The organism is Rhodoferax sp. MLSD5-FHT05B10, assembly GCF_058793415.1.
Genome location: NZ_JBXAFT010000013.1, coordinates 1 through 57,671, shown reverse-complemented (window position 1 = coordinate 57,671; position 57,671 = coordinate 1). Strand labels below are relative to the sequence as shown.

The following is a 57,671-nucleotide window of genomic DNA, read 5'->3' as shown; positions in this document are numbered from 1 at the left end:
GAGAATGGACAGGATGCCGTACACGTTGTCCGGCGTGAAAGGGACGTGGCCGCTGCCGAAGATTTCCTTGACGGCGTAGAGGACGCTGGTGCCGATATCGCCGTACACGACGCCAATAGCGCCCAAGGTCAGCGCCGTGAGAGACGATTTGGATGCAGACACAAGTTCACCCTGCCGCGATTCGGCAACGGGTTCCATTTCATTTGGGATCGCTATTTTGCGCTAGCCGGCCTGCCTGGCAAGTGCGGAACTGACGTTTCCCCGCGAATCCTGGGGCATGTTGCAGCGCAACAACTCCACCCCTTCCCCAAACCCGCGCGACACGCTAGGCGTAGTGCTCGGCCTCGGGGTCGGTGGCTTCCAGCTCGTAGGTCGCCGCCAGCATGGCCAGCCGGCCGATCACGCCGTACATATAGAACCGGTTGGGTGCGCTGGCACCGGGTCGGACCCCCGGCTGAGGTAAGTGCGTACTCTCGGCAAAAGCCAATGGGACAAAGCTGGAGCCTGGAGCGTTGAGGTTCTCGTCGGCCTTGCGCCCGGCGTGCACCCGGTAGAAGCCGCCCACCACGTAGCGGTCCATCATGTAGACCACCGGCTCGGCCATGGCGTCATTGACGCGTTCGTTGGTCAGCACCCCTTCCTGGAGGATGACGTCGTACACCCGGGTGCCGTCCTTGGCGGCGCCCACCTTGCCCGAAACCTGCTGGCGCAGGGCGTCGAGTTCCCGGGCGTCGCGCACCGTCAGCACACCCATGTCGTGGTTGCTGTTGTCGGCCTTGACCACCACGAACGGTTTTTCCTTGATGCCGTATTCCTTGTGCTTCTTGCGGATCTTGCCCAGCAGCGTGTCGACCCGGCTGGCCAGGTCCTGCACACCGGCCTCGCTGGAAAAATCGACCCCGCTGCAGTGATCGAACAGCGGGTTGATGAGCCAGTGGTCCACGCCAATGAGCTTGCCAAAGCGCTTGGACACCTCTTCATAGCACTTGAAATGCGTGCTCTTGCGCCGGGTGGACCAGCCCGCGTGCAGCGGGGGCAGCAGGTACTGCTGGTGCAGGTCTTCCAGGATGCCGGGCACGCCGGCGCTCAGGTCGTTGTTGAGCAGGATGGTGCAGGGATCGAAGTCCTTGACGCCGATGCGGCCCTTGTTGCGCACCACCGGCTCCAGGGTGATGCTTTCACCGTCGGGCAGGTTCAGGGTGACGCTCTTCTTCAGGTCGGGGCTGATGGAGCCGATGCGCACGTGCAGGCCCGCCATGTGGAAGATGCGGCGCAGCTGGGCCAGGTTGCTCAGGTAGAAGGTGTTGCGGGTGTGGTTCTCCGGCACGATCAGCAGGTTGCGCGCCTCGGGGCAGATTTTTTCAATGGCCGCCATGGCCGCCTGCACCGCCAGGGGCAGCATGGCGGGAGTCAGGATGTTCCAGCCGTCGGGGAACAGGTTGGTGTCCACCGGCGCCAGCTTGAAGCCGGCGTTGCGCACGTCCACCGAGCTGTAGAACGGTGGGGTGTGCTCCATCCACTCCAGGCGAAACCAGCGCTCGATGGCCGGCATCGAGTCCAGAATGCGTTGCTCCAACTCGTTGATGGGACTGGTCAGGGCAGTGACGAAATGTGGAACCATACGGCCCTCTCGGTAGATGCAAACGCGACAATTCTAGAAGGTGGGGGCCGCCACGCGACTTGCAAGAGCGCTCACAGGCGCACTTCGCCATCCCCCAGCACCACGTATTTGAGCGAAGTCAATCCCTCAATGCCCACCGGGCCCCGGGCGTGGAACTTGTCGGTGCTGATGCCAATCTCGGCCCCCAGCCCGTACTCGAAGCCGTCGGCAAAGCGGGTACTGGTGTTGACCATCACACTGGCCGAGTCGACTTCGCGCAGGAAGCGCTGGGCGTGCATGTGGTCGCGCGTGAGGATGGCATCGGTGTGGTGGCTGGAGTACTGGTTGATGTGGGCAATGGCGGCATCCAGACCGTCCACGACCTTGATGCTGACGATGGGCGCCAGGTACTCCTCGTACCAGTCGCTCTCCTGGGCGACCACCAGCTTGGGCGCCACGGACGCTCCTGAAACCATAGCATTCTGCGCAGAATCGGCGGGGGCCTGGTGCCAGTTTCCTCCCAAAATGGCGAGCGCCTCGGCATCGCAGCGCATCTCCACGCCCTTGGCAGCGTAGATGGCGCCGATGCGGGGCAGGAAGTCCGGCGCCACGCCACGCGCCACCAGCAGGCCTTCGGCGGCGTTGCAGGGGCTGTACTTGCTGGTCTTGGCGTTGTCGGCCACCTTGACGGCCATGGCCACGTCACAGGGATCGTCCACATAGACATGGCAGTTGCCGTCCAGGTGCTTGATTACCGGCACCTTGGCACCGGCGCTGATGCGCTCGATCAGGCTTTTTCCCCCGCGCGGGATGATCACGTCCACGTACTGCGGCATGGCGATGAGCTGGCCCACCACCTCGCGGTCGGTGGTCTGTACCAGTTGCACGGCATCGGTGGGCAGGCCGCTCTCGGCCAGCGCCTGCTGCACCAGCCGGGCCAGCGCCTTGTTGGAATCGATGGCCTCGGAGCCGCCGCGCAGGATGCAGGCGTTGCCGCTCTTGATGGACAGGCTGGCCGCCTCGATGGTGACGTTGGGCCGGCTCTCGAAAATCATGCCGAACACGCCAATGGGCACACGCATCTGACCGACACGGATACCGCTGGGCTGCTGCTTCATGCCGATGATCTCGCCAATGACGTCAGGCATGGCGGCAAGCTGCTCGCAGCCCTGGGCGCAGGTCTCGATCACCTTGGGGGTCAGCTTCAGGCGGTCCACCAGGGGGGCGGCCAGGCCGGCGGCCACGGCCCGCTCCAGGTCCTTGGCATTGTCGACCTGCAGGGCTTGCACGTTGTCGCGCAGCAGGCGGGCCAGTGCCCGCAGCGCTGCGTTTTTGGTAGCTGCAGACGCAGAGGCCATACGGGCCGAAGCCACTTTGGCCTGCGAACCCAAGGCCTGGGTGTATTCGGTGATGTTGATCGCGTTCATGGCGGCATTTTCGCACGCCCCTGCCAGGGGGCAAGCGAAAACGGCGCTAGCGGGAACGCCCGGGCCCCGGGGCCGCAGCACACAGGGCGCACAGCTGCAGGGCCAGCCGGTGCAGCGCCTGCCAGCCGGTGGCGGGCCAGCCGGGCTGCTTCAGGCCCTTAACGATGCCGTCCACCACATGGGCCGCCTGCAGCAGCTCCGCCAGCGCACCCTCGCTCACCCGCGGCAGCACGCGCTCGAACAGGCGCTCGCGCACGCCCCAGATGCGCTGCTCGCGCAGCGCCATGGGCAGGGGGCGCCCGGCGCCCATGGCGTCTTTCACGCGCTTCAAGGCGCGGATGTCCTCGCTCAGCGTGTAGTGCACCAGCACCTCGGCCTCGCCTTCAGCCTGCAGGCCGTCGAGCATGCGCTGCACGCGCAGGGCCTGGCCGCCCAGCACGGCTTCGGAGAGTTTGAAGACGTCGTAGCGGGCCACGTTCAGCACGGCGCCCTCCACCTGTTCAAAACTGAGCACCCCCGCGTCCGCGCCGGCGGCCACGGGAAACAGCAAGCCCAGCTTCTGGATTTCCTGGTGGGCAGCCAGCAGGTTGCCTTCCACCCGGTCGGCAAAGAACTGCAACGTGCGCTGACCCTCCTCGCCGGCGGCAACGCGCTGCCCCTGGCTGGCCAGGCGCTGGGCAATCCACTGCGGCAAGGCCTGGCGTTCCACCGGCTCGATGGCGATGGCCACGCCAAAGCTTTCCAGGGCCGCAAACCAGGCCGTGGATTTGGTCATCTTGTCCAAGCGCGGCAGCAGCACGACGGTGAGGGTGGAGTCGTTGCCCTGCGCTGCCTCGGCCAGCTGCTGCAGCGCCACGCTGCCGTCCTTGCCCGGCTTGCCGCTGGGAATGCGGATTTCCACGATCTGCTTGTCGGCAAACAGGCTCAGGGACCCGCCGGCGGCCAGCACCTCGCTCCAGTCAAAATGGGCGCCCGCCACCGTGTGCGCCGTGCGCTCGGTATAGCCCTGGGCCCGCGCCGCGGCGCGGATAGCGTCCAGCGCCTCCTGCTGCAGCAGGGGCTCGTCACCGTGCAGGGTGTAGAGGCTCTTGAGCCCGCGCCCCAGGTGGTTGCTCAGCTGGCTGGCCGCGAGCTGCATGGCTCAGGGCGCGTCCAGCTGCTTGATGGCAGCCAGGCGGCGCAGGAGCTGCTGCACGATGTCGGACTGCATGTCGCGGTACAGCAGGCCCTCTTCGGCTTCCTTGGCCAGCACGGCGGATTCGTTGAAGCTGATGTCGCGCTGCTGCTGGATTTGAGTGGCGGTGATCAGCTCCCGCCCCTGCGGCGTGCGCATGCGGAAGGTGACACTCAAGCGCAGTTGGAACTCGCGCACCTGGCCGGACGCGTTCACCCCCACCACCACTTTCTCGCGCAGCTCCTGCAGGATGTCGACGATGACCTGCGGCGGCACGCCCCCCTGGGCGGGTGCCAGGGGCACCACGGCATCACCAAAGTAGCGGATCAGTTCCGTCGCCACCGCCCCGCCGCTCTCGGGCGTGATGGCCAGGGTCTGGAAAGCAAAATGCTGGCTGCTGCGCAGCTTGAAGCCGCACCCCACCAGCAGCGCGCTGGCCAGTCCGACGGAAAGAAACGCGCGACGCTGCATGGCCCTGCCCTAGATGACCACGTTGACCAGGCGGCCGGGCACCACGATCACCTTCTTGGCCGGCGCACCGGCAGCCAGGCTGACGAAGGTCTCGCAGGCCAGCGCGGCCGCCTCGATCTCCGCCTTGGTGGCGCCGGAAGGCACCACCACCGAACCGCGCAGCTTGCCGTTGATCTGCAGCACCAGTTCCACCTCGTCCTGCACCAGCGCCGCCGGGTCGACCATGGGCCAGGGCGCATCCAGCAGGTCACCCAGCGTGCTGGCGTAGCCCAGCTCGCTCCACAGGGCATGGGCAATGTGCGGCGTGGCCGGGTACAGGCAGCGTAGCAGGATGGAGAAGCCTTCGATCAGCGCCACCTGGGCACCGGCACTGTCCAGGGCCTTGAAGTCCTCCAGCGCGTTGATCATCTTCATGGCGCCCGAGACCACGGTGTTGTACTGCATGCGCTGGTAGTCGTAGTCCACCTGCTTGAGCACGCTGTGCAGTTCCCGGCGCAGCAGCTTGGCTTCCTTGCCAAACACCACGTCCTTCAGGCTGCCCGCCTTGGCCGCACTGGCGCTGGCCGCGGCGAAATCCATGGCCGAGAGCTTGACGCCGAAGTTCCAGACGCGGCGCAGGAAGCGGTAGCTGCCCTCCACCGCGGCGTCGTTCCACTCCAGCGTGGCCTCGGGCGGGGCGGTGAACATGGTGTACAGGCGCGCCGTGTCGGCGCCGTATTTCTCGATCAGGTCCTGCGGATCGACGCCGTTGTTCTTGGACTTGGACATGGTGCCCACGCCCTCGTAGTCGATCGGCGTGCCCACGGGCAGATCGCCCACGGCGTTCTTCAGCCTGGCGCCGACGATCTTGCCGCTCTCGTCTTGTACATGCTCCACATCGTGCGGCCAGAAATAGTCCTTGCCGCCCTTTTCGCCCTTGCGCGAGTAGATGTGGTTGAGCACCATGCCCTGCGTGAGCAGCTTGGTGAAGGGTTCGTCCACGGTCACCAGCCCCAGGTCGCGCATGACCTTGGTCCAGAAGCGCGCGTACAGCAGGTGCAGGATGGCGTGCTCGATGCCGCCGATGTACTGATCCATCGGCATCCAGTAGGCCGCGCCATCGCCCACCATGGCGAGGTCGTTCTTGGGGTCGCAGTAGCGCATGAAGTACCACGAACTGTCGACGAAGGTGTCCATGGTGTCGGTTTCGCGCCGCGCGGGCTGGCCGCACACCGGGCAAACCACACCGGCGTGGAAGCCTTCGTGCTTGACCAGCGGGTTGCCCGAGCCATCGGGCACGCAGTCCTGCGGCAGCACCACGGGCAGGTCCTTCTCGGGCACCGGCACGGCGCCGTGCTCGGCGCAATGGATGATGGGGATGGGCGTGCCCCAGTAGCGCTGGCGGCTCACGCCCCAGTCGCGCAGGCGCCAGGTGGTCTTCTTCTCGCCCAGGCCCTTGGCCTGCAGGGCAGCTGCCACAGCATCCACGGCCTCGGTGTGCGACAGCCCGCTGAACACGTCGGAATTGACGGTGACGCCGCGCTGCTTGTCGCCATACCAGTCCTGCCACTGGTCGTGGTCATAGGCCAGGCCGTCGATGTGCACCACGTCGTGAATGGGGAACCCGTACTTCTTGGCAAACGCGAAGTCGCGCTCGTCGTGCGCCGGCACGCCCATCACGGCGCCGTCGCCATAGCTCATCAGCACGTAGTTGCCGACCCAGACATCCACCGGCTTGCCGGTGAGCGGGTGGGTGACCTGCAGGCCCGTGGGCATGCCCAGCTTTTCCTTGACCGCCAGCTCGGCCTCGGTGGTGCCCCCGGCCTTGCACTCTTCGATGAACGTCGCCAGACGCCGGTTGGTCTGCGCCGCGTGCAGCGCCAGCGGGTGCTCGGGTGCCACGGCACAGAACGAGACACCCATGATGGTGTCGGCACGGGTGGTGAACACGTACATGCGGCCGTCGCCAATCAGCGCGCCGTCGGCGCCGCGGATGTCGTGGGTGAAGGCGAAGCGCACGCCACTGGATTTTCCGATCCAGTTTTCCTGCATCAGCTTGACGCGCTCGGGCCAACCCGGCAGGCTCTTCTCGCCCTCGCTGCCCGTCACAAAACCGAGCAGCTCTTCGGCGTAATCGGTGATCTTGAGGTAGTAGCCCGGGATCTCGCGCTTTTCGACCGTGGCGCCGGTGCGCCAGCCCTTGCCGTCAATCACCTGCTCGTTGGCCAGCACGGTCTGGTCCACCGGATCCCAGTTGACGACCTGGGTCTTGCGGTAGGCGATGCCCTTTTCCAGCATCTTGAGAAACAGCCACTGGTTCCACTTGTAGTAATCGGGGTCGCAGGTGGCCACCTCGCGGCTCCAGTCGATGGCCAGGCCCATGGCCTGCATCTGGCCCTTCATGTAGGCGATGTTCTCGTACGTCCACTTCGCCGGCGGCACGCCGTTCTTCAGTGCCGCGTTTTCCGCCGGCAGGCCGAAGGCGTCCCAGCCCATGGGCATGAGCACGTTGTAGCCGTTCATGCGCAGGTAGCGCGTGAGCATGTCGTTGATGGTGTAGTTGCGCACGTGACCCATGTGCAGCTTGCCGCTGGGGTAGGGCAGCATGGAACAGGCGTAGAACTTCTTCTTGGACGTGTCCTCGATCACGCGGTAGGCATTGCGCCCGCCCCACAGGGGTTGGGCCCAGTGGCTTTGGGCCGCTTTTTCAATGGCCAGGTGTTGGTATTTGTCTTGCATGGGTGAGGGCAACCAGCGGGTTGCCAGATAGGGAGCCTGAGCGGGATTTTAGGCGCTGTCCGCGTCAGCGGGCGGCGGCCGGGGGTGGTTCGGCCACAAAGCCGATGCGACTCAGCCCGGCGGCATGGGCCAGGCCCATGATTTCGACCACCCGCCCGTAGGGAACCGTCACATCGGCCCGCAACTGGACCTCGGTATCGGGGTTGCGCTGCGCGGTGGCCTGCAGGGCCTGCGCCAGGGCGGATGCGTCCAGCGGGCGGTCGTCCACATAGACCTGCCCCGCCTTGTCGATCACCAGCGCCACGAACTTGGGCGCCTGCAGGGCAGTGGTCCCCGGCGTCTTGGGCAGGTCCACCTTGACCGCGCTGACCAGCAAGGGGGCCGTGATGATGAAAATGACCACCAGCACCAGCATCACGTCCACCAGCGGCGTCATGTTGATCTCGCTCATGGGCTGCGGGCCCGGGGTGCGCTCCAGGCGACCAAATGTCATGGTTGTTCGGCCGTCAGCAGCAGTTCGCGCAGGTCCCGCGCAAAACCTTCCAGGTCGGCTTCAATGCGACCGATGTAGCGGCCCAGCACGTTGTACGCCAAGACGGCCGGAATGGCCACGGTCAGACCGGCGGCAGTCATGATGAGGGCCTCGCCCACGGGGCCGGCGATCTTGTCGATGCTGACCTGCCCGGCACCCGAGATGCCGATCAGCGCGTGGTAGATGCCCCAGACCGTGCCCAGCAGCCCCACGAAAGGCGCCGTGGAACCCACAGTGGCCAGCAACACCTGCCCGGACTGCAACTTGAGCAGCACCGCGTGCAGGGCATCACGCAGCACCCGCGTGAGCTGCTGCGACCGGTCTCCCGCGGCGGCCAGCGTGCCAGGCGCATGCGCCTGGGTGGCCTCCACCAGCGGGCTGACCAGCGCGTCCCGGTCGAAGGCGCGCACCCGGTGCAGGGCATCGTCCATCGAAGCCGCCTGCCAGAAAGCCGCCGTGCCGCGCACCACGTCCCGGTGCGCCCGCCGCAGCAACCAGCTCTTCCACAGGATCACCACCCAGCTGCCCACCGACATGAGCAGCAGGACCAGCGCCACGGCGCTACTGACCGCATCGCCCCGCGACAGCAGGTCCAGAACGTTCATTTGAGCCCCAGCACGTCGAACATGTCAAACAGGCCCGCCTTGCGTCCGGCCAGGAAGCGCACCGCGCGCAGACTGCCCTGGGCATAGGTGGCCCGGCTGGACGACTTGTGGCTGATCTCGATGCGTTCACCGATGCCGGCAAACAGCACGGTGTGGTCGCCCACGATGTCACCGCCGCGGATGGTGGCAAAACCAATGGAGGAAGGGTCGCGCTCGCCGGTCACACCCTCGCGGGCGTAGACCGCGCAATCCTTCAGGTCGCGCCCCAGGGCGCCGGCAATCACCTCGCCCATCTTGAGGGCGGTGCCCGAAGGCGCATCCACCTTGTGGCGGTGGTGCGCTTCGATGATTTCAATGTCATAGCCGGTGGACAGCGCCTTGGCCGCCATTTCCAGCAGCTTGAGCGTTACATTCACGCCCACGCTCATGTTGGGGGCCATGACAATGGCGATGTCCTTGGCAAGGGCGGCAATTTCCGCCTTCTGGGCCTCGGTGAACCCGGTGGTGCCGATGACGGCCGCCACCCCGAGTTCGCGGCAGACCTGCAGATGCGCCAGGGTTCCTTCGGGGCGGGTAAAGTCGATCAGGGCGGAGCAGGACTGCAGCCCGGCACGCAGATCCGCGGTAATCGCCACCCCGGCTGGCTTGCCCGAGAAGGCGCCGGCATCCTGGCCGATGGCAGGGCTGCCGGCCATGTCCAGCGCACCCGACAGGGTGCAGTCATCCGCCGCGCGCACGGCATCAATCAACATCTGGCCCATGCGGCCGGAGGCGCCAGCAATGGCGATTCTGTGGGTCATGTCTTCGGGTCCTGTGGCAACCTGGCCTTACTGGGGTGCGGGCTCAAGAGGGGGGTACGAGGCGGGAGCGGTCCCGGCAGGGACCTGCGCCGGGGCCGGCTTGGCGGGAACGGGGTACTTTTTCAGGCTCTCGGCCGAAGCCTCCAGCGCCGGTGGGGTATCCGACGGCTGCACCGGGGATTTGAGCGTGGAGACAAATTCGGACTCGCTGGGCAGCTCATCGGCCTCAATGCGCTCCAGCAAGTCATTCTTGAAGAAGACGGTCACCCTGCGGGACTGGGGCTCACCGCCCTGGCGCTTCAGTGTGAAAACATAGTCCCAGCGGTCGGCGTGGAACACACTGGTCAGCAGCGAGGTGCCCAGCACATCGCGCACCTGCATGCGCGGCATGCCGGTCTGGAGGATGGCCAGCTGCTCGCGGGTCACCACGTTGCCCTGGACCACGTCAATCTTGTAGGGTGCGACCGCGTCGGCGACCTTGCCGCTTGCCCCCTTGAGGCTGCCACACGCCGCCAAACCCACCAAAGTGAGTGCGACCAGGCCAAGGCGAATGCTGCTGCGACGGAGATCAGACATGAATGGTGATGGGAGATATGATCGCGTCATTGTAGCGGCTGAGCCCTGTTGCCCCGCTGAGCGCCCGCACTGGAAAGACGCCCATGACCAACATTGATGAACTGAAAAACACCGGCCTCAAGGCAACCATCCCGCGTCTGAAAATTCTGGAAGTGTTCCAGCGCAGCGCCCAGCGGCACATGACGGCCGAAGACGTCTTTCGGGTGCTGCTGCAGGACCGTTCCGATGTGGGGCTGGCAACCGTCTACCGGGTGCTGACGCAGTTTGAACAGGCCGGCATTCTCAGCCGCAGCCACTTTGAGAGCGGCAAGGCGGTGTACGAGCTCAATGAAGGCCAGCACCACGACCATCTGGTCTGCCTGGACTGCGGCATCGTGGAAGAGTTCTACGACGCCGAGATCGAGAAACGCCAGCATGCCGTGGCCAAGGCCAAGGGGTTCGCCATTTCCGACCACGCCCTGAGCCTGTACGCCACCTGCACCAAGGACAACTGCCCGAACCGCAACGCCGCCTCCCAGGACCGCGGCTGAAGGCCGGACGCGGCCCGCGCCCACCCCGGCCGCGCTCAGTCGTCCTGGGCCATGGCCTTGCGGTGGCGTTCGACGAACTCCTGGTAGGTGTCAATGCCGCGCAGCTGCAAGATGGTGTTGCGCACCGCAGCCTCCACCAGCACGGCGATGTTGCGCCCGGCCACCACCTGGATCACCACCTTGCGCACGGGCACGCCGATCACGTCCTGCGTGAGGGGTTCATAAGGAATGCGCTCGTACTCGCGCTCCATCGTTTCCCGGCGCACCAGATGGACAATCAGCTTGAGCCGCATCTTGCGGCGCACCGCCGTTTCGCCAAAGATGCCGCGGATATCGAGCAGGCCGATGCCACGCACCTCCAGCAGGTTCTGCAGCAACTCGGGGCAGCGGCCCTCGATGGTGGTCTGGTTGATCCGGTACAGGTCCACCGCATCGTCTGCGACCAGGCCGTTGCCGCGCGAAATCAGTTCCAGGCCCAGCTCGCTTTTGCCCAGGCCCGATTCGCCGGTGATCATCACCCCCAGGCCCAGAATGTCCATGAACACACCGTGCATGGACTCGCGGTCCGCGAAGTGCTTGGACAAGTAGGCCCGCAACACGTCAATGACGAAGGCGGACGATTCCTGGGTGGCGAACATGGGAATCTGGGCCCGTTCGCACATCGACAGCAGGGCCGGCGGCGCCGTCTGCGCATCCGCCAGCACCAGCATGGGCGGCTCCAGCGTCACGATGCGGGCAATGCGGCGGGCGCAGTCTTCCGGCGTGGCGTTGGTGATGTAGGCGATCTCCCGCTCACCCAGGATCTGCACCCGGTAGGGATGGATGTAGTTGAGGTAGCCCACCAGATCGGCGCCGGAGCGGGCCGCGCGCACGGCGACCTCGTCGAAGCGGCGCTCGGACGCCCCCAGACCGGCCACCCACTCCCAATGCAGGCGGGAACGGAACTCCTCGAAGAGGACGTCGGCGCTGATGGCGGTCGGTTTCACGGCAAACGCGGCAATGCAGGCGGGTCAGGCAACGCGCGCCGACTGCCAGCCGGCAATCAGGTCGTGCAACTGTTGCGCGTCGGTGCAGGTGACGAGCTTCTCGCGCAACTCGGCGTCGCTGAGCAACTCGGCAATTTCGGACAGGATTTCAAGGTGCTTCTGGGTGGCGGCCTCGGGCACCAGCAGAAAAATCAGCAGGCTGACCGCCTGGTCGTCGGGCGCATCGAAGCCGATGGCGTGCGACAACTGCAGCACGGCGGCCATCGGGGCCTTCAAGCCCTTGATCCGCCCGTGCGGTATGGCCACACCATGCCCCAAGCCGGTCGAACCCAGGCGCTCGCGTGAAAACAGGCTGTCCGTCACCAGCGCGCGGCTCAGGCCATGCAGGTTCTCAAACAGCAGACCGGCTTCCTCAAAAGCCCGTTTCTTGCTGGTGACGTCGACTTGCGCAAGCACTTGCGAAGGGGACAGGATGGACGCGAGTCGGTTCATAGTATGGGGCAGATTATGCACACAAAAAAACCGCCCTGCAGGGGGCGGTTTGGGCAGGAAATAGCCGGGAAAACAGGCTACATCAGGCGTTTGGGCGCATCATGGTGGTGGTTCTGCGTGCGGCTCTTGTGGCGCACCACCTGCCGGTCAAGCTTGTCCACCAGTTCATCCACCGCCGCGTAGAGATCCTCATGGGAACTCTCGGCGAACATGTCGTTGCCTTTGACGTGGATGTTGCATTCGGCGCGTTGCCGTCCTTCCTTTTCCTTCTGGTTCTCTACGGTGAGGAGCACTTTGACATCGACCACCTGGTCGAAATGTCGCATGATTCGATCGAGCTTGGTCGTCACATAACTACGCAAGGCGGGGGTAACTTCAAGATGGTGACCGCTGATCGTCAGGTTCATAAATAGCCTCCAGTTGCTCTCGGGGTTGAAAAAGCCTTCCGCATGCCGCGGTCGGCAGACAAACCAAAATGCCATAAAACGCTTTGCTGTCGAAATAACTATGCGCCCGAACCCCGGGAATTGCAACGCCTTTTTCTGGCGTGCAGCAATATCTTTTGACCCCCTTCAAGCGGCGCGCACATTCCGCCCCGTTTTGCATCCGCAAGCCCCTGCGCAGTGCGATAATTTCACTGGAACCACTTTTGGAGAACCCTCCTTGGAAACCTACCCCAGTCGGTAGCTTTCAACTCCCCTCACTGCATCGGGGTTGAAAGCAAGCCCCATCCCGTCGATGCAAACAACCCAAGGGAGTGAGCCATGCTCAACATCTTCACGCTCGCCAACGGACGGCTCTTCCAGGAAGAGATCGCGTCTCTGGAAGAGCTCTCGCAGTTCCAGCCCATCTGGGTCGACCTGGAGTCGCCCACCATCGAAGAAAAGCGCTGGGTCAAGCAGTACTACGGCCTGTCCATCCCCGAAGACGCGATGGACGAGGACATTGAAGAGTCAGCGCGTTTTTACGCCGAAGACAACGGCGAAGTCCACATCCGCAGCGACTTCCTGATCGCCGACGACGACGAGCCGCGCACCGTGCGCGTGGCCTTCATCTTGAATCAGGTCAACCACGACCTCAAGAGCAAGGGCGTGCTGTTTTCCATACACGACGAAGACGTGCCGGTATTTCGCCTGCTGCGCATGCGCGCACGCCGCGCCCCGGGGCTGATCGAGGACGCCAAGGAGGTGCTGCTCAAGCTGTTCGACGCCGATGCCGAGTACTCCGCCGATACGCTCGAAGGCATTTACGATGCACTGGAAAAAGTCAGCAAGAGCGTACTCTCCGGCGACGTTACCGATGCCATCGCCGGGGAGGCACTGGGCGCCATCGCCCGGCATGAGGACATGAACGGGCGCATTCGCCGCAACGTGATGGACACCCGCCGTGCCGTGAGCTTCATGATGCGCAGCAAGATGCTCAATGGCGAGCAGTTCGAAGAGGCGCGGCAGATCCTGCGCGACATCGACTCGCTGGACTCCCACACCGCGTTCCTGTTCGACAAGATCAACTTCCTGATGGATGCCACGGTCGGCTTCATCAACATCAGCCAGAACAAGGTCATCAAGATCTTTTCGGTAGCCAGCGTGGCTCTGCTGCCGCCAACGCTGGTGGCCAGCATCTACGGCATGAACCTGCAGTTCCCCGAGTTCGCCCTGCTCGGCGGCTATGCCTACCCCTATGTGGTGGGGGTCATGATCCTGAGCGCGGCCTTGCCGATCTGGTATTGCTACAAACGCGGCTGGCTGCGCTGATTGCAACGCATATTCCACTCAAGCCCCTGTGGAATATGCGTGCACAGCTATTTAATTCATAGCAAAACCATCAACTCCGCGATGATCCTGCGGGCATAAACGCTGGCCACGTCCGCCACAAAGGCGGGAAAGTCCACATGGGCCTGGTCATCGGCCCGGTCGGAAATGGTGCGCACGGCGGCAAAGGGCACCGCGTAGTCGGCGCATACCTGCGCCACGGCAGCGCCCTCCATCTCCACCGCCAGCGGCAGGTGTCCGTCCGCCTGCAGGGCCTGCAGGATCGCCGCCGACTCCACGGCCTTACTCACAAAGCGGTCACCACTGGCAATCAGCCCCTGGTGCAGGCGGGCGCCAGTCTGCTCGGGCAGCGCGGCGCCGCAGGCCTGCAACAGCAGGTCCGTCAGGGCGGGATCGCCCGGGAACACGGACTGCCCGTACAGGGGAATCTCATAGCGGGGAAAGAGCGGCGAGGCATCCATGTCATGCTGCACAAAAGCGCGGCCCACCACAATGTCTCCCACCCGCACGCCAGGCCCGACGCCACCGGCCACACCGGTGAAGACCACGCGCCCCGCGCCAAACGCCTCGATCAGGGCGGCCGTGGTGGTCGCCGCGGCCACCTTGCCAATGCGCGAGAGCCCCAGCACCACCGGCTTGCCCGCCAGCTGTCCGGTCCAGAATTCCCGGCCCGCTCGCCGGACCTGCACGGGGTTGTGCAGCTGGGCGACCAGTCCCTGCTGTTCTTCTGCCAGTGCACTCAGGATGGCCGTCGGGGTTGTGTGGCTCACAGGCGTTCTCACCCAAAAAAAAGGAATCAATAAAAAAAGCGGCCCGCAGGCCGCTTTCCGTACCACGGGGTGGCAAATTTTACTTGTCGCGCAACTCGCGGCGCAGGATCTTGCCCACCGGTGTCTTGGGCAGGTCGTCGCGGAATTCCACCACCTTGGGCTGCTTGTAGCCCGTGAGGTTTTCCCGGCAGTAGGCGCGCACGTCGGCCTCGGTCAGGGCGGGGTCCTTGCGGACGATCACCAGCTTCACCGCCTCGCCGGACTTGGCGTCGGCCACGCCGACGCAGGCGCATTCCATGACGCCGGGCATTTGCGCCACCAGGTCTTCCAGCTCGGTGGGAAACACGTTGAAACCGCTCACGATGATCATGTCCTTCTTGCGGTCCACGATGCGGAAGAAGCCTTTCTCATCCACCATGCCAACGTCGCCGGTCTTGAAGAAGCCGTCCGCCGTCATGACCTTGGCCGTCTCGTCGGGACGCTGCCAGTAACCCGCCATCACCTGCGGGCCCTTGATGGCAATCTCGCCCGCCTGGCCGGCCGGCGCTTCATTGCCGTCATCGTCCAGCAGCTTCATGTAGGTGCTGGGCAAGGGAACGCCAATGGTGCCGGTGTACTCGGTTGCCGTCACCACGTTGCAGCTTGCCGAGGGCGAGGTCTCGCTCAGGCCATAGCCTTCGCAGATGGGGCAGCCGGTCTTCTCGAACCACAGCTTGGCCACGGCGCTTTGCACGGCCGTACCGCCGCCCACCGAGACCTTGAGGTGGCTCCAGTCCACCGTGTTGAAGTCCGGATGGTTGGCCCAGCCGTTGAACAGGGTGTTGACTGCCGGCAGGCTGTGGATGGTGTGCTTGCTCAGCTCCTTGAGCACCGCCGGGATGTCGCGCGGGTTGGGGATCAGGATCAGCTTGCCGCCGGTGCGCATGGACAGCATCATGCCCACAGTGAACGCAAAGATGTGGTACAGCGGCAAGGCGCATACCGCCGTGGGCTGTTCGTTGGCCGGAACCTTGGCCATGACCGGCTGGTTCCAGACCTCGGACTGCAGCACGTTGGCAATCACGTTGCGGTGCAGCAGCACAGCGCCCTTGGACACCCCGGTGGTGCCTCCGGTGTACTGCAACACGGCCACATCGTCGGCCTTGATGTCGGGTTTCTTGAACGGAGCCTTGGTGCCCATGGCAACGGCCGCGTTGAAGCGCACAGCATTGGGCAGCGTGTAGGCCGGCACCATTTTCTTGACGTTGCGCACCACGTAGTTGACGAGCGCGCCCTTGAGCAGACCCAGCTGGTCGCCCATGGAGCACAGTACCACGTGCTTGATGGGCGTGGAGGCAATGCACTTCTCCAGCGTGGAGGCGAAGTTCTCGATGATGACAATGGCCTTGGCGCCGGAGTCCTTGAGCTGGTGCTGCAGTTCCCGCGGGGTGTACAGGGGGTTGACGTTCACCACCACATAGCCGGCGCGCAGGATGGCCGCCACGGCCACCGGGTACTGAGGCACATTGGGCATCATGATCGCGACACGGTCACCCTTGGCCAGCCCCAGGCTCTGCAGGTACCCGGCAAATGCCTGGCTCACGCTGTCGGTCTGGGCGTAGGTGATGTCCTTGCCCATGAAGCTGTAAGCCACCTTGCCGGCGTACTTCCGGAAGCTCTCTTCCATCAGGGCCACCAGCGAGGTGTAGGCCGAAGTATCGATATCGGCCGGCACCCCTTGCGGGTAACTCTTGAGCCAAATGCGGTCTGTCATGTCGTCGTCTCCGTTTTTTCCAAATACAGGTTTCAATATTGTCGGGCTCCACAGCCCGCTGCGGGGCTGTGTTTTCCCTAGCTTTGTCCAGCGAATCAGGTCTTGAGGGCTACCAGCACCTCATCGAGCATCTTCTTGGCGTCGCCAAACAGCATGCGGTTGTTGTCCTTGTAGAACAGCGGATTGTCCACCCCGGCATAGCCCGAGGCCATGCTGCGCTTCATCACGATAGAGGTCTTGGCCTTCCAGACTTCCAGCACCGGCATGCCGGCAATGGGGCTGCCCGGATCGTCCTGCGCCGAGGGGTTGACGATGTCGTTGGCACCGATGACCATGGCCACGTCGGTGTCCGGGAAGTCGTCGTTCAACTCCTCCATCTCGAACACGATGTCATACGGCACCTTGGCCTCCGCCAGCAGCACGTTCATGTGCCCCGGCATGCGCCCGGCCACCGGGTGGATGCCAAAGCGCACGTTGACGCCCTTCTCGCGCAGCAGCCGGGTGATTTCGAACACCGTGTGCTGGGCCTGCGCCACCGCCATGCCGTAGCCCGGAACAATGATCACGTTCTTGGCGTCGCGCAGCAGTTCGGCCGTCTCGGATGCCGTGACGGCGACCACTTCGCCCGCCGGCTGCACCGCCCCTGCCGCCGGCTTGGCGGCGGCGTTCACCGTTCCAAAGCCCCCGGCGATCACGCTGATGAAGCTGCGGTTCATGGCGTTGCACATGATGTAGGACAGGATGGCACCGCTGGAGCCCACCAGCGCACCGGTCACGATGAGCAGGTCGTTGGACAGCATGAAGCCGGTCGCCGCCGCCGCCCAGCCCGAGTAGCTGTTGAGCATGGACACCACCACCGGCATGTCGGCGCCGCCAATGGCCATGACCATGTGCACGCCAAACAGCAGCGCCACCACCGTCATGACGATCAGCGGTGTCATGCCGGCGGCCAGGGTCTCGGCGTGCAGGAACTCGCGGCCGAAGTACACCACCACCAGCAGGCCGGCCAGATTCAGGAAGTGCCGACCAGGCAACAGCACCGGATTGCCGCCGATGCGGCCCGACAGCTTGCCAAAGGCGACGATAGAGCCGGCAAACGTGACGGCGCCGATGAAGATGCCGATGTAGATCTCGAGCTCATGGATGGTCTTGGCGGCCCCCACAAAGCCGGCCGCAGCGTTGGGGTCGACGTAGGTGGCAAAACCCACCAGCATGGCCGCCAGACCCACCATGCTGTGCATCAGGGCCACGAGCTCGGGCATCTGGGTCATCTGCACGGTGCGCGCCGCGTACAGGCCAATGCCGCCGCCCACCAGCATGGCGCCCACGATCCAGGGAATGCCCGCAGCGGTGACGCTCGGGCCGAACACGGTGGCCAGCACGGCCAGCGTCATGCCGACCATGCCGTACAGGTTGCCACGCAGCGAGGTTTCCTGGTTGGACAGACCGCCCAGGCTCAGGATGAAGAGAATGGTCGCGCCAATATAGGAGACCGTTGCCAAACTTGCAGACATCAATGGTCTCCCTTATTTACGGAACATGGCCAGCATGCGCTGGGTCACGGCAAAGCCGCCGAACATGTTGATGGCCGTGAGCACGATGCCTGCCGCCGCCAGCCAGGTGATCAAGCTGTCGGGCCGGTTCATGGCGCCGGCAACGGGCGAGATCTGCACCAGCGCGCCGATGGCGATGATGCTGCTGATGGCGTTGGTCACGCTCATGAGCGGCGTGTGCAGGGCCGGCTTCACGTTCCACACCACCATGTAGCCCACAAAGCAGGCCAGCACGAACACCGTGAAATGCGCCAGGAACTCCTTGGGCGCCGCCGTGCCGATGAGCCAGAACAGCAGGGCGCCAAAGGCAAAGATGATGGCCGTGCCTCGGGCCGATGCCGGGGCGCTGCTCTGCCCATGGCCGCCCTTGGGCTTGGCCGCCGCCACCGGCTTGACCACGACTGCGGGTGCCGCTGCCGGCTTCAAGGCCGGCGCCGGCCAGGTGATGCTGCCGTCCTTGACAACCGTCAGCCCCCGGATGGCATCGTCTTCCATGTTGACGTTGATGACGCCGTCCTTGGTCTTGCACAACTCCTCGGTCAGGCGAAACAGGTTGTTGGCGTACAGCGTCGACGACTGCTTGGCCAGGCGCGAGGCCAGGTCCGTGTAGCCGACGATGGTCACCCCGTGCTTCACCACTGCCTGGCCCGGCTCGGTCAGCTCGCAGTTGCCGCCCTGCTCGGCGGCCATGTCGACTATCACGCTGCCGGGCTTCATGGAGCGCACCATCTCGGCGGTGATGAGCTTGGGAGCCGGCTTGCCCGGAATCAGCGCGGTGGTGATGATGATGTCCACCTCCCGGGCCTGCTGGGCGTACATGGCGCGCTGCGCCTGCTGGAAGCCCTCAGACATGACCTTGGCGTAGCCGCCGCCGCCGGAGCCTTCTTCCTCGTAGTCGACCTTGACGAACTCGCCGCCCAGGGAGACCACCTGGTCGGCCACCTCGGCCCGGGTGTCATTGGCGCGCACGATGGCGCCCAGGCTGGCGGCAGTGCCGATCGCTGCCAAACCGGCCACGCCAGCACCAGCGATGAAGACCTTGGCCGGCGGCACCTTGCCTGCGGCCGTGATCTGGCCGTTGAAGAAGCGGCCGAAGGCGTTGGCCGCCTCGACGACGGCGCGGTAGCCGCTGACACCGGCCATGGAGGTCAATGCGTCCATCTTCTGGGCGCGGCTGAGTGTGCGCGGCAGCGCGTCGATGGCCAGCACGGTCACCTTCCTGGCCGCCAGCTGCTGCATCAGATCCGGGTTCTGCGCCGGCCAGATGAAGCCGACCAGCGTGGTGCCTTCGCGCAGCATGGCCACTTCCTGCGGCGTGGGGCCACGCACCTTGAAGACGATACCGGCTTGTGCCCACAGCGCGGCGGCGCTGTCCACCACCGTGGCACCCGCGGCGCGGTAGGTCTCGTCACTGCAGTTGGCAGCGTCGCCGGCACCGGACTCCACAACCACCGAAAAACCCAGCTTGATGAGTTTCTCAACCACTTCGGGCACGGTGGCCACGCGTTTTTCACCCGGAAAAACCTCGCGCGGCACGCCGATGCACTGCGCCAGTCCAGTAGGGGTACCCGTCTGCATGAAGCGACTCCTCGTTATTAATTCTGTAACTGATCGTTCACGATTCCTCCAACGGTAAGCTCCGCGAAAGGTATTGCGGCCGCAACTTTAACTGAATTTCCCTCCAAAACACCCCGCCCCGCCCCGAGGCGCCTCCCAATAGAGGCCGTATTCCATAATTGCGCATGGATACACGCTGGAAACCCCATGTCACGGTGGCGACGGTCATTGAACGCGAAGGCCGCTTTTTGCTGGTGGAAGAGCACACGCCCGATGGGCTGCGGCTGAACAACCCGGCCGGGCACCTCGACCCCGGAGAGTCCCCGGCCGAGGGCTGCGCGCGGGAAACCCTGGAGGAAACCGCCTGGCAGTTCACCCCCACGGCGCTGGTGGGCATCTACCTGTCCCGCACCCAGCGGGCCGACCAGGACATCACCTACCTGCGCTTCACCTTCTGCGGCGAACTGGGCGCGTTTGACGCCACCCGCAGCCTGGACACCGGCATCGTGCGCACGCTGTGGCTGACGCCCGACGAAATCCGCCAGAGCACGGCACGCCACCGCAACCCGATGGTGCTGCAGTGCATGGAGGACTACCTGCAAGGCCGGCGCTATCCCATGGCGCTGATCCACACCGACGCCAGCGTGCACGGCCAGCCGTCTACGCTATAAAAACCATAGCTGTCTGCGCAATACCTGCGGGTGCTGCGGGTCAATTTGGCACAAAAAAAGGGTGACCAGGCAGAATGCCTAAAATCGGACCATGAGCAAGCAACGCATCGTGGTGGGCCTGAGTGGCGGCGTGGATTCGGCGGTCACCGCCTACCTGCTGAAACAGCAAGGCCATGAGGTCATCGGCATCTTCATGAAGAACTGGGAGGATGACGACGACAGCGAATACTGCTCCTCCAACATCGACTTTGTGGACGCCGCCGCGGTGGCCGACGTCATCGGCATCGAAATCGAGCACGTCAATTTCGCCGCCGAATACCGGGACCGCGTCTTTGCCGAGTTCCTGCGCGAGTACCAGGCCGGGCGCACGCCCAACCCCGACATCCTGTGCAACGCCGAGATCAAGTTCAAGGCATTTCTGGACCATGCCATGCGCCTGGGCGCCGAAAAAATCGCCACCGGGCATTACGCACGCGTGCGGCAGAACCCGCACACCGGGCTGCACGAGCTGCTCAAGGGCCTGGACCCCGGCAAGGACCAAAGCTACTTCCTGCACCGCCTGAACCAGGCCCAGCTGTCCAAGACGCTGTTTCCGGTGGGTGAACTGCACAAGACCGAGGTGCGCCACATTGCCCAGGAGATGCACCTGCCCAACGCCAAGAAGAAAGACTCCACCGGCATCTGCTTCATCGGCGAGCGCCCCTTCCGGGAGTTCCTCAACCGCTACATTGCCAAGGAGCCAGGCCCCATCAAGGACCCGCGCGGGCGCACCATCGGGCAGCATGTGGGCTTGTCGTTCTATACCCTGGGCCAACGCCAGGGCCTGGGTATTGGCGGCATCAAGGCCAAGGGCGCACAAAAGGGCGGGGGCGACCACGCGCCCTGGTTCGTGGCGCGCAAGGACATGGCGAGCAACACCCTGTGGGTGGTGCAGGGGCACGACCATCCGTGGCTGCAGTCCCTGTCGCTGCAGGCGCAGGACGCGAGCTGGATTGCCGGCACGCCCCCCGCAGCCACCGCGCTGGCGGCCAAGACGCGCTACCGGCAGAGCGATGCCCCCTGCACGCTGCACGACGCCAGCCCGCAGGGCTTCAGCCTGGCATTCGACCAGGCCCAGTGGGCTGTCACCCCGGGGCAGTCCGCCGTGCTGTACGACGGCGACGTGTGCCTGGGTGGCGGCGTGATTACCTCAGCCCATACGGGCGAGTAGCGTTTCCATATCCTTGAGCATGTGGTCCAGATCGGCCTTTTGCGTCGCATCCGGATGCATGCGGGCCTGCAGCTCCTGCTCCATGAAACACACGGTCATGCGCAGGTAGGTGCTGTCCAGGGCCTTGCGAACGGCAGCAAACTGCTGGCCGATCTTGAGGCAATCCTCGCCCTCTTCCACCATGCGCTGGATGCCGCGGATCTGGCCCTCGGCACGGCGCAGGCGGTTCAGGACGTCGGTGCGGGCCTGGCTGTCGTTCAATACGGTCACTTGGCAACTTTCATCAGTTCTGGAATTAGGGTTGTCCATTTTCGTTGATGTTCCCATGGTTAGCCGGCACCGGGACGGTGCATCACTTCAGCCGGGCCTGCAGACTGTCATACACCTCGATCGCAACGGGTATGCCCTGCCCCACGCTCTGGGTTACCGTGCAATACGCCTCAAAGGTGTCCAGCACGCGCTCCAGGTGCTCCAGCGCGGCGGCGGGCACGCCCAGCGTCAGCACTGCACGCATCTGCAGCACCCGCAGGCGCCCCTGTGCGTTGCGGCCCACCTCGGCATGCACATCGCACTGGATGGGTTCGGGTGCCTGCTTGAACTTGCGCAGGGCAAACAGCAGCGAGTCCGAAAGGCAGTTCCCCACCGCAGCGGCCAGGAGCTGCACCGGCGAAGGACCCTGCCCGCTGCCCAGAGGTGCGGGCTCGTCAGCCAGGAGGGGCGGCACCTGGTCACCGAACTGCACCTCAAACTGGTAGTCCTGCCTCTGGCGAAGCTGGATGTGTACGCTGGTTTCGCTCATCGCACACCCGCCTTCAGTTGGCGCAACCGATTTGCGACTCGGGAACGCCCAGCTTCTTCAGGATGATGCCCAGCGGACAGAAGTTGGTGAAGCCCGACTGGAACAGATTGGCGCCCACAAACGCAGTGAAAGCCAGTGCCCATTTGCTGACAAAGAACGGGCTGCCTTCAACGCCCAGCGCCAGGGAAATCATGATGAACAGGCCTGCAATGACAACGATGTAACGTTGAACGGTCATGGTGGTACTCCTATAAAAAAACAAAACAAACGCCGGCGACGCGCACTGCGCGCGCCGCGGCTACTTATCGCCCGACAAACGCACAACCCCCAGGAGCTTGAGAACGTATTTCTCATAGATCGGCTCGGTGGTGCCCGTCTTGATCTTGCGGATGAAGTACTTTTCAAAGGCAATCTTGGCCAGATGGACCCACTTGCCTTTCTTGAACCAGTTCACATTGCGCGGCGGAATTTGCGGCAATGCCACGAACGCGGCGCCGGTGTCGCCCATGTCCGCCAGGCAGATCGCGTTCCAGGTGCCCTTGGCCACGGCGGGCTGGCCCTTGAGGTCATCGGCAATGTTGTGAACGATAGCGCCCACCATGCTCTCGATCATGTACCCGGTCTTGGGGGTTCCGGTAGGCACCGGCGTCACTTCCACCGGCGGAATGGCCACGCACACGCCCGCCGAGAAGATGTTGCGGTAGGCCTTGCTGCGCTGGAACTCGTCAATGATCACAAAACCACGGGGATTGCACAGGTTGGGCACGGCCGCCACGGCATCCACGCCCTTGAAAGCCGGCAGCATCATGGACAGCTTGAAGCCCACCTCATGCTCCTTGTACACGCCGCCCAGGTCGTCGAGCTGGGTGACGAACATCTTGCCGTCTTCCACCTTGGTCGTCTTGGCGTTGGTGATCCACTTCATGTCGCGGCTGCGCATTTCGGATTCCAGCATGGACTTGCTGTCCCCCACCCCGCCCAGCCCCAGGTGGCCGATGTAGGGCTCGCTGGTGACGTAGGTGATTGGCACCTTGTTGCGCAGCTTGCGCTTGCGCAAGTCCGTATCCAGGATGAAGGCAAACTCGTAGGCCGGGCCAAAGCAGCTGGCCCCGGGCATGGCTCCAATCACCACCGGACCTGGGTTCTCCAGGAACTTCTGGTAGTCGGCAAAGAATTCCTGCGCATGGTCCACGCTGCAGACCGAGTGGGTGAAGCCACCGCCACCGGATGTGACGGGACCCGCGCCTGGCACCTCGTTGAACGAGAGCTTGGGGCCGGTGGTAATCACCAGGTAGTCGTAGTCCAGCGTGTCGCCACCGTCGAGCGTCAGGCGGTTGGCCGGTGCATCAATGGCCGTGACGGCCTTGGGAATGAAGCTGATGCCCTTGCGCTCCAGATAGGGGGCAATGGGCACGGTAATCTGCTCGCGCTCACGCCAGCCCACCGCGATCCACGGGTTGCTGGGGACAAACTGGAAATAGTCCGTCGAATTGACGACGGTGATGCGGTGCTCCTTGTCCAGCAGCTCGCGCATTTCGTAAGCGGCGGGCATGCCGCCGATGCCTGCGCCCATGATGACGATGTGTGCCATGGTTTGTCTCCTTCGGTTATCAGGTTGGTGAAGTGGGATGGACTAACGTGTTCGCGTCTGCGCGCGACTCCATACGGCGCCGGTACAAGGCGTAGTAAAGGACCGGTATGACCACCAGCGTGAGCAGGGTGGACACCAGAATTCCGAAGATCAGGGAGATGGCCAACCCGTTGAAGATCGGGTCGTCCAGAATGAAGAAGGCGCCGATCATGGCCGCCACGCCGGTCAGGGCGATGGGTTGTGCCCGCACCACCGCCGACTGCAGCACCGCCGTCTTGAACGGCAGCCCCTGGCGCACCTGCAGCTCGATGAAATCCACCAGCAGGATGGAATTGCGCACGATGATGCCCGCCAGCGCAATCATGCCGATCATGCTGGTGGCCGTGAACTGCGCGCCCAGCAGGGCGTGACCCGGCATCACGCCAATCATCGTCAGCGGAATGGGCGCCATGATGACCAGCGGCGTGAGGTAGCTGCGGAACTGTGCCACCACCAGCAGGTAGATCAGGATCAGGCCGACGCCGTAGGCTGCACCCATGTCGCGGAAGGTCTCGTAGGTGATCTGCCACTCGCCGTCCCACTTGATGGCGTACTGCTGGTAGTTGTTGCCCGGCTGGCGAATCCAGTATTCACCCGTGCTGTCGCTCTGGGCCTTGGCAGCATCGGCCAGCGTGGAGCGGATGGCAAACAGGCCGTACAGGGGGGAATCCAGCTTGCCCGCCATGTCGCCCATCACATAGCTCACACCCTGCAGGTCCTTGGTGTACAGTGGCTTGTCAATCACGCCCCGCTCGACCTGCACCAACTCCGACAGGGGCACCAGCTGTCCGTTGCCCGCGCGCAGAGGCAGCGCCAGGATCGCGTCCAGACCCACCTGGCTTTCGCGCGGCAACTGGATGCGCACCGGCACCGGGTATTTGGACTGTTCGTCATGCAGGTAGGCGGCATCGGTTCCGGACAGGGCTGACGACACGGTTTGTGCAACGGCCGCCACCGGAATGCCCAGTGACTCCGCCCGCTGGCGGCGCACCCGCAGGAAGGCGCGCGACGCATCCTCCCGCAGGCTGGTATCGGTGCCTACGATGTCGGCCGTGGAGCCAAACGCTGCCGCCACCCGGGTTGCCAACTGCTGGCGTCCCTTTTCGTCCGGGCCGTAGATCTCGGCCACCAGGGGCGACATGACGGGCGGACCCGGCGGCACTTCCACCACCTTGATGCGCGCATGGTGGCGGTTGCCGATGTCCTCCAGCGCCGGGCGCAGGCGCTGCGCGATGGCATGGCTCTTCTCGCTGCGGTGGTGCTTGTCCACCAGATTGACCTGCAGGTCGCCCTGCTCAGCGTCGGCGCGCAGGTAGTACTGGCGCACCAGTCCGTTGAAGGTGATGGGCGAGGCCGTTCCGGCATAGGCCTGCAGGTCCCGGACCTCCGGCTGCTGGGCCAGATAGCCGCCCAGGTCCTGCAGCACGGCCGCCGTGTCTTCCAGCGGCGTGCCCGCCGGCATGTCCACCACCACCTGGAACTCGCTCTTGTTGTCAAACGGCAGCATCTTGAGCACCACCCACTGCACCATCGTCAAGCCGACCGACAGCAGCAGCGCTGCCAGAATGCCGCCCAGCAGCAGCCAGCGCTTGCGGGCGCTGTCCAGCAGGGGGGTGAGCACGGCGCCAAACAGCCGCTGCAAGCGCGATGCCTGGACGGGCGCGCCGCCGTGGGCGCCAGCCGCGTCACCATGGCCATGGGAGCGCATCAGGTGCAGGGCCAGCCACGGCGTCACGGTGAACGCAATGCCCAGCGACAGGGCCATGCCCAGGCTGGAGTTGATGGGAATGGGGCTCATGTACGGCCCCATCAGGCCCGAGACAAATGCCATGGGCAGCAGCGCGGCAATCACCGTGAGGGTGGCCAGGATGGTGGGGCCACCGACTTCGTCCACCGCCTGCGGAATGATGTCCTTCAGGGCCACGCCGGGTGTGAGCTGCTGGTGCCGGTGGATGTTCTCCACCACCACGATGGCATCGTCCACCAGGATGCCGATGGAAAAAATCAGCGCAAACAGCGACACGCGGTTGAGCGTGAAGCCCCACGCCCAGGACGCGAACAGGGTCGCGGTGAGCGTCAGGATGACCGCCGCACCGACGATGACCGCCTCGCGCCGGCCCAGCGCCAGCCCCACCAGCAAGATGACCGAACCGGTGGCGAACGCCAGCTTCTGGATCAGCTTGTTGGCTTTTTCGGCTGCCGTCTCGCCGTAGTCCCGTGTGACCATCGCCTGCACATTGGAGGGAATCACCGTGTTGCGCAGGGCATCGAGTCGGGACAGCACCGCGCGCGATACGTCCACCGCGTTTTCACCCGGTTTCTTGGTCACGCTGATCGTGACCGCCGGAAAGCTCTGCCCTGGCGCTGGCGCGTTGCCCGCGCCCGCATCCGCCTGGCTGGGGGTTGCCGCAACACCGGGCGTGAACCAGACATAGCGCTGGGTCTGCTGGGCCCCCGCCTCCACGCGCGCCACATCGCGCAGGAAGACCGGCTTGCCCTGGCTGGTGCCCACCACCAGGTCACCCACATCGTCCGCCGTGCGCAGGAACTCGCCCGCGTCCACCGTCAGCATCTGGGTCCCGGCACTGCCTTTGCCCGTGTCCAGCACCGCGCCGGCCGGCATGCCGAAGTTGGCGGCTGCCAGGACCTTCTTGAGGGACAGCAGATCCACGCCGCGCGCGCGCAGGCGCGACGGGTCCACTTCCACATGGATGGCCCGGCCGGGCCCTCCCAGGGTCTGCACCTCGCGCACACCAGCCACGGCCTTGAGTTCCGCCTCAATCGAGTGGGCCACGGCTTCCAGCTCCACACCGGGCGCCGCGTCCTTGTTCCACAGGGTCACGGCCACCACCGGCACGTCGTCAATGCCCTTGGGTTTGACAATCGGCGTCAGGGTCCCCAGGTCCCGGGGCAGCCAGTCCTGATTGGCGTTGAGCACGTCGTACAGACGCACCAGGGCTTCAGTGCGCGGCACGCCAACCTTGAACTGGATGGTCAGCACCGCCAGGCCGGGGCGGGCAATCGAATAGGTGTGTTCGATGCCGGCAATCTGGCCCAGCACCTGCTCGGCGGGGCGGGCCACCATGTTTTGCACATCCACGCTGCTGGCGCCCGGAAACGGGATCAGCACATTGGCCATGGTCACATTGATCTGGGGTTCTTCCTCCCGCGGGGTGACCAGCACGGCAAACAGCCCCAGCAACATCGCCACCAGCGCCAGCAACGGCGTGAGCGCATTGGACTGGAACGCCGCGGCGATGCGACCGGAAACCCCCAAACTCGGTTTTTCACTCATGGTGTGCTCACTTCGCCGCCGCAGCGGGCGTTGCATTGGCAAAGCCGGCCCGGATCGGGTCCAAGGCTACGACTTCACCGGCCTTCACCCCGGCCTGGACTTCCACACCCTCGGCACCCAGGTGGCTGCCCAGCCGGACCGCCCGCAAGGAAAACGTCTTGCCGACGACGACATACACCGCTGTCAACTCTCCGCGCCGCACAATGGCGGCCTCCGGCACCAGCAACTTGGGAGCCGGCTGGGTCTGGGCCTGTGCAAAGCGCACGCGCACTTGCTGCCCTGGCACCAGGTTGGCGCTGTCTTTCGCCGGCAACTCCAGGCGCCACTCCGTGGTCTGCGAGACCGGATCGGCCGAGGGCACCACACTGCGCCCCACCGGGGTGATCCATTGCGCTGCGTTCTGGGTGCCATCCACCCCTACCTGCGTCACAGTCGCCGCAGCCACTGCAGCCGAGCGCGATGCCGGCACCTGAACCGTGGCGCGCAAGGGCTGCGGCGCATACACCGTCAGCAGCGGTTTGCCCGGCACCGCCAGATCCCCAGCCTCGACCTGGGTCTGCAGCACCCAGCCGTCATACGGCGCGCTGACGCGGGTGAAGCCCTGTGAGATGCTGGACTGCCGGGCAACGGCCGTGGCCTGGTCCCGCACGGCAACGGCGCCCTTGTACTGGGCGTCCGCAGTGTCCAGCGCCGCCTTGCTGACAAAACCCTTGCTCTGCAGATCGCGCGTGCGCTCCAGGTTGGCCTTCGCATTGCGCAGCTCGGCATCGGCCTGCTGGACTTGCGCCTGGCTGCGCTGCACCCCCGCCGCAGCCTCCTGGTCGTCGATCGTCGCCAGAACCTGCCCGGCGCGAACCTTGTCACCCGCCTTGACCAGCAGCGTGGCAATGCGCCCGGACGCCTGGGCCGCCACGGTACTTTGCCGCACGGGCTGGATCACGCCGTCCAATTCGTACACAGAGCCCACCGCCTTGGCTTGCAAAACGGTCGTGGGCACAGCCACGTTCTGGGCAAAAGCCGGCAGAAAACCGCCCACGGCGACCGCGACCAAGCCCGCGCACAGGGACGGCCTCTGAAAATGACGGTTCATCCGACTCAAAACGCTGGTTTTCATAACTTCTCCTGTATACCCCATACAGTATATATGAATACTACTATGGGTATCAAGTCCCGCCGACAGCGCCCGGCCGATGCACCGTTTGGCAAGCCCGTCGATGGCAAAAAACGCCTCGCGGGCATAGGCTGCGCCAAAAACAGCGGAAAATCAAACCCTGGTTGTGTCTGGCGACGGGTGCTCGCCGGCGACCCTCAACCCATCCACAAAGGCACTATGGCCATTTTTGTAACCGGTGGTGCGGGCTACATTGGCTCCCACACATGCGTCGAGTTGCTCAACGCAGGCCACGACGTGGCGGTATTTGACAATTTCTGCAACAGCCAGCCCGAAGCGCTGGCGCGTGTGGAGCGCATCACGGGAAAACGCCCCGTCCTGTACCAGGGCGACATCCGCGACTCCGTCGCGTTGACGCACGCCCTGCGCCACAGCGACGCAACTGCCGTCATCCATTTCGCGGGTCTCAAGGCTGTGGGCGAATCCGCGCAGAACCCACTGCAGTACTACGACAACAACGTGGTCGGCACCGTCCGCCTCCTGGAAGCCATGGGCGCCTGCAACGTCAAGACGTTGGTGTTCAGCTCCTCCGCCACCGTGTACGGCGAGCCGCAGCGCCTGCCCTTGTCCGAAGACCACCCGCTGTCGGCCACCAACCCCTATGGCCGGACCAAACTGGTGATCGAGGACATACTGCGCGACCTGCACCACAGCGACCCCAGCTGGCGCATCAGCATGCTGCGGTACTTCAACCCCGTCGGTGCCCATGACAGCGGCCTGATCGGCGAAGACCCGCAAGGCACCCCCAACAACCTGATGCCGTACGTGGCGCAGGTCGCCGTGGGGCAGCGCGCGTTCCTCAACGTCTGGGGCAACGACTACGACACGGCCGACGGTACCGGTGTGCGGGACTACATCCACGTCGTGGACCTGGCACTGGGCCATCTGAATGCGCTGCAGCGCCTGGAAACCCACGCAGAATGCCAGGCCATCAACCTGGGCACCGGTACGGGCTACAGCGTGCTGGACATGGTGCGGGCGTTCGAGCAGGCCAGCGGCAAGGCCGTGCCCTACCAAATTGCCGCCAGGCGCCCGGGAGATGTCGCCGCCTGCTACGCCGACCCGGCGCGGGCCGAAGCCCTGCTGGGGTGGCGCGCGCAGCGCGGTCTGGAACGCATGTGCGCCGATGCCTGGCGCTGGCAAAGCACCAACCCGACCGGCTATGCCCGGCCGGCGCACACCACGTGAAACAGCTCTGCCTGGTCTGCCTGGGGTGGCTGCTGGCCGGATGGGTTTCGGCGGCACCCGCAGTGGCTTTCTTTTATGGTGCACAACCGCCCTGGGACGCCTTACAGGCGTTTGACGTGGTCGTGGTCGATCCGGACCACGTGCCCGACCCAGCCGCACCCGCGCTGGCCCACACCCGCCTGGCCGCCTATGTCGCAGTGGGCGAAGTCCAGCCCAGTCGCGCCTACGCCGCACGCATTCCTTCCGCATGGCTGCGGGGCGAGAATTCCGCATGGGGCAGCCACCTGATCGACCAGGCCACCCCGGAATGGCCCCGGTTCTTTGTCCAGACGGTTATTGCGCCGCTGTGGGCGGCCGGATACCGCTCCTTTTTCCTGGACACGCTGGACTCCTACCACCTGTACGCCAAAACGCCGCAGGAGCGCGCGCGGCAGGAAGCCGGTCTGGTCGCGCTGGTCACACAACTCAAGCAGCAGTACCCGCAGGCCGAGCTGATCTTCAACCGGGGCTTTGAGATTCTGGAACAAACCCACCAGTACGTGAGCTTTGTCGCCGCCGAGTCGCTGTACCAGGGGTACGACGCGTCCCGCAACAGCTACCGCAGCGTGCCCGCCGCCGACCGGGAATGGCTGCTGGCCCAGTTCAAGCGCGTGCATGACGACTACCAGATCCCCGTCATCGCCATCGACTATGTGCCCGCCCGCGACCGCGAACTGGCACGCACCACCGCCCGCCAAATTGAAGCCCAGGGCTTCATCCCGTGGGTCGCCACTCCGGACCTCGCCAATGTGGGCATCGGGCTGGTGGAAGTCATGCCGCGGCGGGTTCTGGTGGTGCACAGCCCGCTGGCCAACGAATACCAGCTGCGGGAAACCGCCGCCGTGCGCTATGCCACCATGCCCTTGAATTACCTGGGCTACGCGGTGGATTACGTCGACCTTCGTCACCTGCCGCCCACCGTGTCGCCGGACCGCTACGCCGGCGTCGTGCTCTGGCTGGAAGCGCGCGGTACCGGAACCGAGCGCAAAAACCTGGGCACGTGGCTGGCCCAGCGGCTGGAAGAGAACATGCCACTTGCCGTGATGGATGACATTGCCCCCCTGCTGGAAGCGCCCCTGGCCGGCAAGGTGGGCATCACAGCCCCACCCGGCGCCGAAAGCCTAGCCCCCATCATCGTGACCGAACAGGCAGACATGCTGGGCTTCGAGCGCAAACCCCGCCCCCAAGCTGCGGAGTTCACGGCCACCCGGCTTACCCAGGGGCGGCCCCTGCTGACGCTGAGCCAGGGCAAATCGCAACAGGTAGCCGCAGCCATCATGCCGTGGGGCGGTTTCGTCATGCAGCCCTATGGCTTGGTCAATCTACCCACCACCGGAGAAAGCCGCTGGGTGATCAATCCCTTTGCGTTCTTCCGCGAAGCCCTGCGCCTGCCTGCCATGCCCGTGCCCGACACGACCACCGAAAGTGGCCGGCGCCTGCTGCTGGTGCACATGGACGGCGATGGTTTCGTCAACCGCTCCGAGCTGCCGGGCACCCCTTTTGCGGGCGAAGTGGTGCGCGACCGCGTGGTCCGCAAGTACCCGCTGCCCATGGCCATCTCCGTGATTGAAGCAGAAGTGTCTCCGCAGGGGCTTTACCCCCAGTACGCACAGCAACTGGAAGCCGTGGCGCGCGACATTTTCCGCGCGCCCAATGTAGAAATAGCGTCCCACAGCTACACGCACCCCTTCAACTGGAGCAAGGTGGCGGCACCAGACGAGACCGGCGACTACCACCTTAAGGTACCCGGGTACACCTTTGACTTGCAGCGTGAAATCGAAGGTTCGGTGCGCTACATCGAGAGCCGGCTGGCCCCCGCCGGCAAAAAGGTGACCCTGTTCCTGTGGACGGGCGATTGCGTCCCCGGGCGGGACGCGCTGGAATGGACGCAGCGTCTGGGCATCATGAACATGAACGGTGGCGACACCATTGCCACCCGCTCCAACCCGTCCCTGACGGCCGTCGAAGGACTCGGCATGGAACGTAATGGCCTGTTCCAGGTCTTTGCTCCCAACCAGAACGAGAACGTCTACACCAACAACTGGACGGGGCCTTTCTACGGTTTCGAACGCGTCATTGAAACCTACGAACTGACCGAGAGCCCCCGGCGGCTCAAACCCATCGACATTTATTTCCACACCTACCTGACGACCCGGCAAGCCGGCATGCGCTCGCTCGACAAGATTTTCGCCTACGCCCTCGCGCAGGAAACAACCCCGGTATTCGCCAGCGAATACGCCCGCAAGGTTGCCGATTTCTCCCGCGTTGCCGTGGCGCGCACCGCCACCAGTTGGCGTATCCGCGGCGCGGAAAACGTGCGCACCCTGCGCGCCCCTGCCGCGTTGGGCGCACCCGACGTCGACACCAGCCAGGCGGTCGCCGGGTTCAACATCCATGGCGGCGCAACCTACATCCATCTCGCCGGCGCGTCGGCCGATCTGGCGTTTGCCCCCCGCGCGGCAACGAGTGTGCGCCTGGTGTCTGCCAATGCCCACGTAGACGCCTTTGCGCATACGCCCACTGGCTACCGCTGGACGCTGGCGGGACATGTTCCAATCCGTTTCACGCTGGCCAACGCCGCGCGTTGCAGCGTGCGCGTTGCCGGGCGGGAGGTATCACCCACCCGCGACGCCAACGGCGATTTCCATTACCAACTGAACACCCATGCTGCCAGCCCGCTCGAAGCGATATGCCGGGATTGACGGCGAGACCCCGCGTCTCCAACTGGCTTCCAACTGGCAGCTCGCCCTGATCGCCGTGCTCATGATCGGGCTGTTGCGCGTCATTTTTCCGCAGAAGGCCCTAGTCGAGAAGCTCTACGACCACGAACAGCTCGACGAGCTGACCCAGTCGTATATCGAGAACCTGCACCGAACCGATCCGGGCAACGCCGACCTGACGATTCTGCTGGGTCGGTCGCGACGCGACCAGATGGACACCGCGGCGCTGGAACGCCTGCTGCAACCCATTCTGGCCACCGGCAACGCACGGCAACGCGCGGAGGCCCGGCTGCTGCTGCTGGCCGCCTACGAACGCGCCCTGAACACCCGCACCCCGGCCGGGGATGTCCAGCGCGCCCGCGCCCGTCTGGTAACCCTCCTGCAAAGCGCCCAGCACGACCAGGTCCCCCCCCAGCTGGCGGGAGCCTTTGCGGCCTCGGCGTTTCGCCTCGATCTCTCCGAAACGGGGCTGGATTTTCTCAACCGGGTGGCCCCCGGACGCTCGACAGCAGCGCTTGAAGGGTACGCCCATGAAGCCCTGGGCACGGGCCGCCACTTGCTGGCCGCCGAATACTTCCTGCTGGCCCGCCGGCAAGCGGCGGACCGCGATGCGGCACGCACCTACTTCCGCCAGGGCATTGAGGCCCTCATGGCCGCCAGCCGCTTCCAGCAGGCCCTGGTGGCCGCCGACCGCTCTCTGGGCGACCTTGCCGACGATCCGGAAACCTTGCGGTTCCTGATCCAGACGGCGCTGGCCGCCGGAGACCCTGTTCGCGCAGCACGCTATGCACAAAGGCTCGTTTTCAAAGAGCCCCCGCCGTCGCCAGGAGTGACCCCGTGAGCCGCCCCGTGCTGTGGGCGAGCCTGCTGGCGGCGGTGCAGAGCGCCTGGGCTGCGCCTGCCGACCCGCCGCCGGTTGCCGGGCAGGATTACTATTCCTGGCAAATCACCTCGGGCAGTTTGCAGGGGCTGGAGCCACTCTACCAACGCTACCGCTCCTTGCCGTATGTGCGCATGGAACGCCGCGGCCCGCAGTACGTGCTGCGGGCAGGATTCTGGCCGAGCCGCCAGGCAGCGCGGGATCACCTGCCTGCAGATCTGCCCAAGCAGGCACTGATTCGCGTCGCCACCTACAGGCCCGAAGCGATCACGCGTCAAAACTGGCCTCAGGCCCTGCCAGCCACCCGGACCGTGGCCACCACCCAGGCAACCACGCAAGCCGTTCCCGACACACCGGACGCCACGGCTGTCGCAGCGGCTCCGCCCCCTCCAACGCGGGTACCAGCGCCCCCGGCCGAAGGGGCGATGCGTGCGTTCAACCAGGCCGACTACGCCCTGGCTTTCGATGCCTTCCTGGGTGCCGGCGATCTGCAGCGAGCCTTTCAGCTGGCGAGCCATGCCGTAGCCAGCGTCCCTGCCGACACCGACTGGCGGCGCAAACTGGCACGCCTGTCCGAATGGACCAGCCGCCCGGAGACCGCCTGGATCCACTGGGCCTATCTGTTCCAGCATGGCGACCATTCGCCCGAAACCGTCCAGGCTGTGTTGCGCCTGGCTCCGCTCACCGGAGAGCCGGAGGTGGCGATTGCCGCCTGGGTATTGCGCCTGGACCAGGGGCCGCTCAACACCGCGCAATGGGCCGACCTGTTCACCCTGTACGAGTCCGCCGGAAAGGCGGAACAGGGTTCCCGCCTGTTTGAGGCCCAGTACCGCAAGTCCCGCGATCCGGCACTGCTCGAACAGGCTGCGCGGCTGGCCGAAAACCGGGGCGACGACGCGCGCGCCCTGCAGCTGTATGCCGAGCGCGCAGGTTTGAAGCCGTTTTCCATGGATGCGGCCCTGCGGGCGGTCGTCCTGCTGATCCGCCGCGACCGCATGCAGGAAGCCTACGCACTGATGCAGCAGCACCGCGAGGAAGTGCCACCGGAGGCGACCGATTTTTGGCGCCTGCTGGCCAACACAGCGTGGGAATTGCAGGAAGTGGACGCGGCCATCACCGCGTACCAGCATTACGCCAACAGTCCCCAGGCCACGGGTGCCGACTGGTCCCGGCTGATCTTCCTGGTACGCCAGCGCTTTCCCTTGCAGGCCGCGGATCTGGCCCTGCTGGCTTTCCACCGCTTTGGCGCGATCGACAACCTGTTGCTGGCCCTGGGAATCTATGCCGAAGCAGCCGACCTGAACGGCCAGGAGCGGCTGTACCGCCAGCTGACACCCGCCGAACTGGCGACAGCACAAGGCGATGCACGTTTCCTGGTCTTGCGGGCCCAATACTTCCAGCGCGCACGCCAGCCCGACCGGGCCTGGGAAGACTACAAGAAAGCCCTGGCGCTCCAGCCCGATGACCGCCAGATCGCGGTTCCCGTGCTGTGGTTCCTGCTGGATCGCGGCCACAAGTCCGAACTGCAGGTCCTGCTTCAGCAATGGGCTGCGCGTGCCCAGACCGATCCCGCCTACTGGCTGGCATTCGCCGCAGCCCACCAGACGCTGGATCACCCCAAGGAGGCGGTGCGCTGGTACCGCCAGGAGATTCGCCGCAATCCCGACGATGCCCTGGTATTGCTCAACTACGCCGATGCGCTTGAACGGGTCCCCCTGCCCGGCATGGCCGCGCGCGTGCGGCGTCACGCCTGGCTGCAGTTGCGGGAGAAACACCCCGCCCCCGAAGGCAACGGGACCCTGGACGCCAACCCCGAGCTGCTGGCGCTGGCGCGTCTGGCCATCCTCAACCAACCGGGCGATCCGGGCCTGCAACGGGTACGGCAGCTGGTGACCCAATTGCGCGGGGTGGCACCGGAACCCGCCCCCGGTGACGGGCAGGTGCAGGACCTGGTCCTGGGCTGGGCCCTTTCCCACGAGCAGTTTCTCAACGCCCGCAGCTGGATGTGGCTGCAGTACGCCCGCAAGACCCGCCCAGGCAACCCGATACCGGTATGGGGGCAAAGCCAGGTAGCGCTGCAAACAGGCGATGCGCAGACCATGGACAGGCTCCTGGCCCGGAACACCGACCAAGTTCCCATCCACGCCCGTTACGACATGGACTATGCCCTGGAGCGTGCACCGCAAGCCCTGAGCACCGCCTTCAAGGGTCTGCAGAGCCACGCCGATGACGAGGACCTGCACGACCGTTACCGGCAACACGTGCCGCGGCACGCCAGCTACCTGCAAATGCGCGCATCCAACGACACCTACGGCGACCTCAACAGCCAGAGCCGCCAACTGGACGCCCGGCTGGCCATCCGCCCCACACTGCATCTGCTTCTGGGGGGGAGCTACACGGGGCAATCCAGCGCCGACCCGGTGTTGGGGCCATTCATCCCCGGCGCCGAACGGTTGACCCGCGTGGGACTGCACTGGCTGGGCCACGGCACCGAAGGACAGTTCACGCTGCTGCAGCGCGACGAAGCCCGCGTACGCAATGGCCTTGAGTATGCGCAATCCTGGAACCGGGATGCGCGCCTTACCGTGGACGGGGGACTGGCCTACCGCGCCGATGCAACCGATAGCGTGGCCCTGCGAACCCTGGGCAGCGAAGACCATGTCCATCTGGGCCTGAACTACGTCATCAGTAAGCGGGAATACGTCCGGGCGACCTCGCGCTGGTCGCGCTACAGCACCCAGGCCAGCGACCCCGCATATGGGGAAATCCATGGGTATGGACAAACCCATGCGCTGGAGGTGGGCTACCGCGTGCGCACGGAATACCCCGATATCCGGGTCCGCCTGTATGCGACCCATCAACACTACGCCTTTGAAGCGTATGCCCAGACACTGGTCCCCGCACTGTCCCTGCCGTCGACGAGCACCACCACCGGCGCCTGCCTGAACGCGGGAGAAAATCTGGCTGGACAAGACATCCAGGACAGCTATACCCGCGCCCTGCGGCCCTTCGCGGAAGCCTGCACCACCGACAACTCCCTCAGTGGGGTCGGTTACAGTGGCTCCATTGGCATCGCCGGAGCCATTACAGGAGAAGACCATCTGTCGCTTCGGTTGGAGTACAACAGCGACCTGAACGGCTCCGCCACGCGAACCCTGGCCCTTCGCTACCGCCATTACTTCTAACACCATGACGACCATGCACACCCTCCACCGCATTCTGTTTTCGCTGGCAGCCCTGCTCATCGCTGGTTGCTCCACCGTGAGTTCCATGCCCGGCAACAGCCCGCTGGATGCCGGAGCCAAATGGGTGCTGCTACCCATGGAGAACCACACCGACACGCCGCAAGCGGCGTTGTCTGCCGAATCCATTGCCGAGCACGCCTTGCGCCTGCGTGGCATTGACAACCTGGTACGCTACCCCGCCACCCTGTCACGCGACAGCCTGTTTGAACCCTCGGAGCGGCGCGTCACGGAAGAGGCCCAGAAATGGGCGCGTGAGCAGGGGGCCCGCTACGGACTGTCCGGCGCCGTCGAAGAATGGCGCTACAAGGTGGGCATTGACGGCGAGCCTGCCGTTGGCATCACCCTGCAGGTGATTGAACTCTCCAGTGGCCAAGTCGTCTGGAGTGCCTCGGGCGCCAAAAGCGGCTGGAGCCGCGACGCCTTGTCCGGGGTCGCGCAGAAACTGCTCAATGAGCTGCTGAGTGGCTTGCGGGTCCAGACAAAAACCGACAAACGCTAACCGGCCCCATGCTGCCGACTTCTCTAAGATCATTTTTGCAGCGGCTGCGCCCGAAACAGACGCTGGCCCCGGAGCATGCCGCGCTCCGCACGAAATGGCTGGAGGTGGTCTGCATTCCGCTGCTCGTCACGGGTTTGTCCTGGTACTGGCGGCCTGGCGACCCGTTCCTGCTCAAGGCAGCATTCCCCTGGCTGTGGTTTGCGCCAGTCATGGTGGCTCTGCGCTATGGCGTCATGCCGGGTCTGACCAGTGGCGTCCTGATCCTAGGCAGCTGGCTGCTGGCCGGTGCACTAGGCGCCGCGGCAGTGGTACAGGCCGAATTCCCCCGGGACTATTTCTTCGGCGGCGGTTTGCTGATCCTGCTGTGCGGAGAGTTCAGTGATGTCTGGCGCGACCGAGTCTTGCGCATGGACGAAACCAACCTGTACGTAACCGAGCGGCTCTCACGCCTGACCAAGCGCCATCTGCTGCTCAACCTGTCGCATGACCGGCTGGAGCAGGAAATGCTGGCGCGACCCGGGTCCCTGCGCGATGCCCTGGTCAGCCTGCGCGACCAGGTCCTGTCGACCGATCGCCACGCTGGACAACTGCCCGGCTTGCCGGCCTTGCTCCACCTGCTGGCGCAGTACGTCAACATCGAATCGGCAGCGATCTACCTGGCGGAAGACCGCAACGGCCATGTGACGCTGGGCCCGATGGCCGAATCACTGGGCGAGCCACACGCCATGGACCCAGACGACGAATTGTTCAAGCTCGCCGTTGAAACCCGCAGCCTGGCCCACGTGGCCGGTAGCGAAGTGTCCTACGAACGCCAGTCCACCCAGTTGATCGTCGCCCCCCTCATTGCCAGTGACGACCGCATCATCGGTGCACTGGCAGTCACCAAGCTGCCGTTCTTTTCGCTCAACGTCGAGAACCTGCAGATGATGTCGGTGACCCTGGGCTACTATGCCGACCACGTTCTCAACGCCACGGATGTCGCGCAATACCGGGCACAGCTGCCCACCATTCCCGCCACCTTCGCCGAGGAACTGGCCCGCATGGTGCGGCTGCAGCGCAAGGTGGGCATCACCAGCCACCTGGTCGTCATGACCTTTGCCGGGGACAACAAGGAAGAAATTCCGACGCAGTTCCTGCAGATCAAGCGCGGCCTCGACCTGTACTGGTTGACCTACGTGGCGGGCAACCCGGTCGTCGCCATCCTGCTGCCCTTTGCCTCCTCTGCGGCCAAGGAAGGTTTTTTCCTGCGGGTGGAAGACTGGCTCCAGCAGGTTTTCGGCGGGGATTTCGATTCGCTGCGCATCCATCTGCGCACCATCGATCTGTCGCACGAAGACCCCTTGGCCGCCCTCACCAGGATCATGCAGCCATGAAAAAGGCGTTCTGGGCCTGGTGCGCGGTTTCGCTGGACCTCTGGGTTTTTCTCGGTCCGCTGCCCATGTCCTCCTCCAGCAGCGCGCTGGCGCAGGTGTGGCTCGTGCACGCCGCCGCCTGCGCCGTCCTGGCCACCAGCGGCTACCTGCTGATGCCCCCGCATTACCGGGGCACGTCGGGTTGGTCCTGGCTGCTGATTTTCAACTTTGCCCTGATTGCACCTGTGGTGGGCCCCATCAGTCTGCTGATCATTACGCACACGTCCTTGAACCGGACTTTCGGCAGCCTGATTCAGGCCAAGCCCCGTTCCGTTGCGCTGCCGGAGTACAACGTGCGTGCCACCGAAACCCACCGGGCCGGGCAGGGCGCCATCCGCTCGCGCCTGACCACCCAGGTCCCGGCGCACGTGCGCATGCAGTCCCTGCTCACGCTGCAGGCTGTCCCCGGACGGGTGGCCAACCCCATCCTGGAAGAACTGCTGGGCGACGCCACCGACGATGTGCGCCTGATTGCCTTTGGCATGCTCGATGCCGAAGAAAAAAAACTCTCCGTACACATCCACCAGGAGCAGAAGAACCTGGAACGGGATCTGCCCAGCGCGGCCCGGTATGACTGCCTGCGCCACCTGGCCGAACTGCACTGGGAGCTGGTCTATGCGGGGCTGGCACAAGGCGGGCTGAAGAAACACAACCTCGAACAGGCACGCAAATACCTGGACGCCGCGCTCGCCATGAATGAGCCCCATGCCTGCGGCATTGTGTTCCTCAAAGGCCGGGTACTGCTGGCGCAAGGCGAAATCGGGCCCGCTGAAGCCGCGCTGGAAGAAGCCCTGCGTCTGGGGCAGGCGCAGGCCTCCGTGCTTCCCTACCTGGCGGAGCTCGCATTCCAGCGTCGACAATTCCACACAACGCACGCTTATATGCTGCGCTTGAAGAATTTGCACGTGGCTTCCCGTACGATGGCCATCGTTGATATTTGGACCGGGCGCGACAACGCCCGTCACTTCCTTGACCGCCGCATCCTCCACCACATCTGAGCCCGCCCTCCCGCGCGCGCAAAACGTTGACGTGCTGCTGCTGCTGGAAGGCACTTTCCCGTACGTCGCCGGAGGGGTTTCCAGCTGGGTCAACCAGATCATCCGGGGCTTTCCCGAGCTGCGCTTCGGCGCCATCTTCATTGGCAGCCGACCGGAAGATTACGGGCCGATGCGCTATGCCCTGCCCGACAACCTGGTGCACCTGGAGACCACCTACCTCTACGAACCGGCGACCCACCACGGCGTGCGCCCCGTCAAGGCGCAGGCCGACACGGATGCCATGGCATCCGTCGGGGCGCTGCATGACATGCTGCACGCCGACATCCAGAACCCCGATTGCGGGCGCCTTTTTTCCTCCATGATGGACGAGGCCCATCCAGGCGGCCAGCTTCCCCAGGAGGCCTTCCTGCACAGCGAGGCCGCCTGGGAACTCATCAAGGACGGTCACCGGCGCTACAGCACGGACCCCTCGTTCGTGGACTATTTCTGGACCGTGCGCATCATGCATGCGCCCTTCTGGCGGCTGCGCGACATCGCCCAGCGTTGTCCCACGGCGCAGATCTACCATTCGGTTTCCACCGGCTATGCCGGCATCCTGGGCGTGCTGCTCAAGCACCGCAACCCGCGCCCGTTCATCCTGAGCGAACACGGTATCTACGTCAAGGAACGCAAGATCGACCTGTACCAGGCGCAATGGATCAAGGACAACCGCAGCGTCTTTGAAAACGACCCCTCCCAGGTCAGCTACTACCGTCAGCTGTGGATCCGTTTCTTTGAACACCTTGGCTATCTGACCTACCAGGCCAGCAACCACATCGTGGCCCTGTACGAGGCCAATCGGCAACGCCAGCTGCTCGACGGCGCGCCGGCGGAGCGCACCAGCAACATCCCCAACGGGGTGGACATCGCGCGCTTTGCGCCCCTGCGCAGCCAGCGCAGCGCCACCGTGCCGCCCGTGCTGTGCCTGATCGGACGGGTGGTGCCCATCAAGGACATCAAGACCTTCATCCGCGCCATGCGCATCGTGGTGACCCGCATGCCGCAGGCCCAGGCGTGGATCGCAGGGCCGGAGGATGAAGACCCCGATTACGCCATCGAATGCCGGGACCTGGTCGAGCGCCTGGGGCTGCAGGACAGCGTGCGTTTCCTCGGTTTCCAGAAACTCACCGAGCTACTGCCCCAGGTGGGCCTGGTGGTGCTGAGTTCCATCAGCGAAGCGCTGCCACTGGTAATACTGGAAGGCTATGCGGCTGGCGTTCCCACGGTCAGCACCGATGTGGGTTCCTGCCGGCAGCTGGTGTACGGTCTGCCGGGCGACGACGCCGCCATCGGTCCCTCCGGCCGCGTGGTGCGCATTGCCGATCCGGACGCCTTGGCAGAGGCCTCGCTCGAATTGCTGTCCAACCAGGACACCTGGGAGCAGGCCAGCCGGGCGGCCATCCGGCGTGTGGAAGCGTACTACGCCCAACACATGATGTTCGACCGCTACCGCGAACTCTACGACCACGGACTGGCATGGCAGGCATAGGCTTCGCCATCCGGAAACTGCTCAACAAGCAGTCCTATTCCGGCCTGCTGCAGGCCTACGCCTACGCCGGCATCATCAGTTCCGGTCCGTGGATCCTGTCCATTGTGGGCATCATGCTCATCGGCTTGCTGAGCATCGGGGTGCTGGTGCCCCACGCCCTGATCGCGCAGTTCCAGATCACCGTCACCTACCTGTTCATGACCTCGCTGATCATGACCGGACTGGTGCAACTGTCTTTTACCCGGTTTGTCGCCGACCGCATCTTTGCCAAGGAAGAGGGTGCCATCCTGCCCAACTTCAATGGCCTGATGCTGGTGGCCATCAACGTCAGCATCGTCTGCGGGCTGCCGGTCGTGTTTCTCGCCTTCCCGCAGGAAACCGTGCTCTACCGGACCCTGTTTGTCATGGGCCTGGCCACCCTGTCGGCCATCTGGGTGGCCACGGTATTTCTCACCGGCCTGAAGCATTACCGCGCCATCCTGCTGATTTTCTTCTTCGGCTACGGCGCCACCATGGGGCTGGCGCTGGCGTTCTCCCGCCTGCTGGACATGGAAGGGCTGCTGCTGGGGTTTGTGGTCGGCCACTTCCTGCTGCTGGCCGGAATGATCTGGCTGATCTACCGCACCTACCACTCCGACCGGTTCATTGCCTTTGACATCTGGAAAAAAGGCGCCATGTACCGCAGCCTGATGGCGACCGGCTTCCTGTTCAATCTCGGCGTCTGGGTGGACAAGCTGATCTTCTGGTACTTCCCGGGCACGGGCCAGGCCGTCATCGGCCCGCTGCATGCCTCCGTCATCTACGACTTCCCCATTTTCCTGGCGTATCTCACCGTCATTCCCGGCATGGCGGTCTTTCTGGTGCGCATTGAGACCGACTTCGTCGAGTACTACAGCAAGTTCTACGACGCGGTCCGCGAGGGCGCCACGCTGGAGTACATCGAGCGCATGCGCAACCACATGGTCTACCACGTCCAGCGTGGGCTCTTCGACATTGCCAAGGTCCAGTCCATCACCGTGCTGGTGACCTTTGTGCTGGGTGAGGCGCTGCTGGAATGGCTGGGCATCTCGACTCTGTACCTGCCTTTGCTCTTCATCGACGTAGTGGGCGCCGGACTGCAGGTGGTGATGCTCGGCATTCTGAACGTGCTGTTCTATCTGGACCAGCGCCGGGCCGTCGTGTGGCTGACCGGCACCCTGGTGGTGACCAACGTGGTCTTCAGCGGCGTGTCGCTGTACCTGGGCGCCGCCTGGTTTGGCTATGGCTTTGCCGTGGCCATGCTGGTCACGGTGCTGGCCGGGGTCTGGACCCTGAATCGCCGTCTGGAAGCGCTGGAGTTTGAGACCTTCATGCTGCAATAGGCAGTGGACGTCCCGCCCAAAAAAAAAGCCTGCAGTCGCAATGACTTGCAGGCCCCCGGACGCGCGCTGAAAAACGTGCCGTTTAGAACGGTTAGCAGTCCTCTCATAACTGCTTACTGTGCTTGAATCTGGGCAAGGTGCCACTCTTAGAATTACCTGCCGCGTGAGACTCGAACCCTTTTCAAGTCAGTTACTGATGTTCATCGAGGGCGCCGTTGCTCGTCGGCGTAGCGATTAACCTGTGGAAGCGGCTGGTTGAGAAACCGCTCATCCAAGCCGCGAAGATGAGCGTTGTAGGCCCATCGAACAAATTGCTCTAGGAGCAAGTTGTTTTCTGCCTTGAGGCGACTGCACTCGTTGGTCAACCGTTCGATACGGTCTAGTGCCAGTTGCTGCTCTGGAAGTACCGCCTGTCGAGGCGTCTTACCAACGATAAGTGCGAGTTCCTGCTTGCGGTGCGCAAAGGCAATAGTGATTCGAGCGTGCCTGTGCAAAGCCTGCCGCGTATAGCGAGTAAAGAGCCTCTTCTCAATGTCATCAATCAGCAATTCCCATCGAAGTTTGCCGTTCCATCCGTCAAGGATTTCAACAATCTTTTCGATGTCGGCATCTTTCAGGTTTTTCCCCCTGCTCATTTCACCGACCCATCTGACCGGCTCACAACCTCCCATTTCAATTCGGGCTTCGCAGATTGCGTGAGGCGCCTGCTCTTTCGAGCCTGAACGGCCTGTTCCAAACGGGATGGAGCCTTGATATGCGTGAGTCGAATGACAGCGCCAGGCATCGACGGCCAATCCGCGCTGCGTCCATCGAGGGTTGTTTTCTTCTTCGTCGACTTCGGAGAAAGTTCGGCCGTCCATCTTGGTGACCGAATGTTTCGTCTGCACTCCACTGATGCTGTCTGAAGCACGCTCTCGCGGAAAATTTGCGGGGGACTTTCTTGTTTGCATCCACATGGAGCCTCTCGTTTTGTGATGTCGAGAAACATTAGCACCCATCGCTCAAGTCGGACTTGACAAAACGGCCTATCGCTGTCAACCAAGGGAAAGTCCTAGTAAAAAAAATTGCACTTCGTTCGTGTGCACGCTCTAAGTAGAGGGCGAATTAAAGAACTTCTGCGGTCATGAGGTATCTCGCGTCCACCAGCAACGACCAGGGCAGTGAACGAATGCGATGGGTCTGTTGAAAGTCAACCCCATCGACCATTAATTCGCAAAACGTGTCGATGGCTATGCTCAAGCTTTTAGTGACAAAAGTAAAAAGTGTTCAATAAATGCGTTTTTTCCAGAATCCAGAAATGTGTCAACAAAGAAAAAAGCCCCGTGAGCATTAGGCTCGCGGGGCTTTGTTTACGAGTTAAAAAAAGTAGTATCTAGAACGGAATATCGTCATCCATGTCGTCAAAGCCACTGGCCGGCCGGGGTGCGGGCGCAGCGGCACGGGGCGCGGGCGCCATGCGACGGGGGGCGGAGCCGCCGCCTTCGTCGCCGTCTCCGGGGCCGCCCATGCCTTCGCGGCCGCCCAGCAATTGCAGTTCGGTGGCAATGATGTCCACGGTGTTCTTTTCCACACCCGCCTGGTCGGTGTACTTGCCGTACTTCAGGCGGCCCTCCACGTAAATGGGGCGCCCCTTCTTGACGTACTCGCCGGCGATTTCGGCCAGGCGGTCGTAGAACGTCACGCGGTGCCATTCGGTGATCTCGGTGCTTTCGCCCGTGTTCTTGTCCTTGCGGCGGGTGCTGGTGGCCACACTCACATTGGCCACGGCCTGGCCCGACGGCAGGTAGCGGATTTCGGGGTCGCGACCGCAGTTGCCGACCAGAATGACTTTGTTAACGGATGCCATGGTTTCCTCCAGAATGGGGGGAGTTTAGCCGGCCTTTGCCGCAGCCGGCGCGCCAGGCACTTTGGGCGCCTGCATGGGCCAGGCCACCACCAGCCAGACCAGCATGGCCCCGGCTCCGGCCACAAACAGGCCTTGTGGCCCCGTATGCTTGACCAGCCACCCGCCCAGCATGCCGCCGGTAAAGAACCCCAATGACTGCAGGCTGTTATACATCCCCAGCGCGGCGCCGCGGGCGCCGGGCGGTGCCACCCGTGAGGCCATGCTGGGCTGGCTGGCCTCCAGCACGTTGAATCCGCAGAAAAACACAAACAGCAGCAAGGCCAGCTCCGTCACGGACGGCGCCCCAGTGGACACCAACAACAGCCCCAGCTGCACCAGGGCGATCAGCCCCACGGCGCCCAGGAATACGGCTCGCAGATAGCCCCGTTTTTCCAGCGGGAACAGCGTGGCGCCCATTACAAAGAACGAGGCCAGCACCGCGGGCAGATACACCCACCAGTGGTGGTCCTTGGCCAGCCCGGCCTGCACCAGCATGGTAGGCAGCGCTACCCACATAGACAGCTGCACCGCATGCAGCACAAAAACACCGAAATACAGGCGCAACAGGGCCGGATTGCGCGCTACCGCGACCAAGCCCGCGGCCAGTCCGCCCGCTTCAGGTGCGGCGTGCGCCGCCGGCTCGGCCGGCACCCACCACAGCACCACGGCAATGCCGATGACCGCCAGCGTGGAGGTCATGGCAAACAAGCCACTCAGGCCCACCAACGTGTTGAGCAAGGGCGACAGCACCAGCGACACTGCAAACATCAGGCCGATGCTGGCACCCACCAGCGCCATGGCCTTGGTGCGCACGCTGTCACGCGTCTGGTCGGCCAGCAGGGCCGTCACCGCCGCCGAGATGGCGCCGGCGCCCTGCAGGGCACGGCCGGCGACCAGCCAGGCCAGCGTGGGCGCCAGGGCTGCCAGCGCGCTGCCCAGCGCAAAAATAGCCAGCCCGATCACCATCACGCGCTTGCGGCCAAAACGGTCGGAAGCCACGCCAAAGGGAATCTGCAGCAGGCCCTGGGTCAGGCCATAGATGCCCATGGCCATGCCAATCAGGGCCGGATCATCGCCGCCGGGGTACTTGCGCGCCTCCAGCGAAAACACGGGCAACACGAGAAACAGGCCCAGCATGCGCAGGGCAAAGATCAGGGCCAGCGAAACCGTGGAGCGGCGCTCCTGCCCGGTCATGGTGGACGACGTCACGGGAGTGGCCTCCGGCGACACAGACGCGGAATCCGCAGCGGAATAAGACGGTGAAGACAAGGCAGTAACTCGCAAACTGGAAATTCCGCTGCACACACAGGGAAAGGCTGCCATTGTCTCCTATCTGCCCGAAATCGGCTGGCAAGGCAGCAAAGACCGCCATCTTTCACTATCATGGTAGGTTTCCCTGATTTCCCCGCACAACCTCTCCAGTGGGTCACGACCTTGACACTATCGAACGACGGCACCCCCTCTCCCCATGACCCGGACAGCACCTACCTGGCCCGGGTATTGCAGCAGCAGACCATCAGCATCCGGGGTGCGCGTACCCACAACCTGAAGAACATCGACCTCGACATCCCGCGCAACCAGCTGGTGGTGATCACCGGCCTGTCGGGTTCGGGCAAGTCCAGCCTGGCCTTCGACACCCTGTACGCCGAAGGCCAGCGCCGCTATGTAGAGAGCCTGTCCACCTACGCCCGCCAGTTCCTGCAACTGATGGACAAGCCCGACGTGGACGTGATCGAGGGCCTGTCGCCCGCCATCTCCATCGAGCAGAAGGCCACCAGCCACAACCCGCGCTCCACCGTCGGCACGGTGACCGAGATCCACGACTACCTGCGCCTGCTGTTCGCCCGCGCCGGCACACCCTATTGCCCCGACCACGACCTGCCCCTGCAGAGCCAGACCGTGAGCCAGATGGTGGACGCCGTGCTGGCCCTGCCGGCAGATACCCGGCTGATGATCCTGGCGCCGGTGGCACGCGAGAAGAAAGGCGAGTTCCTGGACGTGTTTGCCGAGATGCAGGCCCAGGGCTATGTGCGCTTCCGGGTGAACGGCACGGTCTACGAATTTGACGACCTGCCCGTGCTCAAGAAGACGGAGAAACACGACATCGACGTGGTGATCGACCGCATCAAGGTTCGCGCAGACCTGCAGCAGCGCCTGGCCGAAAGCTTCGAAGCCGCTTTGCGCCTGGCCAACGGGCGCGCCATCGCGCTGGAGATGGATGCTCCGGAACGCTCTGAAAATGATAGCGACCTGCACAATAACGACGGGGGCAAAGCCCCAAAAGAGCACCTTTTTAACGCTCGCTTTGCCTGCCCGGTCTGCAGCCACTCGATCTCGGAGCTGGAGCCCCGGCTGTTCTCCTTCAACTCGCCGGTCGGCGCCTGCCCCAGCTGTGACGGCCTGGGCCAGCAGGAGTTCTTTGACCCGGCACGGGTGGTGGCGTTTCCCACGCTCAGCCTGGCCAGCGGCGCCATCAAGGGCTGGGACCGGCGCAACGGTTACTACTTCTCGATGCTGGAGAGCCTGGCCAAGCACTACAAGTTCGACATCGAGGCGCCCTTCGAGTCCCTGCCCGACACGGTGCAGGCCGCCATCCTGCACGGTTCGGGCGAGGAGGAAATCAAGTTCAGCTACGTGGTGGACTCCGGCGCCTCGCAGGGCAAGAAGCTGAGCAAGAAGCACCCGTTCGAAGGCATCCTGCCCAACATGGCGCGCCGCTACCGCGAGACCGACTCCGCCCTGGTGCGCGAAGACCTGGCCCGCCTGCACAGCACCCAGCCCTGCCCGGCCTGCAAAGGCTCGCGCCTGCGCCTGGAAGCCCGCCACGTCAAGATCGGCGAGGGCGACCAGGCCCGCGCCATCTTCGAGATCAGCCGCGCCACCCTGCGCGAGAGCCACGCCTATTTCCAGACCCTGACCATGGCCGGTGCCAAGGGCGACATCGCGGCCAAGGTGATCCGCGAGATCGGCCTGCGCCTGAAGTTCCTCAACGACGTGGGCCTGAACTACCTCAGCTTGGACCGCAGCGCCGAAACGCTCAGTGGCGGCGAGAGCCAGCGCATCCGCCTGGCCAGCCAGATCGGCTCGGGCCTGACCGGCGTGATGTATGTGCTTGACGAGCCCAGCATCGGCCTGCACCAGCGCGACAACGACCGACTGATCGACACGCTCAAGCACCTGCGCGACATCGGCAACAGCGTGCTGGTGGTGGAGCACGACGAGGACATGATGCGCGCGGCCGACCACATCATCGACCTGGGCCCCGGTGCCGGTGTGCACGGTGGGCGCGTCATTGCCCAGGGCAACTTCGAGCAGGTCAGGGCCAACACCGAATCCCTCACCGGGCAGTACCTGGCCCACACCCTGCAGATTCCCGTACCCCGGCAACGTACGCCCTGGCAGCCCACGGTGCGCGCTACACAGGCGGCGGCCGACAAGGCCAAGCCCCACCGCTTTGCGCCCAGTCCCGCCGCCATCCGGCGGGCCGAGCGCGAAGCACACCACCAGGCCACGCTGGGCGACCTGCAAGCCCTGCGGGTCGTGGGCGCCAGCGGCCACAACCTGCGCAACGTGAGCGTGGATTTTCCCGTGGGCCTGTTCACCTGCGTGACCGGCGTCTCCGGCTCGGGCAAGTCCACGCTGGTCAACGACACGCTGTACGCCGCCGTGGCCCGCACTCTCTACCGCGCCCACGAGGAACCGGCGGCACACGAGGCAATCGAGGGCATCGAGCATTTCGACAAGGTCATCAACGTGGACCAGTCGCCCATCGGCCGCACACCGCGCTCCAACCCGGCCACCTACACCGGCTTGTTCACCCCGATCCGCGAACTGATGGCTGAGGTGCCCACCGCGCGCGAGCGCGGCTACGGCCCGGGCCGCTTTTCCTTCAACGTGGCCGGCGGGCGCTGCGAGGCCTGCCAGGGCGACGGCGTGGTCAAGGTCGAGATGCACTTCCTGCCCGATGTGTACGTGCCCTGCGACGTGTGCGCCGGTGCGCGCTACAACCGCGAGACGCTGGAGGTGCTGTACAAGGGCAAGAACATTGCGCAGATCCTGGAACTCACCGTGGAAGCTGCCTACGAGTTTCTGCAAGCCGTGCCCACCATCGCCCGCAAGCTGCAAACCCTGCTGGACGTGGGCCTGTCCTACGTCAAGCTGGGCCAGGCTGCCACCACGCTCTCAGGCGGTGAGGCGCAGCGCGTGAAGCTGGCGCTGGAACTCTCCAAGCGCGACACCGGGCGCACGCTCTACATCCTGGACGAGCCCACCACCGGGCTGCACTTTGCCGACATTGCCCTGCTGCTCAAGGTCCTGCACCAGCTGCGCGACGCCGGCAACACCATCGTCGTCATCGAGCACAACCTGGACGTCATCAAGACCGCCGACTGGCTGATCGACATGGGCCCCGAAGGCGGCTCGGGCGGCGGCACGGTGCTGGGCGTGGGCACGCCGGAAGACATTGCGGCCAACCCGGCCAGCCACACCGGGCGCTACCTGCAGCGCCTGCTGTAAGCGGCGCACCGGCGTCAGCCGGCGCGTGCGTGCTGGCGGACGAAGGCCTCGAAGTGGGCAGGCGACAGGGGCTTGCTGTAAAAATACCCCTGCACCTCGTCGCAGCCCTGGTCGCGCAGGAATGCCAGCTGAGCCTGCGTCTCCACGCCCTCCGCAATGGTGGCAAAACCCAGGCTATGGGCCAGACCGATGATGGCAGCCACGATGGCCTTGTCATCCGGATCGTCGGTGATGTCCCGCACAAACGACTGGTCGATCTTGAGCTTGTAGACCTGGAACCGCTTGAGGTAGCTCAGTGAAGAGTACCCGGTTCCGAAGTCGTCGATCGCCATGCGCACACCCCGCTGATGCAGCTCGTCCATGATGGCAATCGCCTCCAGCGGATCATTCATCGCCACGCCTTCGGTCAGCTCCAGCTCCAGGCATTGGGGCGGCAGGCCGGCGTCCGCCAGGATGCTGGAAACCAGCTCCGGCAGGTTGGCGTGGCGGAACTGCACCGCCGACAGGTTCACGGCCATTTGCTGCACCGGCAAGCCCGCATCGCGCCAGGCGCGCAGTTGCCAGGCCGCGGTGCGCAGCACCCAGGCGCCAATGGAAAGGATCAAGCCGCTGTCCTCGGCAATCGGGATGAACTCGACCGGAGACACCGATCCCAGGGTGGGATGCGTCCAGCGCAGCAGGGCCTCCGCCCCCACGATGGCGCCGTCGTGCAGGGACACCTGCGGCTGATACACCAGCTGCAGCTGGTCCTGCTCCAGCGCCCGGCTCAGAGCGTTTTCGAGCTGCAGGGCGCGGGTGCTCTGGGCCTGCATTTCGGCGGTGAAGAACCGGTAGGCGTTGCGCCCGCTCTGCTTGGCCCGGTACATCGCCGCATCAGCCCGCATCGACAGCGTCTCGAAGGTGTCGCCGTCGGCCGGGTACAGCGCGATACCGATGGAGAACGTAATGGCCAGCTCCTGCTGCCCGATCACGTAGCGTGGCGCGGTCGCCTCCAGCAGTTTGCGGGCCACATGGGCCGCGCCGGCGGCGTCGGTGTCCGGGCACAGGATCACGAACTCGTCGCCCCCCAGGCGGCTGATGGTGTCCTGCTCGCGCAGGGTCTGCTGCAGGCGCAGCGTCACCTGGATCAGCAGCGCGTCACCGACCTGGTGCCCCAGCGAGTCGTTCACGTTCTTGAACCGGTCCAGGTCCAGGAACATCACCGCCAGCGATTCGTGGCTGCGCTGCGCATGGCCCAGCTCGGTCTGGAGCCGGTCCTGCAGCAGGCGCCGGTTGGGCAGGCCAGTCAGGGGATCGAAATCGGCCAGTATCCGGATGTGCTCCTCGTCGGCCTTGCGCTGGGTGATGTCCGTGGCAATGGCAACATAGTTGGTCACCTGGGCCTGGGCGTCGCGCAGCTGGCTGATGGACAGCCAACCCGGGTACAGCGTGCCGTCCTTGCGGCGGTTCCACACCTCGCCGTGCCACTGGCCCTGGCTGGCAATAGCCTGCCACATGGCACGGTAAAAATCCCGGTCCTGCCGGCCCGAGGACAGCATGCTGGGGTTCTTCCCCAGGGCTTCGGCCTCGGTGTAGCCGGTGATCCGGGTAAAGGCATTGTTCACCCGCACCAGCCGGCTGTGCTGGTCCGTGATCATGATGACCTCTCCCACCTGGTCAAACACCTTGGACACCAGCTGCAGCTGCATCTCGGCGTTCTTGCGCTCGATGGCAATGGCCGTCAGGTTGGCCGCCATTTCAATCACCCCGATTTCATAGGCATCGGGCGCCACCGCCGTGCGGTGGTACACCCCGAAAGTGCCCAATACCGCGTTGCCACCGGAGCGGATGGGTTCAGACCAGCAGGCCACCAGCCCCGCCCGCGCCGCAACGTCCTTGAACGCCACCCAGTCCGGGTCGGTGGCAATGTCGGTAACAATCGCGCGCCGGCCCGTGAAGGCCGCCGTGCCGCAGGAACCCACGCCCTCGCCAATCGGCACCCCCTGGAGGGCCGCGTTGTAAAAGTCGGGCAGGCTGGGCGCCACCCCCTGGCGCAAGCACTGACCCTCCGTGTCCAGCAGCAGGATGGAACACAGCGCGCCGGGCAACACCTCCTGGATCCGCAACACAAAATCCCGCAGCACCTGCTCCAGCGGCACGCTGCTGGCCAGCCGCTCCAGCATGAAGCTGCGCAGCGCATCGCGCTGGCGCGCCCGCACCCGGTCCGTCAGGTCCATGTTGGTGCCCGACACCCGCACCACCCGGCCGGCCTCGTTGCGCTGGGCAAAGGCCCGCACCAGCACCGGAACGTAATGGCCGTCGCTGTGCTGCAGGCGGCACTCCGCCACAAAGCCCTCGCCGACGCTGCGCAGAAACTCCGTCATCAGCTCGACAACCCGCGGCACATCCTCAGGGTGCATGAACCGCCGCCACAGATCGGCATCGACCGGATACTGGTCCACCGCATAACCCAGCATCTGCCACCAACGCGGCGAATAGTAGAACCGGCCGCGCGACAGGTCCCAGTCCCACAGGGCATCGCGCGCGCCCTGCAAGGCCAGGGCGAGGCGGGTTTCGGACTCGGCGGTGCGGGCCTCGGCCTGGGTGCGGGCCGCTTCGCGGTCGAAATTGCGCAACGCGTAGTCGATATCCGAGGCCATTTCCAACAGCAGGTTCTGCACCGGTTCGTCAAAAGCCCCCTCTTCGTCCGCATACACCGTGAAGACCCCCACCACCCGGCCATCGCGGTGCAGGGGCAAGGCCGCCGAGGCCGCCCAGCCAAAACGCGCACCCCACGCATGCCAGGGTTCGGTGACGGGGTCTGTCTGGTACTCCTGGCACCAGTAGGGTTGATCGCCGTGCAGGGCGCGGCCCGTCGGCCCGGCCCCCATGGGGACGCTGTCATCGGCCACAATGCCCAGTTCCTGCGGCACTTCGGCGCCCACCCCATACGCGGCCACCGTCCGCAGCGGGCCGTGCTCGTTATCCACCAGCCCGATCCAGGCCATGCGCATGCCCCCGTGGTCCACGGCGCTGCGGCAAATCTGGGCAAAGAGTTCGGTTTCGTCGGCACAGCGCACGATGGCCTGGTTGCAGTCGCTCAGGGCCGCATACAGACGGGCCAGCTGGCGCAGTTTGGTCTCGGCCTCCAAGTGCGCCTGCTCCATTGCGTTGAGCCGGCGCTGCGTCTGGGCCAGCCAGCCCAGCACGCTTTCCTGGCGATCCGGCGGCACGACCATGGCATCCGAAAAATGGCCCTGGCCAATCCGGGTGATGTGCGTGTGGAGGGTGTCGAGCCGCCCCCCCAAGGTGGCGTGCAGTGTCCGGAACGAGCGCCACAAGGCCAGCAGCAAACCCAGGCCAACCAGCACAAACACCGTGCGCAGCAGCGTCGCCTGGCGCTCAGCCGCATGCACCGCCGCCAGGGTACGGGCATCCGAGAGTCGGTAGAACGCATCCAGCGGCTCCATGATGCGGGCCTTGGCCTGGTGGTAGGCCGCGTCGTGGAGCATCTGCCCGGCCCGCAGGCGGCGGGCGTCCAGGCCGGGCCCCGGGGTCTCCACCAGCGCCATGGCCTCGCGCTCCAGCAGGGTCAACCGGTCGGAATTGTCCTTGGCCAGTGCCAGCTGGCGAAATTCGTCCGGCTGGAAACCGGCTTCCTGCATTTTCTGCAGCAGTGGCGTCCTGTCCCCCCCGGCCGCCGCGGCCGCCGGCGGTTTGTCTGCCGCCAGATACCAGTACATGCTCTGGAAGTTGTCGGGGCGCGCCATCTTGCCGTCCCGGATGTCCAGAATCTCGAAGTAGTGCTGCTTGTACTCGGGAGCACCCGTCATCACGTACGTGCGTGCCATGCGGGTCAGGTCATCGGAGGACTGCCGCAACTCCTCTACCAGCAGGCGCGACTGGTAACGCAACTCGTTGGCGACATCAATCCGCTTTTCCGAGGCCACATACACCGCAAACACTGCCACCAGGACCAGCGCAAACGCCGCAGCCACCCGCAGGCTGAACGAGAAGCTGGCAGTCTTGAGGCGTGAGGTCATTGATGGCTACCCGGGTGACGCCCCATGGTAGCGTCAAATAAGGAGCCCGGCGGCGTGGGCCGCCCCGCACACGCGCCTGCGCGGCGTAAACCGGTATTATTTGACTGAAGCGCTCGGGCGTTCCGCCACGCGGTCGCGCCAGGCCTGCAGGGCCGGCAACCCTTCGCGGCCGGGCTGGAATTTCATCAGCCGGGCAAATTCGATGGCACAGAACGCCGTGATGTCGGCAACGGTGAAGCGCTCGCCAGCAATCCAGGGCTGGCGCTCCAGTACGTGGTCGAACCAGGCCGCCACCTCGCGCACCTTGGCCACCTGTGCCTGGCCAAACTCTGGAAACTGCGGCTGCTCCAGCGGCGCCAGCCCCGGGTGGGTATGGCGCACCACGTTGGCAATGCCACCAAACAGGTAGAACTCCACCCGCCGGTCGGCCATCTCGATAAAGGCGCGCTCCTCGAACGTGGTGCCCATCAGGTTGGGTTCAGGGTACAGCCCCTCCAGGTAGGTGCAGATGGCGCGGGTCTCGGTCAGCACCCGGCCGTCGTCCAACTCCAGCGCGGGCACCTTGGCCAGCGGGCTCTTGGCGCGGTAGGCCTGGCCCTGGTGTTCGTGGGCATTGAGGTCCAGGTTGACCAGGTTGATGCCGGTGATGCCTTTTTCGACCAGAAACATCAGGACGCGGCGGGGATTGGGCGCACCGTGCGCAACGTACAGCTGCATGCTCACACTCCTGTCTTGCGGGACTGGCCCATTTCTACCATGTTGCGCGCCTGGTCCGAGAACTTCTGGGCGGCTTCGCTGCCATCGCGGCGCAGTTCCAGCGTGGACGGCGGATTCTGCAGGCCACGCTGCACGGCCTCGCGCGCGCCCACCAACGCCAACCAGCGCTGCAGGTGCGGCAGGTCGTCCACCTCCACCCCCGACCAGCGGTGTGTGCGCACCCAGGCCCAGTTGGCGATATCGGCAATGGAATAGTCACCCGCCAGGTATTCATGGTCCTTCAGGTGACCGTCGAGCACGCAGAACAGGCGCTTGCTCTCGCCCTGGTAGCGGTCAATGGCGGGCTGAATCTTTTCCGGAAAGTAGCGGAAGAACACATTGGCCTGGCCCATCATGGGGCCGATACCGCCCATCTGGAACATCAGCCACTGGATGACGCGTGAGCGGCCCTTGCGGTCGGTAGGCATGAGGCGTCCGGTCTTCTCGGCCAGGTAGATGAGGATGGCGCCAGACTCGAACACCGCAAAGTCGTCTTCGTCACGGTCGACGATGGCGGGAATGCGGCCATTGGGGTTGATAGCCAGGAACGCAGGCGCCTTCTGCTCGTTCTTCGCCAGGTCCAGCACCTTGAGCGTGTAGGGCAGGGCCAGTTCTTCGAGAGCGATGGACACCTTGTGTCCATTGGGCGTGGCGGCGGTGTACAGGTCGATCATGCAAGGTCCCCGGAAGTGGATGGCGCGAAGCAACCCCCATGGTAGCGACCTTGCAACACCCCCGGTGTCGCGGGGGCAACGTGCAGCACGTCCCCGCGCCCCGCCTGGGGGAGGCCTAGCGGCCCAGGTCCTCGATGGCGTCCACCACCATGCCGGTACCCACGGCGATGAGCAGGATGTCGGCCGCAACCCGCACAAACTGGTGCCCGGCCGGCGGTGCACCCAGCTGCCGCAGGATACGGGGGTCCACCGCGCCATACTCCACGCCATAGGGCAGGGGGCGGCCCATGGCCCACTTCTTGGCCTGCCCCGGCGGCAGGCAACCGTTGTTCTTTTTGGCCAGTCCGGGCGGGCAATGGCCGGTGCGCGCCTGCTGGCGGTAGTAGTCCTGCAACTGGGTGCGCTGGGCCGGTGCGAAATAACTGCCAATGCGAATCTCGACCCCTGCGCGGGGGGCCGGTGCGGTCACGTAAGAATCCTGCTCGTCGCCCCGGTCCCTGTTCTTTCCGTGGCCAGCCCATTCGGGCTTGCCCGCCATAGAGGCCACGCTGGCCAGCACCAGTACACCACCGCACACCACACGCCCCACGTGCCACCCGGCACGACGGACCGACAAACTTTTACGCATTCTGTTTCTCCTGCAAAACAACAACTCCCTTAGCCGGCCTGCACCTGCTGCAGGGCGGCCTGCAGCACGCCCCGCGTGCGCTGGGCCTCGGCCCGCGCAGCGGCCGCAAAATCCGCCCCCGCTGCGGCATACAGAATGGCGCGGGAAGAGTTCACGATCACCGGCCCGGTGGACGCGGACGCCGTGCCGCGCCAGCCCGCCTTGACGGTGGCCACCGCGTCGCCGCCCTGCGCACCCACGCCCGGAATCAGCAGGGGCACGGTGGGTGCCAGTTCGCGCACGCGCGCAATCTCGGCCGGGTAGGTGGCGCCCACCACCAGCCCGAGCTGGCCGTTCTGGTTCCACGGGCCCTGCGCCAGCGCGGCAATGTGTTCGTACAGGCGGGGCTGGCCCGGCAGCTCCAGCAGGCGCTGGGGCTGGAAGTCGTCACCACCCGGGTTGGAGGTGCGGCACAGCAGGAAGGCACCCTTGCCGTGGTACTTCAGGTAAGGCGCCACGGAGTCAAAGCCCATGAAGGGCGACAGCGTGACGGCATCGGCGCCGTAGCGCTCGAAGGCCTCGATGGCGTACTGCTCGGCGGTGCTGCCGATGTCGCCACGCTTGGCGTCCAGGATGACGGGCACCTGGGGCGCCACACGGCGCATGTGGGCCACCAGCCGCTCCAGCTGGTCTTCGGCGCGGTGGGCGGCGAAGTAGGCAATCTGGGGTTTGAAAGCGATGACCAAGTCGGCCGTGGCGTCGACGATAGCGGCGCAGAAGTCAAAAATCTTGCTCGCGTCGCCGCGCCAGTGGGTGGGAAACTTGGCGGGTTCGGGGTCCAGCCCCACGCACAACAGGGAGCCGTTTTGGCGCTCGGCAGTGCGCAACTGGTCTAGGAAAGTCATGCGGCTATTGTAGGGAAGCGACGCACGGACCGTCGCCTTCGACGCGTTTCAAAGCGTAACGGGTGTCTATTAGTTCGCTACGCTTCGGGAATTCCGGCCAGCTGCTATTTATGGCAGGAAGTGGGTGCTCTCGATTGGACGATAGAGGTCAGCAACGGGCCTTTCGCGGACATAAGGCAAAGTGAAAGGCGGACGTTCAACGCCCTAGTTAACCGGCGTCGAAGCGCTAAGCGCGGAGGGTACCGCTTCAGGCCATGAGAATGCTGAAGGCATGGCCTGTAGTGGTGTCCGCGTTGAACGACCAGTTAGGCAGTACCGGGCACCCTCAATGACCGAGAGTATTCGGGCAGCAATTGGGCTGCAGACAGCTCTCGCCGCAGCGTGATTTGGGTGCTGTCTAACCGACCGAGGTTCGCCAGCTCTGCATCAAGTACCTTCTTGTTGCTTTCGGATAGACCCATTGCAGTACCGAAGATCTGTTTTGAATGACGGACCGGAATTTCACGCGGCGAACCAAATAGAAGCTGAAGATTCAACTCGTGAAACGCAAAGCCCAAGAAGACAAGAGTCTCTGCATCGAAGACAGCTTTACGAATTTGCTCAATCTGGCTGTCCGACTCAGACGTTCCCTCAGTGAAAGTTCTAAGGTTTTCAGCTACTTGGATCAGTGCCGACGAACTAATATCGCCACCGAAGGGCACTGAAGTACCTCGGTTTTGCCAGGGCAAGGTGCCGACTTGCCCATATGGATGGAGAACAGAGAGGTGCGAAACGATTTCTGCGGCTCGCTCCGGGCTGCTGCCGTAGTAGTTTTGAATGGAGTAATAAAGGAAGTGTTCCAGCGTTCGATCGTAATTGAACGTGACGACACGCACCCTAGATAGTCGGGTTGGCAGATCCTCTTCTTGTGCATTGAGACACACCAACTGAAAGAAGGCATTGAACCAAGTGTCGGCTACACGCCCAAAATTGATCGTGTTATAGATGTTTTTAGGACTCACATAAAGAGTACTGCTCCGCTCGGCTTTGAGAATCGCAGAAGCTATGGCGAGCTTTCCAACTGCGGCAATTGTGGGATTCGACCGGTGTGAGTCGATGAAGTTGTCAATCGACGGTGCCTGCGGCATCCCGGCACAGACCCGGCTTGAAGCGGAGTAATAGTCATCGACCAAGTGAGCGCTTCCAGAACGTTGCCCCAATGCATACAAGGCGTCACGAATTTGATCATCGCCACCGGTTAGTACGCGAAAGTTATCAACCTTAAAGGCTAAGCTGGACGCAATCTTGCCTTTCAACTCGCTTCCGGTCGGCATGCTGACCTCATAGCTGGAGCCTGCACCTAGAACGAAGGTCATGAACTCTGGAGTACTGGACATTTAAATTGTGCTCGCGAGCGATTTGTGGGCGTCTAGTGCAGTCCAATCTGGCGTCTGGCGGGGCAAATTGGACATCAAAAACTCCTGGAAGCGTTACCCGCAAAGGGTTTGCGCGCCCCCGGCAGTACTCAGGGCCAGTGTAGACGTGCATTAGGCAGCTGCCCATCCCCCAAACGGGTGACGCCGGCATGAAAAACAAACCCCTATGACCGGAACGCGGAGAAGCAGCAAACGACCGGCATTGGTCGGTACCAATCCAACCACACGGCCAATCGTTGTTAAACCTACACCCCGGGCTTAAACCGCACCGTCCAGCACATCCATTGCCAGGCACAGGTCAGCCCAGGCCTTGGCCTTGTCGGCGCTGGCGCGCAGCAAGACTTTGGGGTGGTAGGTCACCACCACGGGAATGCCGCGGTAGCGGTACACGGTGCCGCGCTGCTTGCCCAGGGGCAGGGCCGCCTGCTCGGGGTGTTCGCCCAGCAGCACCTGCGTGGCGAAACGACCCATGGCCAGGATGACCTTGGGTTGCACCAGCGCCACTTCGCGCTGCAGGTACTGCGCGCACTGGGCCAGCTCGGCCGCCTGCGGCAGGCGCCCGGGTGGGGGCCGGCACTTGACAACGTTGGTCAGATACGCGCCCTGGCGGGCGGTGCCGTTGCGGCGGGCGCCCACGGCCTTGAGCATGGCGTCCAGCAACAGGCCCGCCTGTTCGGCAAAGGGTTGCGCCAGGCGGTCTTCGTCTTCGTCCGGCGGATCGCCCACCACCAGCCAGTCGGCTTGCGCGGGCGCATCGGGGCGTTGCAGCGTGCTGTTCTTGCGCCCGGCACACAGGCCGCAGGCCTGGCAGGCAGCGGCGGTTTGCGCCAGGGCCGCCCAGTCCAGCCGGTGCAGTGCCAGTGCTTCGCCGGGCACGTCCGCGGCAGGCACCACGCTGCCGCCAGCGGCCGCCGCGAAGCGGGCCGGAAC

Annotated in this window: 47 protein-coding genes (1 of these 47 running past the window's edge); 14 read left to right on the top strand and 33 right to left on the bottom strand. The window is 64.5% G+C overall.

Annotation, left to right across the window (positions count from 1 at the left end; genetic code table 11):
* The 10 genes from AC1Q5W_RS15830 to AC1Q5W_RS15785 all read right to left on the bottom strand — a co-directional run.
* Window positions 1-162, bottom strand: the 5' portion of a protein-coding gene (locus tag AC1Q5W_RS15830) for a potassium transporter Kup (RefSeq protein WP_492644315.1). The gene continues 1,707 nt to the left of window position 1, outside the view; the window shows 162 of its 1,869 coding nt (coding positions 1-162); it begins with the start codon at window positions 160-162; the stop codon falls past the left edge of the window.
* Window positions 163-325: 163 nt separating this feature from the next.
* Entirely contained in the window at window positions 326-1,621 is a 1,296-nt protein-coding gene (gene gshA / locus AC1Q5W_RS15825; RefSeq protein WP_492644316.1) for a glutamate--cysteine ligase, read from the bottom strand.
* 71 nt (window positions 1,622-1,692) lie between these two features.
* Entirely contained in the window at window positions 1,693-3,027 is a 1,335-nt protein-coding gene (locus AC1Q5W_RS15820; RefSeq protein WP_492644317.1) for a glutamate-5-semialdehyde dehydrogenase, read from the bottom strand.
* A 46-nt stretch (window positions 3,028-3,073) separates the two neighbouring features.
* The gene (holA, locus tag AC1Q5W_RS15815) at window positions 3,074-4,165 is read right to left on the bottom strand and encodes a DNA polymerase III subunit delta (RefSeq protein ID WP_492644318.1); all 1,092 of its coding nucleotides are present in this window, start codon (window positions 4,163-4,165) and stop codon (window positions 3,074-3,076) included.
* A gap of 3 nt (window positions 4,166-4,168) precedes the next feature.
* On the bottom strand, window positions 4,169-4,672 hold the full coding sequence (locus AC1Q5W_RS15810) for an LPS-assembly lipoprotein LptE (RefSeq protein ID WP_492644319.1): 504 nt from the start codon (window positions 4,670-4,672) through the stop codon (window positions 4,169-4,171).
* 9 nt (window positions 4,673-4,681) lie between these two features.
* Window positions 4,682-7,390: a leucine--tRNA ligase gene (gene leuS, locus AC1Q5W_RS15805; protein ID WP_492644320.1), complete on the bottom strand. Its 2,709-nt coding sequence runs from the start codon at window positions 7,388-7,390 to the stop codon at window positions 4,682-4,684.
* A gap of 64 nt (window positions 7,391-7,454) precedes the next feature.
* The gene (locus AC1Q5W_RS15800; RefSeq protein WP_492644321.1) at window positions 7,455-7,883 is read right to left on the bottom strand and encodes an ExbD/TolR family protein; all 429 of its coding nucleotides are present in this window, start codon (window positions 7,881-7,883) and stop codon (window positions 7,455-7,457) included.
* Window positions 7,880-8,527: a MotA/TolQ/ExbB proton channel family protein gene (locus AC1Q5W_RS15795; protein ID WP_492644322.1), complete on the bottom strand. Its 648-nt coding sequence runs from the start codon at window positions 8,525-8,527 to the stop codon at window positions 7,880-7,882. Before AC1Q5W_RS15795 ends, AC1Q5W_RS15800 begins: the two co-directional genes overlap by 4 nt.
* Window positions 8,524-9,327, bottom strand: a complete 804-nt coding sequence (dapB, locus tag AC1Q5W_RS15790; protein WP_492644323.1) for a 4-hydroxy-tetrahydrodipicolinate reductase — start codon at window positions 9,325-9,327, stop codon at window positions 8,524-8,526. Before dapB ends, AC1Q5W_RS15795 begins: the two co-directional genes overlap by 4 nt.
* A 27-nt stretch (window positions 9,328-9,354) precedes the next feature.
* A complete protein-coding gene (locus tag AC1Q5W_RS15785; RefSeq protein WP_492644324.1) occupies window positions 9,355-9,903 on the bottom strand; it encodes an outer membrane protein assembly factor BamE in 549 nt (182 codons plus the stop codon).
* An 83-nt stretch (window positions 9,904-9,986) separates the two neighbouring features.
* Here AC1Q5W_RS15785 and fur point away from each other — a divergent pair, with 83 nt between their 5' ends.
* Window positions 9,987-10,433 carry a ferric iron uptake transcriptional regulator gene (fur, locus tag AC1Q5W_RS15780; RefSeq protein WP_492644325.1) on the top strand — a complete coding sequence of 149 codons (447 nt, stop codon included), beginning with the start codon at window positions 9,987-9,989 and terminating at the stop codon, window positions 10,431-10,433.
* Between the two features lie 35 nt (window positions 10,434-10,468).
* Here the strand turns inward: fur and hprK are convergent, their stop codons facing one another.
* The 3 genes from hprK to hpf all read right to left on the bottom strand — a co-directional run bounded on the left by hprK (window position 10,469) and on the right by hpf (window position 12,318).
* Window positions 10,469-11,419, bottom strand: coding sequence for an HPr(Ser) kinase/phosphatase (gene hprK, locus AC1Q5W_RS15775; protein ID WP_492644326.1), 951 nt, complete (start codon window positions 11,417-11,419; stop codon window positions 10,469-10,471).
* 24 nt (window positions 11,420-11,443) lie between these two features.
* Window positions 11,444-11,911: a PTS sugar transporter subunit IIA gene (locus AC1Q5W_RS15770; protein ID WP_492644327.1), complete on the bottom strand. Its 468-nt coding sequence runs from the start codon at window positions 11,909-11,911 to the stop codon at window positions 11,444-11,446.
* 77 nt (window positions 11,912-11,988) lie between these two features.
* Window positions 11,989-12,318, bottom strand: coding sequence for a ribosome hibernation-promoting factor, HPF/YfiA family (gene hpf / locus AC1Q5W_RS15765; RefSeq protein ID WP_492644328.1), 330 nt, complete (start codon window positions 12,316-12,318; stop codon window positions 11,989-11,991).
* Window positions 12,319-12,675: 357 nt separating this feature from the next.
* Between hpf and AC1Q5W_RS15760 the strand changes: the two genes are divergently transcribed.
* Complete coding sequence (locus AC1Q5W_RS15760; RefSeq protein ID WP_492644329.1) at window positions 12,676-13,665, top strand: magnesium and cobalt transport protein CorA; 990 nt, start codon at window positions 12,676-12,678, stop codon at window positions 13,663-13,665.
* A 56-nt stretch (window positions 13,666-13,721) separates the two neighbouring features.
* Here AC1Q5W_RS15760 and AC1Q5W_RS15755 read toward each other — a convergent pair whose 3' ends face one another.
* The 4 genes from AC1Q5W_RS15755 to AC1Q5W_RS15740 form a co-directional block, all read right to left on the bottom strand.
* The gene (locus tag AC1Q5W_RS15755; protein WP_492644330.1) at window positions 13,722-14,453 is read right to left on the bottom strand and encodes a 5'-methylthioadenosine/adenosylhomocysteine nucleosidase; all 732 of its coding nucleotides are present in this window, start codon (window positions 14,451-14,453) and stop codon (window positions 13,722-13,724) included.
* Window positions 14,454-14,532: 79 nt separating this feature from the next.
* The gene (locus AC1Q5W_RS15750; protein ID WP_492644331.1) at window positions 14,533-16,206 is read right to left on the bottom strand and encodes a long-chain-fatty-acid--CoA ligase; all 1,674 of its coding nucleotides are present in this window, start codon (window positions 16,204-16,206) and stop codon (window positions 14,533-14,535) included.
* Window positions 16,207-16,301: 95 nt separating this feature from the next.
* A complete protein-coding gene (pntB, locus tag AC1Q5W_RS15745) occupies window positions 16,302-17,720 on the bottom strand; it encodes a Re/Si-specific NAD(P)(+) transhydrogenase subunit beta (protein ID WP_492644332.1) in 1,419 nt (472 codons plus the stop codon).
* Between the two features lie 12 nt (window positions 17,721-17,732).
* Window positions 17,733-19,337 (bottom strand): Re/Si-specific NAD(P)(+) transhydrogenase subunit alpha, encoded by a 1,605-nt coding sequence (locus AC1Q5W_RS15740; RefSeq protein ID WP_492644333.1) that lies wholly within the window; start codon window positions 19,335-19,337, stop codon window positions 17,733-17,735.
* A 164-nt stretch (window positions 19,338-19,501) separates the two neighbouring features.
* Here AC1Q5W_RS15740 and AC1Q5W_RS15735 point away from each other — a divergent pair, with 164 nt between their 5' ends.
* Complete coding sequence (locus AC1Q5W_RS15735) at window positions 19,502-19,987, top strand: NUDIX hydrolase (protein WP_492644334.1); 486 nt, start codon at window positions 19,502-19,504, stop codon at window positions 19,985-19,987.
* Window positions 19,988-20,078: 91 nt separating this feature from the next.
* Entirely contained in the window at window positions 20,079-21,197 is a 1,119-nt protein-coding gene (mnmA, locus tag AC1Q5W_RS15730; RefSeq protein WP_492644335.1) for a tRNA 2-thiouridine(34) synthase MnmA, read from the top strand.
* On the opposite strand, the gene AC1Q5W_RS15725 is transcribed toward mnmA, so the two are convergent.
* The 6 genes from AC1Q5W_RS15725 to AC1Q5W_RS15700 form a co-directional block, all read right to left on the bottom strand.
* Window positions 21,177-21,467, bottom strand: a complete 291-nt coding sequence (locus AC1Q5W_RS15725; protein ID WP_492644336.1) for a metal-sensing transcriptional repressor — start codon at window positions 21,465-21,467, stop codon at window positions 21,177-21,179. The genes mnmA and AC1Q5W_RS15725 overlap by 21 nt on opposite strands.
* 82 nt (window positions 21,468-21,549) lie before the next feature.
* Window positions 21,550-21,996 carry an OsmC family protein gene (locus tag AC1Q5W_RS15720; RefSeq protein WP_492644337.1) on the bottom strand — a complete coding sequence of 149 codons (447 nt, stop codon included), beginning with the start codon at window positions 21,994-21,996 and terminating at the stop codon, window positions 21,550-21,552.
* Window positions 21,997-22,009: 13 nt separating this feature from the next.
* On the bottom strand, window positions 22,010-22,234 hold the full coding sequence (locus AC1Q5W_RS15715; RefSeq protein ID WP_492644338.1) for a YgaP family membrane protein: 225 nt from the start codon (window positions 22,232-22,234) through the stop codon (window positions 22,010-22,012).
* Window positions 22,235-22,294: 60 nt separating this feature from the next.
* Window positions 22,295-23,587, bottom strand: coding sequence for an NAD(P)/FAD-dependent oxidoreductase (locus AC1Q5W_RS15710; RefSeq protein ID WP_492644339.1), 1,293 nt, complete (start codon window positions 23,585-23,587; stop codon window positions 22,295-22,297).
* A 19-nt stretch (window positions 23,588-23,606) separates the two neighbouring features.
* Window positions 23,607-26,921 carry an efflux RND transporter permease subunit gene (locus tag AC1Q5W_RS15705; RefSeq protein ID WP_492644340.1) on the bottom strand — a complete coding sequence of 1,105 codons (3,315 nt, stop codon included), beginning with the start codon at window positions 26,919-26,921 and terminating at the stop codon, window positions 23,607-23,609.
* Window positions 26,922-26,928: 7 nt separating this feature from the next.
* Complete coding sequence (locus AC1Q5W_RS15700; protein WP_492704249.1) at window positions 26,929-28,035, bottom strand: efflux RND transporter periplasmic adaptor subunit; 1,107 nt, start codon at window positions 28,033-28,035, stop codon at window positions 26,929-26,931.
* Between the two features lie 216 nt (window positions 28,036-28,251).
* Between AC1Q5W_RS15700 and galE the strand changes: the two genes are divergently transcribed.
* From galE to pelG, 9 genes are read left to right on the top strand one after another with little or no spacing between them, the layout of a single operon-like run.
* Window positions 28,252-29,280, top strand: coding sequence for a UDP-glucose 4-epimerase GalE (galE, locus tag AC1Q5W_RS15695; RefSeq protein ID WP_492644342.1), 1,029 nt, complete (start codon window positions 28,252-28,254; stop codon window positions 29,278-29,280).
* The gene (locus tag AC1Q5W_RS15690) at window positions 29,277-32,021 is read left to right on the top strand and encodes a bifunctional glycoside hydrolase/polysaccharide deacetylase family protein (protein ID WP_492644343.1); all 2,745 of its coding nucleotides are present in this window, start codon (window positions 29,277-29,279) and stop codon (window positions 32,019-32,021) included. The genes galE and AC1Q5W_RS15690 overlap by 4 nt, the downstream gene beginning before the upstream one ends.
* Window positions 31,984-32,880, top strand: a complete 897-nt coding sequence (locus tag AC1Q5W_RS15685; RefSeq protein ID WP_492644344.1) for a tetratricopeptide repeat protein — start codon at window positions 31,984-31,986, stop codon at window positions 32,878-32,880. The genes AC1Q5W_RS15690 and AC1Q5W_RS15685 overlap by 38 nt, the downstream gene beginning before the upstream one ends.
* Window positions 32,877-36,104: a tetratricopeptide repeat protein gene (locus AC1Q5W_RS15680; RefSeq protein WP_492644345.1), complete on the top strand. Its 3,228-nt coding sequence runs from the start codon at window positions 32,877-32,879 to the stop codon at window positions 36,102-36,104. Before AC1Q5W_RS15685 ends, AC1Q5W_RS15680 begins: the two co-directional genes overlap by 4 nt.
* Window positions 36,105-36,108: 4 nt before the next feature.
* Window positions 36,109-36,663: an LpoB-related protein gene (locus AC1Q5W_RS15675; protein WP_492644346.1), complete on the top strand. Its 555-nt coding sequence runs from the start codon at window positions 36,109-36,111 to the stop codon at window positions 36,661-36,663.
* Window positions 36,664-36,671: 8 nt separating this feature from the next.
* Window positions 36,672-38,036 (top strand): PelD GGDEF domain-containing protein, encoded by a 1,365-nt coding sequence (locus AC1Q5W_RS15670; protein ID WP_492644347.1) that lies wholly within the window; start codon window positions 36,672-36,674, stop codon window positions 38,034-38,036.
* Window positions 38,033-39,073: a tetratricopeptide repeat protein gene (locus AC1Q5W_RS15665; RefSeq protein WP_492644348.1), complete on the top strand. Its 1,041-nt coding sequence runs from the start codon at window positions 38,033-38,035 to the stop codon at window positions 39,071-39,073. The genes AC1Q5W_RS15670 and AC1Q5W_RS15665 overlap by 4 nt, the downstream gene beginning before the upstream one ends.
* Complete coding sequence (gene pelF / locus AC1Q5W_RS15660) at window positions 39,045-40,601, top strand: GT4 family glycosyltransferase PelF (protein WP_492644349.1); 1,557 nt, start codon at window positions 39,045-39,047, stop codon at window positions 40,599-40,601. The genes AC1Q5W_RS15665 and pelF overlap by 29 nt, the downstream gene beginning before the upstream one ends.
* The gene (gene pelG / locus AC1Q5W_RS15655) at window positions 40,589-41,962 is read left to right on the top strand and encodes an exopolysaccharide Pel transporter PelG (protein ID WP_492644350.1); all 1,374 of its coding nucleotides are present in this window, start codon (window positions 40,589-40,591) and stop codon (window positions 41,960-41,962) included. The genes pelF and pelG overlap by 13 nt, the downstream gene beginning before the upstream one ends.
* Before the next feature lie 200 nt (window positions 41,963-42,162).
* Here pelG and AC1Q5W_RS15650 read toward each other — a convergent pair whose 3' ends face one another.
* The 3 genes from AC1Q5W_RS15650 to AC1Q5W_RS15640 all read right to left on the bottom strand — a co-directional run bounded on the left by AC1Q5W_RS15650 (window position 42,163) and on the right by AC1Q5W_RS15640 (window position 45,041).
* Window positions 42,163-42,918 carry a hypothetical protein gene (locus AC1Q5W_RS15650; protein WP_492644351.1) on the bottom strand — a complete coding sequence of 252 codons (756 nt, stop codon included), beginning with the start codon at window positions 42,916-42,918 and terminating at the stop codon, window positions 42,163-42,165.
* A 416-nt stretch (window positions 42,919-43,334) separates the two neighbouring features.
* Window positions 43,335-43,808 (bottom strand): single-stranded DNA-binding protein, encoded by a 474-nt coding sequence (gene ssb, locus AC1Q5W_RS15645; RefSeq protein WP_492644352.1) that lies wholly within the window; start codon window positions 43,806-43,808, stop codon window positions 43,335-43,337.
* Between the two features lie 24 nt (window positions 43,809-43,832).
* Window positions 43,833-45,041: an MFS transporter gene (locus tag AC1Q5W_RS15640; RefSeq protein WP_492646139.1), complete on the bottom strand. Its 1,209-nt coding sequence runs from the start codon at window positions 45,039-45,041 to the stop codon at window positions 43,833-43,835.
* 240 nt (window positions 45,042-45,281) lie between these two features.
* Between AC1Q5W_RS15640 and uvrA the strand changes: the two genes are divergently transcribed.
* On the top strand, window positions 45,282-48,362 hold the full coding sequence (gene uvrA, locus AC1Q5W_RS15635; protein WP_492644353.1) for an excinuclease ABC subunit UvrA: 3,081 nt from the start codon (window positions 45,282-45,284) through the stop codon (window positions 48,360-48,362).
* A 14-nt stretch (window positions 48,363-48,376) separates the two neighbouring features.
* Here the strand turns inward: uvrA and AC1Q5W_RS15630 are convergent, their stop codons facing one another.
* From AC1Q5W_RS15630 to AC1Q5W_RS15600, 7 genes are all read right to left on the bottom strand, one after another.
* The gene (locus AC1Q5W_RS15630; RefSeq protein WP_492644354.1) at window positions 48,377-52,384 is read right to left on the bottom strand and encodes a bifunctional diguanylate cyclase/phosphodiesterase; all 4,008 of its coding nucleotides are present in this window, start codon (window positions 52,382-52,384) and stop codon (window positions 48,377-48,379) included.
* Window positions 52,385-52,480: 96 nt separating this feature from the next.
* A complete protein-coding gene (locus tag AC1Q5W_RS15625; protein WP_492644355.1) occupies window positions 52,481-53,101 on the bottom strand; it encodes a glutathione S-transferase family protein in 621 nt (206 codons plus the stop codon).
* A 2-nt stretch (window positions 53,102-53,103) separates the two neighbouring features.
* The gene (locus AC1Q5W_RS15620) at window positions 53,104-53,814 is read right to left on the bottom strand and encodes a glutathione S-transferase family protein (RefSeq protein WP_492644356.1); all 711 of its coding nucleotides are present in this window, start codon (window positions 53,812-53,814) and stop codon (window positions 53,104-53,106) included.
* 115 nt (window positions 53,815-53,929) lie between these two features.
* Window positions 53,930-54,442 carry an RcnB family protein gene (locus AC1Q5W_RS15615; RefSeq protein WP_492644357.1) on the bottom strand — a complete coding sequence of 171 codons (513 nt, stop codon included), beginning with the start codon at window positions 54,440-54,442 and terminating at the stop codon, window positions 53,930-53,932.
* Window positions 54,443-54,471: 29 nt separating this feature from the next.
* On the bottom strand, window positions 54,472-55,326 hold the full coding sequence (gene pyrF, locus AC1Q5W_RS15610; protein ID WP_492644358.1) for an orotidine-5'-phosphate decarboxylase: 855 nt from the start codon (window positions 55,324-55,326) through the stop codon (window positions 54,472-54,474).
* Between the two features lie 305 nt (window positions 55,327-55,631).
* Window positions 55,632-56,681 (bottom strand): hypothetical protein, encoded by a 1,050-nt coding sequence (locus AC1Q5W_RS15605; RefSeq protein WP_492644359.1) that lies wholly within the window; start codon window positions 56,679-56,681, stop codon window positions 55,632-55,634.
* A 318-nt stretch (window positions 56,682-56,999) separates the two neighbouring features.
* The coding region (locus AC1Q5W_RS15600) for a uracil-DNA glycosylase (RefSeq protein ID WP_492704247.1) at window positions 57,000-57,671 on the bottom strand (672 nt) is incomplete at its 5' end.

Coding starts and splice junctions, on each gene's coding strand:
- AC1Q5W_RS15605 (WP_492644359.1), bottom strand. CDS start 56,681: ATGACCTTCGTTCTAGGTGCAGGCTCCAGCTATGAGGTCAGCATGCCG.
- AC1Q5W_RS15650 (WP_492644351.1), bottom strand. CDS start 42,918: ATGTGGATGCAAACAAGAAAGTCCCCCGCAAATTTTCCGCGAGAGCGT.
- AC1Q5W_RS15720 (WP_492644337.1), bottom strand. CDS start 21,996: ATGAGCGAAACCAGCGTACACATCCAGCTTCGCCAGAGGCAGGACTAC.
- ssb (WP_492644352.1), bottom strand. CDS start 43,808: ATGGCATCCGTTAACAAAGTCATTCTGGTCGGCAACTGCGGTCGCGAC.
- AC1Q5W_RS15705 (WP_492644340.1), bottom strand. CDS start 26,921: ATGAGTGAAAAACCGAGTTTGGGGGTTTCCGGTCGCATCGCCGCGGCG.
- AC1Q5W_RS15620 (WP_492644356.1), bottom strand. CDS start 53,814: ATGATCGACCTGTACACCGCCGCCACGCCCAATGGACACAAGGTGTCC.
- AC1Q5W_RS15785 (WP_492644324.1), bottom strand. CDS start 9,903: ATGTCTGATCTCCGTCGCAGCAGCATTCGCCTTGGCCTGGTCGCACTC.
- galE (WP_492644342.1), top strand. CDS start 28,252: ATGGCCATTTTTGTAACCGGTGGTGCGGGCTACATTGGCTCCCACACA.
- pelG (WP_492644350.1), top strand. CDS start 40,589: ATGGCAGGCATAGGCTTCGCCATCCGGAAACTGCTCAACAAGCAGTCC.
- AC1Q5W_RS15760 (WP_492644329.1), top strand. CDS start 12,676: ATGCTCAACATCTTCACGCTCGCCAACGGACGGCTCTTCCAGGAAGAG.
- pntB (WP_492644332.1), bottom strand. CDS start 17,720: ATGTCTGCAAGTTTGGCAACGGTCTCCTATATTGGCGCGACCATTCTC.
- AC1Q5W_RS15665 (WP_492644348.1), top strand. CDS start 38,033: ATGAAAAAGGCGTTCTGGGCCTGGTGCGCGGTTTCGCTGGACCTCTGG.
- dapB (WP_492644323.1), bottom strand. CDS start 9,327: ATGACCCACAGAATCGCCATTGCTGGCGCCTCCGGCCGCATGGGCCAG.
- AC1Q5W_RS15795 (WP_492644322.1), bottom strand. CDS start 8,527: ATGAACGTTCTGGACCTGCTGTCGCGGGGCGATGCGGTCAGTAGCGCC.
- AC1Q5W_RS15810 (WP_492644319.1), bottom strand. CDS start 4,672: ATGCAGCGTCGCGCGTTTCTTTCCGTCGGACTGGCCAGCGCGCTGCTG.
- AC1Q5W_RS15625 (WP_492644355.1), bottom strand. CDS start 53,101: ATGCAGCTGTACGTTGCGCACGGTGCGCCCAATCCCCGCCGCGTCCTG.
- holA (WP_492644318.1), bottom strand. CDS start 4,165: ATGCAGCTCGCGGCCAGCCAGCTGAGCAACCACCTGGGGCGCGGGCTC.
- AC1Q5W_RS15630 (WP_492644354.1), bottom strand. CDS start 52,384: ATGACCTCACGCCTCAAGACTGCCAGCTTCTCGTTCAGCCTGCGGGTG.
- AC1Q5W_RS15670 (WP_492644347.1), top strand. CDS start 36,672: ATGCTGCCGACTTCTCTAAGATCATTTTTGCAGCGGCTGCGCCCGAAA.
- AC1Q5W_RS15640 (WP_492646139.1), bottom strand. CDS start 45,041: ATGACCGGGCAGGAGCGCCGCTCCACGGTTTCGCTGGCCCTGATCTTT.
- gshA (WP_492644316.1), bottom strand. CDS start 1,621: ATGGTTCCACATTTCGTCACTGCCCTGACCAGTCCCATCAACGAGTTG.
- AC1Q5W_RS15715 (WP_492644338.1), bottom strand. CDS start 22,234: ATGACCGTTCAACGTTACATCGTTGTCATTGCAGGCCTGTTCATCATG.
- AC1Q5W_RS15735 (WP_492644334.1), top strand. CDS start 19,502: ATGGATACACGCTGGAAACCCCATGTCACGGTGGCGACGGTCATTGAA.
- leuS (WP_492644320.1), bottom strand. CDS start 7,390: ATGCAAGACAAATACCAACACCTGGCCATTGAAAAAGCGGCCCAAAGC.
- mnmA (WP_492644335.1), top strand. CDS start 20,079: ATGAGCAAGCAACGCATCGTGGTGGGCCTGAGTGGCGGCGTGGATTCG.
- AC1Q5W_RS15700 (WP_492704249.1), bottom strand. CDS start 28,035: ATGAAAACCAGCGTTTTGAGTCGGATGAACCGTCATTTTCAGAGGCCG.
- AC1Q5W_RS15740 (WP_492644333.1), bottom strand. CDS start 19,337: ATGCAGACGGGTACCCCTACTGGACTGGCGCAGTGCATCGGCGTGCCG.
- AC1Q5W_RS15675 (WP_492644346.1), top strand. CDS start 36,109: ATGACGACCATGCACACCCTCCACCGCATTCTGTTTTCGCTGGCAGCC.
- pyrF (WP_492644358.1), bottom strand. CDS start 55,326: ATGACTTTCCTAGACCAGTTGCGCACTGCCGAGCGCCAAAACGGCTCC.
- AC1Q5W_RS15710 (WP_492644339.1), bottom strand. CDS start 23,587: ATGGCACACATCGTCATCATGGGCGCAGGCATCGGCGGCATGCCCGCC.
- AC1Q5W_RS15770 (WP_492644327.1), bottom strand. CDS start 11,911: ATGAACCGACTCGCGTCCATCCTGTCCCCTTCGCAAGTGCTTGCGCAA.
- AC1Q5W_RS15820 (WP_492644317.1), bottom strand. CDS start 3,027: ATGAACGCGATCAACATCACCGAATACACCCAGGCCTTGGGTTCGCAG.
- AC1Q5W_RS15615 (WP_492644357.1), bottom strand. CDS start 54,442: ATGCGTAAAAGTTTGTCGGTCCGTCGTGCCGGGTGGCACGTGGGGCGT.
- AC1Q5W_RS15800 (WP_492644321.1), bottom strand. CDS start 7,883: ATGACATTTGGTCGCCTGGAGCGCACCCCGGGCCCGCAGCCCATGAGC.
- fur (WP_492644325.1), top strand. CDS start 9,987: ATGACCAACATTGATGAACTGAAAAACACCGGCCTCAAGGCAACCATC.
- AC1Q5W_RS15750 (WP_492644331.1), bottom strand. CDS start 16,206: ATGACAGACCGCATTTGGCTCAAGAGTTACCCGCAAGGGGTGCCGGCC.
- AC1Q5W_RS15685 (WP_492644344.1), top strand. CDS start 31,984: ATGCTGCCAGCCCGCTCGAAGCGATATGCCGGGATTGACGGCGAGACC.
- hpf (WP_492644328.1), bottom strand. CDS start 12,318: ATGAACCTGACGATCAGCGGTCACCATCTTGAAGTTACCCCCGCCTTG.